The 57,671-nt window shown below is 63.3% G+C and carries 48 protein-coding genes and 1 riboswitch (2 of these 49 cut by a window edge); of the genes, 24 read left to right on the top strand and 24 right to left on the bottom strand.

Annotation, left to right across the window (positions count from 1 at the left end; genetic code table 11):
• Positions 1-636 carry the 3' portion of an RES family NAD+ phosphorylase gene (locus NKI32_RS06905; RefSeq protein ID WP_023734445.1) on the top strand. 135 nt of this gene lie to the left of the window's left edge, so only the last 636 of its 771 coding nucleotides appear in the window; its start codon lies off the left edge, out of view; it ends in the stop codon at positions 634-636.
• A gap of 58 nt (positions 637-694) precedes the next feature.
• Here the strand turns inward: NKI32_RS06905 and NKI32_RS06900 are convergent, their stop codons facing one another.
• Positions 695-2,068, bottom strand: a complete 1,374-nt coding sequence (locus NKI32_RS06900) for a class II 3-deoxy-7-phosphoheptulonate synthase (RefSeq protein WP_353002357.1) — start codon at positions 2,066-2,068, stop codon at positions 695-697.
• A 269-nt stretch (positions 2,069-2,337) separates the two neighbouring features.
• On the opposite strand from NKI32_RS06900, the gene NKI32_RS06895 reads away from it, so the two are divergent.
• Positions 2,338-2,946, top strand: coding sequence for a hypothetical protein (locus NKI32_RS06895; protein ID WP_198021009.1), 609 nt, complete (start codon positions 2,338-2,340; stop codon positions 2,944-2,946).
• Here NKI32_RS06895 and mfd read toward each other — a convergent pair.
• Positions 2,943-6,434 carry a transcription-repair coupling factor gene (mfd, locus tag NKI32_RS06890; RefSeq protein ID WP_353002355.1) on the bottom strand — a complete coding sequence of 1,164 codons (3,492 nt, stop codon included), beginning with the start codon at positions 6,432-6,434 and terminating at the stop codon, positions 2,943-2,945. The genes NKI32_RS06895 and mfd overlap by 4 nt on opposite strands.
• A gap of 10 nt (positions 6,435-6,444) precedes the next feature.
• Complete coding sequence (locus NKI32_RS06885) at positions 6,445-6,732, bottom strand: FAD assembly factor SdhE (RefSeq protein WP_023753310.1); 288 nt, start codon at positions 6,730-6,732, stop codon at positions 6,445-6,447.
• Positions 6,733-7,046: 314 nt separating this feature from the next.
• On the opposite strand from NKI32_RS06885, the gene recG reads away from it, so the two are divergent.
• Complete coding sequence (gene recG, locus NKI32_RS06880) at positions 7,047-9,155, top strand: ATP-dependent DNA helicase RecG (protein WP_353002353.1); 2,109 nt, start codon at positions 7,047-7,049, stop codon at positions 9,153-9,155.
• Here recG and NKI32_RS06875 read toward each other — a convergent pair.
• The 4 genes from NKI32_RS06875 to NKI32_RS06860 form a co-directional block, all read right to left on the bottom strand.
• Complete coding sequence (locus tag NKI32_RS06875) at positions 9,107-9,877, bottom strand: DUF502 domain-containing protein (RefSeq protein WP_031193123.1); 771 nt, start codon at positions 9,875-9,877, stop codon at positions 9,107-9,109. The genes recG and NKI32_RS06875 overlap by 49 nt on opposite strands.
• 92 nt (positions 9,878-9,969) lie before the next feature.
• A complete protein-coding gene (glmS, locus tag NKI32_RS06870) occupies positions 9,970-11,793 on the bottom strand; it encodes a glutamine--fructose-6-phosphate transaminase (isomerizing) (protein ID WP_023691170.1) in 1,824 nt (607 codons plus the stop codon).
• A 194-nt stretch (positions 11,794-11,987) separates the two neighbouring features.
• The gene (glmU, locus tag NKI32_RS06865; RefSeq protein ID WP_023748540.1) at positions 11,988-13,361 is read right to left on the bottom strand and encodes a bifunctional UDP-N-acetylglucosamine diphosphorylase/glucosamine-1-phosphate N-acetyltransferase GlmU; all 1,374 of its coding nucleotides are present in this window, start codon (positions 13,359-13,361) and stop codon (positions 11,988-11,990) included.
• 123 nt (positions 13,362-13,484) lie between these two features.
• The gene (locus tag NKI32_RS06860) at positions 13,485-14,234 is read right to left on the bottom strand and encodes a cytochrome c biogenesis CcdA family protein (RefSeq protein WP_023748539.1); all 750 of its coding nucleotides are present in this window, start codon (positions 14,232-14,234) and stop codon (positions 13,485-13,487) included.
• Positions 14,235-14,452: 218 nt separating this feature from the next.
• On the opposite strand from NKI32_RS06860, the gene NKI32_RS06855 reads away from it, so the two are divergent.
• The 8 genes from NKI32_RS06855 (at position 14,453) to rpmG (ending at position 23,721) form a co-directional block, all read left to right on the top strand.
• A complete protein-coding gene (locus NKI32_RS06855; protein ID WP_023748538.1) occupies positions 14,453-14,830 on the top strand; it encodes a COG4315 family predicted lipoprotein in 378 nt (125 codons plus the stop codon).
• Positions 14,831-15,148: 318 nt separating this feature from the next.
• Positions 15,149-17,812: a type I DNA topoisomerase gene (gene topA / locus NKI32_RS06850; RefSeq protein WP_023695425.1), complete on the top strand. Its 2,664-nt coding sequence runs from the start codon at positions 15,149-15,151 to the stop codon at positions 17,810-17,812.
• 4 nt (positions 17,813-17,816) lie between these two features.
• On the top strand, positions 17,817-20,123 hold the full coding sequence (rnr, locus tag NKI32_RS06845; RefSeq protein WP_353002351.1) for a ribonuclease R: 2,307 nt from the start codon (positions 17,817-17,819) through the stop codon (positions 20,121-20,123).
• Positions 20,123-20,575: a DUF983 domain-containing protein gene (locus NKI32_RS06840; protein WP_031194788.1), complete on the top strand. Its 453-nt coding sequence runs from the start codon at positions 20,123-20,125 to the stop codon at positions 20,573-20,575. The genes rnr and NKI32_RS06840 overlap by 1 nt, the downstream gene beginning before the upstream one ends.
• Positions 20,576-20,662: 87 nt before the next feature.
• A complete protein-coding gene (locus NKI32_RS06835) occupies positions 20,663-21,403 on the top strand; it encodes an NUDIX hydrolase (protein ID WP_023710624.1) in 741 nt (246 codons plus the stop codon).
• Between the two features lie 79 nt (positions 21,404-21,482).
• Entirely contained in the window at positions 21,483-22,658 is a 1,176-nt protein-coding gene (locus NKI32_RS06830; protein ID WP_023681570.1) for an MFS transporter, read from the top strand.
• A 116-nt stretch (positions 22,659-22,774) separates the two neighbouring features.
• Complete coding sequence (locus tag NKI32_RS06825; protein WP_353002349.1) at positions 22,775-23,230, top strand: YqfO family protein; 456 nt, start codon at positions 22,775-22,777, stop codon at positions 23,228-23,230.
• 323 nt (positions 23,231-23,553) lie between these two features.
• Positions 23,554-23,721 (top strand): 50S ribosomal protein L33, encoded by a 168-nt coding sequence (gene rpmG, locus NKI32_RS06820; protein ID WP_006201775.1) that lies wholly within the window; start codon positions 23,554-23,556, stop codon positions 23,719-23,721.
• Between the two features lie 409 nt (positions 23,722-24,130).
• On the opposite strand, the gene NKI32_RS06815 is transcribed toward rpmG, so the two are convergent.
• Both NKI32_RS06815 and NKI32_RS06810 read right to left on the bottom strand, forming a co-directional pair.
• Positions 24,131-25,504: a PleD family two-component system response regulator gene (locus NKI32_RS06815; protein ID WP_023710626.1), complete on the bottom strand. Its 1,374-nt coding sequence runs from the start codon at positions 25,502-25,504 to the stop codon at positions 24,131-24,133.
• A gap of 24 nt (positions 25,505-25,528) precedes the next feature.
• Positions 25,529-25,900, bottom strand: a complete 372-nt coding sequence (locus NKI32_RS06810; RefSeq protein ID WP_023667574.1) for a response regulator — start codon at positions 25,898-25,900, stop codon at positions 25,529-25,531.
• Between the two features lie 239 nt (positions 25,901-26,139).
• Here NKI32_RS06810 and NKI32_RS06805 point away from each other — a divergent pair, with 239 nt between their 5' ends.
• Both NKI32_RS06805 and NKI32_RS06800 read left to right on the top strand, forming a co-directional pair.
• On the top strand, positions 26,140-26,439 hold the full coding sequence (locus NKI32_RS06805) for a DUF3572 domain-containing protein (RefSeq protein WP_023729852.1): 300 nt from the start codon (positions 26,140-26,142) through the stop codon (positions 26,437-26,439).
• Positions 26,436-27,089, top strand: coding sequence for a hypothetical protein (locus NKI32_RS06800; RefSeq protein ID WP_353002347.1), 654 nt, complete (start codon positions 26,436-26,438; stop codon positions 27,087-27,089). The genes NKI32_RS06805 and NKI32_RS06800 overlap by 4 nt, the downstream gene beginning before the upstream one ends.
• Before the next feature lie 24 nt (positions 27,090-27,113).
• On the opposite strand, the gene NKI32_RS06795 is transcribed toward NKI32_RS06800, so the two are convergent.
• On the bottom strand, positions 27,114-28,601 hold the full coding sequence (locus NKI32_RS06795) for a hypothetical protein (protein WP_353002345.1): 1,488 nt from the start codon (positions 28,599-28,601) through the stop codon (positions 27,114-27,116).
• Between the two features lie 99 nt (positions 28,602-28,700).
• Entirely contained in the window at positions 28,701-29,276 is a 576-nt protein-coding gene (locus NKI32_RS06790; protein ID WP_023681576.1) for a GNAT family N-acetyltransferase, read from the bottom strand.
• A gap of 67 nt (positions 29,277-29,343) precedes the next feature.
• Between NKI32_RS06790 and NKI32_RS06785 the strand changes: the two genes are divergently transcribed.
• The gene (locus NKI32_RS06785) at positions 29,344-30,672 is read left to right on the top strand and encodes a DNA polymerase IV (RefSeq protein ID WP_353002343.1); all 1,329 of its coding nucleotides are present in this window, start codon (positions 29,344-29,346) and stop codon (positions 30,670-30,672) included.
• Positions 30,673-30,678: 6 nt separating this feature from the next.
• On the opposite strand, the gene NKI32_RS06780 is transcribed toward NKI32_RS06785, so the two are convergent.
• Positions 30,679-31,185: a hypothetical protein gene (locus tag NKI32_RS06780; protein ID WP_353002341.1), complete on the bottom strand. Its 507-nt coding sequence runs from the start codon at positions 31,183-31,185 to the stop codon at positions 30,679-30,681.
• 182 nt (positions 31,186-31,367) lie between these two features.
• Here NKI32_RS06780 and NKI32_RS06775 point away from each other — a divergent pair, with 182 nt between their 5' ends.
• Positions 31,368-32,249, top strand: a complete 882-nt coding sequence (locus NKI32_RS06775) for a DMT family transporter (RefSeq protein ID WP_352511644.1) — start codon at positions 31,368-31,370, stop codon at positions 32,247-32,249.
• Positions 32,250-32,256: 7 nt separating this feature from the next.
• Here NKI32_RS06775 and NKI32_RS06770 read toward each other — a convergent pair whose 3' ends face one another.
• From NKI32_RS06770 to NKI32_RS06755, 4 genes are all read right to left on the bottom strand, one after another.
• Positions 32,257-33,060 carry a potassium channel family protein gene (locus tag NKI32_RS06770; RefSeq protein WP_352511645.1) on the bottom strand — a complete coding sequence of 268 codons (804 nt, stop codon included), beginning with the start codon at positions 33,058-33,060 and terminating at the stop codon, positions 32,257-32,259.
• Positions 33,061-33,207: 147 nt separating this feature from the next.
• Positions 33,208-33,606 (bottom strand): nuclear transport factor 2 family protein, encoded by a 399-nt coding sequence (locus NKI32_RS06765; protein WP_352511647.1) that lies wholly within the window; start codon positions 33,604-33,606, stop codon positions 33,208-33,210.
• A 169-nt stretch (positions 33,607-33,775) separates the two neighbouring features.
• The gene (gene dnaE, locus NKI32_RS06760; RefSeq protein WP_353002338.1) at positions 33,776-37,303 is read right to left on the bottom strand and encodes a DNA polymerase III subunit alpha; all 3,528 of its coding nucleotides are present in this window, start codon (positions 37,301-37,303) and stop codon (positions 33,776-33,778) included.
• 257 nt (positions 37,304-37,560) lie between these two features.
• Positions 37,561-39,573 carry an acetyl-CoA carboxylase biotin carboxylase subunit gene (locus NKI32_RS06755; protein WP_352511650.1) on the bottom strand — a complete coding sequence of 671 codons (2,013 nt, stop codon included), beginning with the start codon at positions 39,571-39,573 and terminating at the stop codon, positions 37,561-37,563.
• Between the two features lie 238 nt (positions 39,574-39,811).
• On the opposite strand from NKI32_RS06755, the gene NKI32_RS06750 reads away from it, so the two are divergent.
• The 6 genes from NKI32_RS06750 (at position 39,812) to NKI32_RS06725 (ending at position 44,688) form a co-directional block, all read left to right on the top strand.
• A complete protein-coding gene (locus NKI32_RS06750; protein ID WP_353002336.1) occupies positions 39,812-40,939 on the top strand; it encodes an S-(hydroxymethyl)glutathione dehydrogenase/class III alcohol dehydrogenase in 1,128 nt (375 codons plus the stop codon).
• A gap of 122 nt (positions 40,940-41,061) precedes the next feature.
• Positions 41,062-41,631, top strand: a complete 570-nt coding sequence (gene gfa, locus NKI32_RS06745) for an S-(hydroxymethyl)glutathione synthase (protein WP_352511654.1) — start codon at positions 41,062-41,064, stop codon at positions 41,629-41,631.
• A gap of 64 nt (positions 41,632-41,695) precedes the next feature.
• Positions 41,696-42,169, top strand: a complete 474-nt coding sequence (locus NKI32_RS06740) for a YaiI/YqxD family protein (RefSeq protein ID WP_023695438.1) — start codon at positions 41,696-41,698, stop codon at positions 42,167-42,169.
• A 21-nt stretch (positions 42,170-42,190) separates the two neighbouring features.
• On the top strand, positions 42,191-42,883 hold the full coding sequence (locus NKI32_RS06735; RefSeq protein ID WP_353002333.1) for a DUF1345 domain-containing protein: 693 nt from the start codon (positions 42,191-42,193) through the stop codon (positions 42,881-42,883).
• Positions 42,884-43,019: 136 nt separating this feature from the next.
• Complete coding sequence (locus NKI32_RS06730) at positions 43,020-43,895, top strand: cytochrome b/b6 domain-containing protein (RefSeq protein WP_023830644.1); 876 nt, start codon at positions 43,020-43,022, stop codon at positions 43,893-43,895.
• A 1-nt stretch (position 43,896) separates the two neighbouring features.
• Positions 43,897-44,688: a molybdopterin-binding protein gene (locus tag NKI32_RS06725; protein ID WP_023681588.1), complete on the top strand. Its 792-nt coding sequence runs from the start codon at positions 43,897-43,899 to the stop codon at positions 44,686-44,688.
• A 151-nt stretch (positions 44,689-44,839) separates the two neighbouring features.
• Here NKI32_RS06725 and NKI32_RS06720 read toward each other — a convergent pair whose 3' ends face one another.
• Positions 44,840-45,841: a hypothetical protein gene (locus NKI32_RS06720; RefSeq protein ID WP_353002332.1), complete on the bottom strand. Its 1,002-nt coding sequence runs from the start codon at positions 45,839-45,841 to the stop codon at positions 44,840-44,842.
• 199 nt (positions 45,842-46,040) lie between these two features.
• A riboswitch (glycine riboswitch) is annotated at positions 46,041-46,127 on the top strand.
• 149 nt (positions 46,128-46,276) lie between these two features.
• On the opposite strand from NKI32_RS06720, the gene gcvT reads away from it, so the two are divergent.
• The 3 genes from gcvT to gcvP are packed head-to-tail and all read left to right on the top strand — an operon-like array spanning position 46,277 to position 50,579.
• Positions 46,277-47,377, top strand: a complete 1,101-nt coding sequence (gene gcvT, locus NKI32_RS06715) for a glycine cleavage system aminomethyltransferase GcvT (protein ID WP_023688298.1) — start codon at positions 46,277-46,279, stop codon at positions 47,375-47,377.
• A 5-nt stretch (positions 47,378-47,382) separates the two neighbouring features.
• A complete protein-coding gene (gene gcvH, locus NKI32_RS06710; RefSeq protein WP_023688297.1) occupies positions 47,383-47,751 on the top strand; it encodes a glycine cleavage system protein GcvH in 369 nt (122 codons plus the stop codon).
• A gap of 17 nt (positions 47,752-47,768) precedes the next feature.
• The gene (gene gcvP, locus NKI32_RS06705; RefSeq protein ID WP_353002331.1) at positions 47,769-50,579 is read left to right on the top strand and encodes an aminomethyl-transferring glycine dehydrogenase; all 2,811 of its coding nucleotides are present in this window, start codon (positions 47,769-47,771) and stop codon (positions 50,577-50,579) included.
• Between the two features lie 12 nt (positions 50,580-50,591).
• On the opposite strand, the gene NKI32_RS06700 is transcribed toward gcvP, so the two are convergent.
• From NKI32_RS06700 to NKI32_RS06670, 7 genes are all read right to left on the bottom strand, one after another.
• Positions 50,592-51,755: a GGDEF domain-containing protein gene (locus tag NKI32_RS06700; RefSeq protein WP_023821412.1), complete on the bottom strand. Its 1,164-nt coding sequence runs from the start codon at positions 51,753-51,755 to the stop codon at positions 50,592-50,594.
• A gap of 161 nt (positions 51,756-51,916) precedes the next feature.
• Positions 51,917-52,387 carry a hypothetical protein gene (locus NKI32_RS06695; protein WP_023667596.1) on the bottom strand — a complete coding sequence of 157 codons (471 nt, stop codon included), beginning with the start codon at positions 52,385-52,387 and terminating at the stop codon, positions 51,917-51,919.
• Between the two features lie 133 nt (positions 52,388-52,520).
• The gene (locus NKI32_RS06690) at positions 52,521-53,573 is read right to left on the bottom strand and encodes a PA3715 family protein (protein WP_353002329.1); all 1,053 of its coding nucleotides are present in this window, start codon (positions 53,571-53,573) and stop codon (positions 52,521-52,523) included.
• The gene (locus tag NKI32_RS06685; RefSeq protein WP_023735308.1) at positions 53,504-54,469 is read right to left on the bottom strand and encodes a type II secretion system F family protein; all 966 of its coding nucleotides are present in this window, start codon (positions 54,467-54,469) and stop codon (positions 53,504-53,506) included. The genes NKI32_RS06690 and NKI32_RS06685 overlap by 70 nt, the downstream gene beginning before the upstream one ends.
• Position 54,470: 1 nt before the next feature.
• Complete coding sequence (locus NKI32_RS06680) at positions 54,471-55,436, bottom strand: type II secretion system F family protein (protein WP_023688292.1); 966 nt, start codon at positions 55,434-55,436, stop codon at positions 54,471-54,473.
• Between the two features lie 4 nt (positions 55,437-55,440).
• Positions 55,441-56,862 (bottom strand): TadA family conjugal transfer-associated ATPase, encoded by a 1,422-nt coding sequence (locus tag NKI32_RS06675; protein ID WP_023667600.1) that lies wholly within the window; start codon positions 56,860-56,862, stop codon positions 55,441-55,443.
• A protein-coding gene (locus tag NKI32_RS06670; protein WP_353002327.1) for a CpaE/TadZ family protein crosses the window boundary here: on the bottom strand, positions 56,859-57,671 show its 3' portion. Its footprint extends 402 nt past the window's final position; only the last 813 of its 1,215 coding nucleotides appear in the window; its start codon lies off the right edge, out of view — the gene reads right to left on this strand; it ends in the stop codon at positions 56,859-56,861. Before NKI32_RS06670 ends, NKI32_RS06675 begins: the two co-directional genes overlap by 4 nt.

Here is a 57,671-nt window from a genome sequence, read left to right as displayed (position 1 = left end):
CTGCTCGAGGATCTGATCGAGGAGACCAAGCCGCAAATCCCCATGGAATGCCGGCATCTCCACTATCTCCTGGCGACGCCCTTCCGCTACGGCTCGATCTATCCCTACGGCTCGCGCTTCCGCCGCGCTGGCCGCACCCTGGGTGTCTACTATGCCGCGGAGACGATCATGACGGCGGTCGCCGAAATGGCCTTCTACCGCTTGTTGTTCTTCGCCGATTCGCCCGACACGCCATGGCCGCACGACGCCGCCGAATACACCGCCTTCGCCGCCGCGATCCGTACCGACAAGGCCATCGACCTGACGCGGCCGCCGCTCGACCGCGACCGGGCCCATTGGACGCATCCGACCGACTATGCCGCCAGCCAGGCGATTGCCGATGTCGCGCGTGAGGCTGGGCTGGAGGCGATCCGTTACCGTTCGGCGCGCGACCCGAAGGGCGTCAATGTGGCGCTGCTGACATGCCGCGGCTTTACCAAGGCCAAGCCGCTGGAGCCGCACACATGGCGCATCCGGCTGGGCTCCCTCGGCGTCCAGGCGATCTGCGAATTTCCGGAAAGGCGCATCGAGTTTTCCAGAACCGCCTTTGCCAACGATCCCCGGCTCAACGGATTGCGCTGGGAACGCGGGCGTTGATCAAAACGAAAAAGCGCCGGATCTCTCCGGCGCTTTCCACTTCAATCTGAAAACGGGTTCAGCCGTTGGCCGCCTGCTTGTGCTGCACGGGATGGCTCTTCTTCAACAGGTCGGAGACGAGGAAAGCCAATTCGATCGCCTGGTCGGCGTTAAGGCGTGGGTCGCAATGGGTGTGGTAGCGGTCCTGCAATTCCTCTGCGGTGATGGCGCGGGCGCCGCCGGTGCATTCGGTAACATTCTTGCCGGTCATCTCGACATGGATGCCGCCGGGGTGCGTGCCCTCAGCGCGATGCACCTCGAAGAAGGTCTGCACTTCCTTGAGGATGCGGTCGAACGGCCGCGTCTTGTAGCCGGCGGCCTCGATCGTGTTGCCGTGCATCGGATCGGACGACCACACGACGCTGCGGCCTTCCTTCTGCACCGCGCGCACCAGCTTCGGCAGATGGTCGGCGACCTTGTCGGAGCCGAAGCGGGCAATCAGCGTCAGCCGGCCCGGCTCGTTCTCCGGATTGAGCAGGTCGATCAGCTCCAGCAAACCATCCGGCGTCAGCGACGGACCGCATTTGAGGCCGAGCGGGTTCTTGATGCCACGGCAATATTCGACATGGGCATGGTCGGGCTGGCGGGTTCGGTCGCCGATCCAGATCATGTGGCCGGAGGTTGCATACCAGTCGCCCGACGTCGAATCGACGCGGGTCAGCGCCTCTTCATAGCCCAGCAACAGCGCTTCGTGGCTGGTGTAGAAATCGGTCTCGCGCAAGGCGTAGTTGGTTTCCGAGGTGATGCCGACGGCCTTCATGAAGTCCATCGTCTCGGTGATGCGGTTGGCGAGCTTGCCGTATTTCTCGCCCTGCGGGCTGTCGGAGACGAAACCCAGCATCCAGCTATGCACGTTCTCCAGGCTGGCATAGCCGCCCTGGGCGAAGGCGCGCAACAGGTTGAGCGTCGCCGCCGACTGGCGGTAAGCCATCTCCTGGCGGGCCGGGTCGGGAATACGCGACTTCGGGTCGAACTCGATGCCGTTGATGATGTCGCCGCGATAGCTCGGCAGCGTCACCTCGCCCTTGGTCTCATTGTCGGACGAGCGCGGCTTGGCGAACTGACCAGCAACGCGGCCGACCTTCACCACCGGCTGCGCGCCGGCGAAAGTCAGCACCACCGACATCTGCAGGAAGACGCGGAAGAAGTCGCGGATGTTGTCCGCGCCATGCTCGGCGAAACTCTCGGCGCAATCGCCGCCCTGCAGAAGGAATGCGTCGCCGGCAGCGACAGCCGCAAGCTGCCTCTTCAGCTTGCGCGCCTCACCGGCAAAAACCAGCGGCGGAAAGGTGGCGAGCTGGGCTTCCGTGTTCTTCAGCGCGGCGAGGTCCGGATAGGCAGGAACCTGCTTGATCGGCTTTGCTCTCCAAGAATTCGGCGACCATTTCGTCATCGCTGCACCCAAACGCTCTTTCCAGCAGGCTTTTGCCCGCCATTCCCGCCCCATATGGGGATGGCGGCTCCATACACGAAGCCGATTTTCTATTCTAGACCGGAATTCAAGCGCTGGCGAATGATGGGGAGCTCCATGCCGCGACCCACTTTGGCTTCTTATCTTCGCGACGGCTGTGCAATATCCCTTGGTGCCAGAATCGATCCTCACCGATCTAGTCGCGCCGGTCATCGTCCGCTGCGCAACAATTCCATGGAGTCCCTATGTCCGTGTCCGCCTACCTTGACCGCGTGCGCCGCGAGCAAGGCCTGTTTACGATCGAAGAGGTGGTTGGCCTGTCCGAGCGCGGCAACGTGATCTACGACCCCTACTCCACGCTGATTTCCGCAGGCGCCGTCATCGGGCGAGGCAACGTCTTCTTCCCCGGCGTCTACCTGTTCTGCACCGACGGTGGCGCGCTGGAGATCGGCGACGCCAACATTTTCCACGCCAACACACTGTTCGAAGCATCCGCCGGCGCAATCCGCGTCGGCTCACGCAACCAGTTTGGCGAAGGCGGTTTTACTGCAAAGGCCAACAGGCCGGGAGCCTCGATCGTGATCGGCGATCAAGGCCGCTATCTCAACGGCGCGGCGGTCTTCGGCGAAACGGTGCTGGGTTCAGGCAGCCAGCTTCTCGGTGCAATCACGGTCGACAGTTGCCGGCTGGAACCGGGCGGCAGTTTTCGTGAGCCCGACCCCGACCGCCGGGCCGGATTGCTGAAAGGCGCCGGCGCCGCGCGCGGCTTCACCGTGCCTGCCGGGCACGTCATCGTCGGCGCCGGCACGTTCTCGGCATCCGACCTGCAGTTGCAGTCGAATTTCCATCCGAAAGTCTAGGTGGCCACCAGCCGCGCCAACTGCGTCATGACGACAGCCGAGCCCGCCAGACGCTTCTCGGCTGTCGGCCAGTCGCGGATGAAGACCACGCTGTGGTCGGCCCTGATCTTGGCCAGCGAGCCCTGTTCGCCGATGTACTTGACCAGCCCGACCGGGTTGGAAAACTCGCGCTTGCGGAAATGGATGACGACGCCCTTGGGGCCGGCATCGAGTTTTTCGACATTGGCCCTGCGGCAGAGTGCCTTGATGAAGACGATCTTGAGCAGATGTTTTACTTCCTCCGGCAGCGGACCGAATCGATCGATCAGCTCGGCGCCAAAGGCGTCGATTTCCTCCGTATTTTCGAGATCGCCAAGGCGCCTGTAAAGCGCCAGCCTGAGCTGCAGGTCCGGCACGTAGCTTTCCGGGATCATGACAGCCGTGCCGACAGCGATCTGCGGCGACCAGCCGCCGTCCTGGACCTCGCCGGAGTCCTTCACCTCGGCCACCGCCTCTTCCAGCATCTGCTGGTAGAGCTCGAAGCCGACCTCCTTGATGTGTCCGGATTGTTCTTCGCCGAGTAGATTGCCGGCGCCCCTGATGTCGAGGTCGTGGCTGGCGAGCTGGAACCCGGCGCCAAGCGTGTCCAGCGACTGCAGCACCTTCAGCCGGCGCTCGGCCGTGTCGGTGAGCTTGCGGTTGGCCGGCAGCGTGAACAACGCATATGCCCGCACCTTGGAACGGCCGACGCGGCCGCGCAGCTGGTAGAGCTGCGACAGGCCGAACATATCGGCGCGATGGATGATCAGCGTGTTGGCGGTCGGAATGTCGAGCCCGGATTCGACGATGGTGGTCGACAACAGCACGTCGTACTGGCCGTCATAGAAGGCGTTCATGATGTCGTCGAGTTCGCCCGGCGGCATCTGGCCATGGGCCACCGCCACCTTCAGCTCGGGGACGGATTCGCGCAGGAAATCATGGATTTCGGCGAGATCGCTGATGCGCGGAACGACATAGAAGGAATGGCCGCCGCGATAGCGTTCGCGCAGCAGCGTCTCGCGTATGACCAGCGGGTCGAAAGGCGAGATGAAGGTGCGCACCGCCATGCGGTCGATCGGCGGCGTGGCGATCAGCGACAGTTCGCGCACGCCGGTCAAGGCAAGCTGCAGCGTGCGCGGGATCGGCGTCGCCGACAGCGTCAGCACGTGGACGTCGGTCTTGAGGTCCTTCAGCCGTTCCTTGTGCTTGACGCCAAAATGCTGCTCCTCGTCGATGATCAGCAGGCCGAGATTCTTGAACGAGATCGCCGACCCGAGCAGTGCATGGGTGCCGATGACGATGTCGACCTGCCCCTCGGCGATGCCTTTCTTGGTTTCCGCCAGTTCCTTGGCGCCGACCAGCCGCGAGGCCTGGCTGACGCGGATCGGCAGGCCGGAGAAGCGCTGCGAAAAGGTCTTGAAATGCTGGCGCGACAACAGCGTCGTCGGCACCACGACCGCGACCTGGAACCCTTCCATCGCCGCGATGAAGGCGGCGCGCAACGCCACTTCGGTCTTGCCGAAGCCGACATCGCCGCAGATCAGCCGGTCCATCGGCTTGCCGGCGCCGAGATCGTCCACGACGGCATCGATCGCGCCCTGCTGGTCGTCGGTCTCCTCATAGGGAAAGCGCGCCGAGAATTCGCCGTAAAGCCCTTCCGCCGGCACCATGGGCGGCGCGGTACGCATCTGGCGCTCGGCGGCAATGCGGATCAGCTGTCCGGCCATGTCGAGCAGGCGCTTCTTCAGCCGCGCCTTGCGCGACTGCCAGGCGCCGCCGCCGAGCTTGTCCAGCGTCGCCTCGGCTGTGTCAGAGCCGTAGCGCGACAGAAGCTCGATGTTTTCCACCGGCAGGAACAGCCGGTCGTCGCCGGCATAGTGGATTTCCAGGCAGTCATGCGGCGCGCCGACCGCCTCGATGGTGCGCAGGCCGATGAAGCGGCCAATGCCGTGATCGGCGTGGACGACGATGTCGCCGGCCGACAGCGACGAGGCCTCGGCGATGAAATCCGACGCGCGCTTCTTGCGCTTCGAGCGGCGGATCAGCCGGTCGCCCAGAATGTCCTGCTCGGCGACGACAACCAGCTGTTCGGTCTCGAAGCCGGATTCCAGCGGCAGCACGGCGAGTGCCGCCTGCCCCGGCTCGAGCTTTTCGGCTTCGGCCAACGTCGCCACCGGCACCAGATTGCCGAGATGATGCTCGGCCAGGATCTGGCCGAGCCGATCGAGCGATCCTTCGGTCCAACCGGCGACGATGACCCGCCGGCGCGCCGCGCGCTCGTCGGCGATGTGTTTTACGACGACATCGAAGACGTTGATGTTTGGGTCAGCCCGTTCCTCGGCAAAGCTGCGGCCATGGCGCGAGCCGCCATGGAAGACCTTCTTGGCCCCGACATCGGGCGCGTCGAAGGCGGTGAAGTCGATGGCTTCGCGCGGTCCGAGCGACGCCACGAGGTTTTCCGGTGAGAGATAGAGCAGTTCCGGCGCCACCGGCTTGTAGGGCACGGCGTCCTTCAAGGCGGCGTCGGCCTGTTTGCGGCGCGCTTCGTAGTGGTCGAGGATCAGCGTGTGACGCTCAGCCAGCGCTTCGTGCGCCAGATGGTCGAAGATGACAGGCGCATCCGGCAGATAATCAAACACTGTCTCCAGCCGCTCGTAGAACAGCGGCAGCCAGTGCTCCATGCCGGCAAAGCGCCGCCCTTCGCTCACCGCCGCATAAAGGCCGTCGTCGCGCTGCGGCGCGCCAAAGGCTTCGATATAGGAGCGCCGGAAGCGGCTGATGGTTTCGGGCGTCAGCGCCACTTCGCTCATCGCCTGCAGCGCCATCGACTTGCGCTGGCCGGTGGTGCGCTGCGTGGCAGCGTCGAAGACGCGGATCGATTCCAGCGTGTCGCCGAAGAAATCGAGCCGCAGTGCTTCCGTCCAGCCGGGTGCGTAAAGGTCGAGGATGCCGCCGCGCACGGCGAATTCGCCGATACCGCGCACCGTCGGCACCCGCTCGAAGCCGGAAATCTCCAGCCGGGACACCAGCGCGTTCATGTCGATCTGGTTGCCGGGCCTTGCGTGGAAAGTCTGCGCTTCGACCAGATCGGCCGGCGGAATGCGCTGCAGCAGCGCATTGGCAGTGGTCAGGATGACCGCGCGATGCGGCTTTTTCGCCAGCGCGATCATCGCCGTCAGGGCATCGAGCCGCTTGGCGGCGGCATCGGAGCCTGGCGAAACGCGGTCATAGGGCAGGCAATCCCAGGCCGGCAACTCCAGCACCGGCAGGCCGGGGGCGGCAAAGGTCAGCGCCTCGATGATCGACGGCAGGCGCTGGCCGTCGCGCGCCACGAACAGCACCGGTTTGTCAGGCGCAATCTCATGGATCGCCTGCACCAGCGCAAAGGCTTCGTAGCCATCGGCAACGCCGTCGACGATGAACTGGCCGGCACGGCCTTTCGGCAGACCGATTTTGGGAATGAGGCTCATGGTTGCACGTTTAAAATGTCATGGTCCGGCGCGATGCCAGGATCTTTTGCAGGACGGCACAGTCGATATTCCCGGGAACCGGGCCTTCGCCGGTGACCATGGGCAGGAATTCGGTGTCGGGAATGTCGAGGAGCTTTTCATATTGGTCGATTTCATCGCCGGTCAAGGCGCCGATCTCGTTGTCGGCAAAGGTACCGAGGATAAGGTCCATCTCGCGCATCCCGCGATGCCAGGAGCGGAACAACAGCTTGCGGCGCCTGATATCCAGCCCCTCGCTCGATCGTTTCGTTCCGGTCATCGTGCCGCATCCTTGCTTGGTGCGGCGCATATAGCGTGGATAGAGGGCGGTGTCAGCCTTGCAACGCACGGGTGGGCGGCTAAACATCCCGGGTGTGAAGAACACTCCTGACAACGCTGGTGCCGGACACCGCCCGCACTTCACCCTCCCCCTTGTGGGGAGGGTCGGCGAGCACGCTTCGCAAAGCGAAGCGAGTGAGACGGGGTGGGGGTGCGGCGCTGACCTACCGACTTCCTCGAAAGTTAGACGCGCACCTACCCCCACCCCGCTCCGCTTCGCGGATCGACCCTCCCCACAGGGGGGAGAGTAAAGCCATGCGCCCCTCCCTCCTCGACCCTCTCTTCGTCCCCATCACTTCGCTTGCCGGCGTCGGCCCCAAGGTTGGCGCTCTGATCGAGAAGGTAGTGGCGGCCGATCTCGGCGAACGGCCGGCGCGCGCGGGCGACCTGTTGTTCGTGCTGCCGCACACCGTCATCGACCGTCGCAATCGTCCCGGCATCGCGCTTGCGCCTGCCGGCGCCATCGTCACACTCGACGTGCGCATCGACCGCCACCAGCCGCCGCCGCGCGGCAACCGGTCGGTGCCTTACCGCGTCTATGCCCATGACGACACCGGCGAGATCGGCCTGATCTTCTTCCACGCCCATGCCGCCTATCTCGAAAAGGCGATGCCGGTGGGCGAGCATGTCGTCGTCTCCGGCCGCATGGAGTGGTTCAACGGCCGCCCGACCATGGTCCATCCCGACCATGTCGCCCTGGTGAGCGAGGCGGAAACACTGCCGCTGGTCGAACCGGTCTATCCGCTGACCGCCGGCCTGTCGGGCAAGGTGCTGCGCCGCGCCATCGGCCAGGCGCTCGGCCGGCTGCCGGAATTGCCGGAGTGGCAGGACGCTGCCTTCATGCGCAAGCAGACCTTTCCGGCCTTTGCCGACGCGCTCGCCCGGGTCCACTATCCCGCGGACCCGATCGATGTCGCCATCGAGGGGGTGGCATGGCGCCGCCTTGCCTATGACGAGCTTCTCGCCGGCCAGGTCTCGCTGGCATTGGTGCGGGCAAAAGTGCGCCGCCTGTCGGGCCGGCCGCTCATCGGCGACGGTCGCATCGTCGAGAAACTGCGCGCAGCCCTGCCCTATTCATTGACCGGCAGCCAGGAATTCGCGCTTGCCGAAATCAATGCCGATCTGGCCGACCCCGAGCGCATGCTGCGCCTGCTGCAAGGCGATGTCGGCTCCGGCAAGACGGTGGTGGCGCTGCTGGCCATGGGGCGCGCAGTCGAGGCCGGCGGCCAGGCGGCCTTGATGGCGCCGACCGAAATCCTGGCGCGCCAGCATCTGGCGACGATCACGCCTTTGGCCGAACAGGCCGGCCTGCGCGTCGCTATCCTGACCGGCCGCGAAAAGGGCCGCGAACGCACTGAAACGCTATCAGGTCTCGCCAGCGGCGAGATCGACATCGTCGTCGGCACCCATGCGCTGTTCCAGGAAACGGTGGCCTATCACGACCTCGTCTTTGCCGTGGTCGACGAGCAACACCGCTTCGGCGTCCACCAGCGGCTTGCCATCACCGCCAAGGGCGACGCCCCCGACATGCTGGTGATGACGGCGACGCCGATCCCGCGCACTCTGGTGCTGACCGCCTTCGGCGACATGGACGTCTCCAAGCTGACGGAAAAACCGATCGGCCGCCAGCCGATCCGCACCGTCACGCTGCCGCTGGAACGGCTGGACGAACTGGTCGGTCGCATGCTGGACGCGGTTGCCGACGGCCAGAAGATCTACTGGATCTGCCCGCTGGTCGAGGAATCCGAAGAGATCAAGCTGATGTCGGCCGAGGACCGATTTGCCTCGCTGCAGCCCTTGTTCGGCGATCGCATCGGCCTCGTCCACGGCCGCATGAAGGGCGCCGAAAAGGACGAGGCGATGCGCGCCTTCAAGGCCGGCGAAACCCGCATCCTGATCGCCACCACCGTCATCGAGGTCGGCGTCGACGTGCCGGATGCCACCATCATGGTCATCGAGCATGCCGAACGTTTTGGCCTGGCGCAACTGCACCAGTTGCGCGGCCGCGTCGGCCGCGGCGACAAGCCTTCTTCCTGCGTGCTGCTTTACAAGGACCCGCTCGGCGAGACGGCAAAACGCCGGCTGTCGGTGATGCGCGAGACCGAGGACGGTTTCCTGATCGCCGAAGAGGATCTGAAGCTGCGCGGCGAAGGCGAATTGCTCGGCACCCGCCAGTCCGGCACGCCGGGCTTCCAGGTGGCGCGCATCGAGGTGCACGCCGACTTGCTCGAAGCAGCCCGCGACGATGCAAGGCTGATCCTGTCGCGCGACCCGGAACTACAGTCTGAGCGCGGCGAGGCGCTGCGCCTGCTGCTCTATTTGTTCGGCCGCGACGAGGCCGTACGGCTCTTGCGCGCCGGCTGAGCGCCCTCGGCGATCAGCCCGCCAAGCGGCGGGTTGGCGAGATCTCCGTCGATCGGCTGGCCGTTCATAGTCACCATTTTCGGCTTGACTTCGGGCGCCACCAGCCCGGCCGAGACGATCAGCCTGGCGCCGTCCTCGATCGTCATGTCGAGCAGCACGATGTCGGATTTCGGCACGTACATCAGGAAACCGGTGGTAGGGTTCGGCGTGCACGGCATGAACACGGCGATCATCGGGTCGCCTGCATGGTCGAGCTTCTGGTTGATCTCGGTTTCCTTCTCGCTGGCGACGAAGACCAGCGACCAGACGCCTTTTCGCGGATATTCGACCAGCCCGACCTGGCGGAACATATCGCCCTTGTTCGACAGCACCGTCTGGAAAATCTGCTTCAGCGAACCGTAGATGCCGCGCACCAGCGGCATACGGCCAAGCAGCCGTTCGCCGAAATTGACGATGGCGCGACCGACGATGTTGGCGGTCATGAAGCCGATCAGCGTGATCAGCACGAGCGCCACGATCAGGCCGAAGCCGGGCACCGGAAACGGCAAATAGGTGTCGGGGCTGTAGCGCGCCGGAATGTACGGCTTCACCCAGGAATCGACCCAGCCGACGAACGACCAGGCGATATAGGCGGTGATCGCCAGCGGCGCGCAGACGATAAAGCCTGTGAGGAAATAGTTCCTCAGCCGGGTCATGCCTGAAGTTCTGGGAGCATCGGACATGGTTCACCGGGGACGCGGGTTGCAGCGCCACACTAGTGAAGCGGACGGCGCTTTGGAACTGCGAAGTTTTTTAGACCCCCGATGAGCGCCGACTACTCCACCGTCACCGATTTCGCCAGGTTGCGCGGCTGGTCGACGTCCGTCCCCATGAACACGGCGGCGTAGTAGGCCAGCATCTGGATCGGCAGCGCATAGATGATCGGCGAGATGATTTCCGGCACGTCGGGCAGGATGATCGTCTCCATCGTCTTGACGCTGACCTGCGCCGCGCCCTTGGCGTCGGTGATCAGGATGATCTTGCCGCCGCGCGCCGCCACTTCCTGCATGTTCGACACGGTTTTTTCGAAGATGCGATCATGCGGCGCGATGACGATGACCGGCATGTTCTCGTCGATCAGCGCGATCGGCCCGTGCTTCAGTTCGCCCGCGGCATAACCCTCGGCATGGATGTAAGAGATTTCCTTGAGTTTCAGCGCGCCTTCCATGGCCAGCGGGAAATTGGTGTCGCGTCCGAGATAGAGCACGTCCTTGTAGCGCGAGATTTCGCGCGCGATGCGCTCGATCTGCTCTTCGAGCTTCAGTACCTGGTTGGCGTAGCGAGGCGCCTCCGAAAGAGCGCGCACCAGCGTCTTTTCCTCATCCTTCGAGATCGTGCCGCGCGCCACACCCGCACGCACCGCCAGCGAGGCCAGCACCGAAAGCTGGCAGGTGAAAGCCTTGGTCGAGGCGACGCCGATCTCCGGCCCGGCCAGCGTCGGCAGCACGACGTCGGATTCGCGCGCCATGGTCGATTCGCGCACATTGACGATGGCGCCGATCTTCATGCCCGCCTTGCGGCAATAGCGCAGCGAGGCCAGCGTGTCGGCGGTTTCGCCGGACTGCGAGATGAAGAAGGCGGCATCATCCGCCGATAACGGCATTTCGCGGTAGCGGAATTCCGAGGCGACATCGATGTCGACCGGCAGCCGCGCATAGCGCTCGAACCAGTATTTGCTGATCAGGCCGGCTAGATAGGCGGTGCCGCAGGCCGAGATCGCCAGCCGGCCGATCTTGGCAAAGTCGAACGGCAGTTCCAGCGGCTTCGACACGCCAGAGACGAAATCGACATAGTGCGCCAGCGTATGCGAGATCACTTCGGGCTGTTCATGGATTTCCTTTTCCATGAAATGGCGGCGGTTGCCCTTGTCGACCATGAAGCTGGTCGACAGTGATTGCTGGCGCTTGCGGGCAACCTCTTTGCCGTCGATGTCGAAGATGGTGACGCCATCGCGGCGCACCACCGTCCAGTCGCCGTCTTCGAGGTAGGTGATGGAATTGGTGAACGGCGCCAGCGCGATGGCGTCGGAGCCCAGAAACATCTCGCCATCGCCATGGCCGACGGCCAGAGGCGGACCATTGCGGGCGCCGACGATGAGGTCCTCGTCGCCGGTGAACATGATGGCCAGCGCAAAGGCGCCTTCCAGCCGCTTCAGCGCCTGGTGCGCGGCCTCGATCGGCTTCAGCCCCTTGGCCAGTTCGCGCGCCACCAGATGCGCTACGACCTCGGTGTCGGTCTGCGACGAGAAGGAATAGCCGTCGCGGATCAGCTCATCGCGCAACTCGGCGAAATTCTCGATGATGCCGTTGTGAACGATGGCGACGCCGTTGGAAAAATGCGGATGGGCGTTGGTCTCGTTGGGCACGCCATGGGTCGCCCATCGCGTGTGGCCGATGCCGATGGTGCCGTCGAGCGGTTCTTCCTTCAGCCGGCGTTCGAGGTTGATGAGCTTGCCTTCGGCGCGGCGGCGGCCGAGCGCACCTTTCTCGACGGTGGCGACTCCGGCGGAGTCATAGCCACGATATTCAAGCCGCTTCAAAGCATCGACAATGAGCGGCGCGACTTGGCTCTGGCCGACAATTCCGACGATACCGCACATGCGCCTGCCCCCGATTCACCTGGAAAACCAGTCCCGATGGAAAACCAGCGTTATCTAGGGATTGCCGGCCCGCCGCGAAAGTCACTTTGCATTTCGTCTGGTGTAACGGAACGCTTCTCAACCCGATGCACCATGACACACCGCTCTTGCAATCCGGTTACCGCAATTCCTCGGTTGTTCAATTGCTTCGGCGGTTAATGGTCGGTGCCGGCCTTTTTCTTCGCCGCCGCGGCCGAGGCAAAGCGCTCGCGCAATTCCTTGCCTTTCCCGGGAATGGTCTTCTGGCGGGCGCGGCCGAAGGCCAGCGCATCGTCCGGCACGCTTTCGGTGATGACGCTGCCCGAGGCGATGTAGCCACCCTTGCCGATGGAAACCGGCGCCACCAGCGACGAGTTCGAGCCGACAAAGGCACCCTCGCCGATATCGGTGAAGAACTTTGAATAACCATCATAGTTGCAGGTGATGGTGCCGGCGCCGATATTGGCCCCCGCGCCCACACGGGCATCGCCGATATAGGTCAGATGATTGACCTTGGCGCCCTCCTCGATGACCGCCTGCTTGACCTCGCAGAAATTGCCGACCTTGGCCTTTTGCCTCAGATCGGCGCCAGGCCTGAGCCGCGCGAACGGACCGACGTCGCAATTGGAGGCGATGGTGGCGCCCTCTATGTGGCTGAAAGCGTGTATCTTGGCCCCGGTTGCAATTTTCACGCCCGGGCCGAACCAGACATTGGGCTCGACGATCGTGTCGGCGCCGATTTCGGTGTCGTGCGAGAAATACACGGTCTCCGGCGCGATCAGCGTTACGCCCGACAGCATCGCCTCGTGCCGGCGACGCGTCTGCCAGATGTCTTCCGCCTGCGCCAGTTCGGCTCGGTTGTTGATGCCTAGCGCACTCTCGAAGCTGGTTTCGGTGGCAACGACATCTACGCCCTGCGCGCTGGCGATCTCGACGATGTCGGTGAGATAGAACTCGCCCTTGGCGTTCTTGTTGCCGACCTTGTCGAGCAGTTCGAGCGCATGAGCGCCGGCCACCGCCATCATGCCGGCATTGCAGAAGCCGATCTTCTTTTCCTCGGCGGAGCAGTCCTTCTCTTCGCGGATGGCAGTCAGCTTGCCGCCCTTTTCGATCAGCCGGCCATAGCCGGCCGGGCTGAGCGGACGGAAACCGATCACCACGACGGCCGCGCCATCGGCAAGCTTTCGCCGTGCGGTCACCAGGGCTTCAGCATCGATCAGCGGAGTGTCGCCGAACATCACGAGAATGTCGTCATAACCCCTTGATATTGCACCGCGTGCGGCCAGCACGGCATGCGCGGTGCCGAGCCGCTTCTCCTGCACGAACGTCTCGGCCTTGGGGGCGAACTTCGCCGCAGCCTTGCGCATTTCCTCCGCCCCATGGCCGATCACCAGCGCCTGGCTGGCAGCACCGGCGGCCCCGGCCGCCTTCACAACATGGGCGACCATCGGCAGCCCGGCGATCTGGTGCAGCACCTTGGGCAGAGCGCTCTTCATGCGCGTGCCTTCGCCGGCGGCGAGGATGACGGACAGACAGGATCTCTGGCTCATGGAAGGACAACCATCTGAAAAGGGATCAGGAATCGGAGAGTGGTAGCATCTGGCGTCATGCTGCACCAATGCGGTTAAATTCCGGTGAGGTGATGAGGCAGTTCACTCTCGATCAGCGGATCTCTACCCCAGCCGGCCCAGCACCGGAAATGTCTCCAGCAGCCAATAGGACACCGTCTGCACGCCACCGGTGAGGAAGAACACGCCGGCGATAACCAGCAGCGCGCCGATCGCCTTTTCGACGCGGCCGAGATGGACGCGGAACCTGCCCAGGAAGCGCATGAAGGCGCCGGAGAACAGGGCAGCAATCAGGAACGGAATGCCGAGGCCAAGCGAATAGGCGGCAAGCAGAAGAGCGCCCTCGCCCACCGTCTCGCGGCCGCCGGCCAAGGTCAGGATCGGCCCCAGCACCGGGCCGATGCACGGCGTCCAGCCAAAGGCGAAGGCCAGCCCCATGACATAGGCGGCGACCATGCTGGCAGGCTTGCCCTGCGACTGAAAGCGCGCCTCGCGCGACAGAAGTGGTATGCGCAGGATGCCGAGGAAATTCAGCCCCATCAGGACGATCAGCACCCCGGCCGCCATCGCCAGCGGCTCCTGCCAGACGCGCAGCCAGTGGCCGATGGTCGAGGCGCCGGCGCCAAGCGCCACGAACACGGTGGAGAAACCGAGTACGAAGGCGAGCGAGGAATAGATGAGCGCGCCGCGGGCGCCGGCCTTGGCCGTGACGCCGGCACCGCCACCGCGAAAGTCGTCGACCGACACGCCGGCCATGTAGCAGAGATAGGGCGGCACCAGCGGCAGCACGCAAGGCGACAGGAACGAGATCGCCCCCGCTCCGACCGCGCTGACATAGCCGATGTCCAATGGCATTCCAGAACTCCAGATTCCTTGGCGCCGATATAGCGACGCAAAATCGTGTTCGCCAATCACCATCGTGTGGAATTTGGCTACAGATACGATCCGGCCGGACGAATTGTTGTCGGCCAATCCCAGGTTGACCAAGCCGGGGAAGAAATGTCCCTCGCCGAACGTTCACAGAGCGAAGCCGCGGTTTCTGCGCGCTTCGTCGGATCACCAGGGAGATTTCCATGAAAACGATCACCGTCGGCCTGGCCGCCCTTCTGCTCAGCACCGCCGCATCCTTCGCCGCCGAAGCGTGGAAGGAAGCGGAAGTCGCTGGCACCAAGATCTACACCGATGCCAACGGCATGACGCTCTATACCTATGACAAGGACGAGAAGGGCAAGACCAACTGCTATGACAAATGCGCCACCAACTGGCCGCCGCTGAAGGCCGAGGACGGCGCCAAGGCGGACGACGAATGGACCATCGTCGACCGCACCGACGGCACCAAGATGTGGGCCTATGACGGCAAGCCGGTCTACACCTTCATCAAGGACAAGAAGGCCGGTGACGTCACCGGCGACGGCGTCGGCGAAGTCTGGCACATCGTCAAGGCCGACTGATCGTCCGAACCTCTATCCCGCACCCCATCGGCGGGACTCGGCTGGCCGCCGGCTCCAAGCGACCCGGCGGCCAGTTCGGCATTTACGGGCAGCACGAACTGGTCGCGGCACCTTTCCCGGTGGCTCGAAACACGAACCCTCCCAGACAAAAAATTTTGTGATCTTCTCCATACACTCTAAGAGTGTATTGCGGCACACGCCTCCGCATTTTGGCCGCTTGCCCTTGACCGATCGCAAAAGCGCGGCCATGTGAGCGACCAATTGAATGCGTCACGCAGCGGAATTCTTCTGCCGCCCCCACAGCTGATATGAGACCTCATGGACGTCGTCGTCGTCGAATCGCCGGCCAAGGCAAAGACAATCAACAAGTATCTCGGCAAGAACTTCAAGGTTCTGGCCTCGTTCGGCCATGTCCGCGATCTGCCGGCCAAGGATGGTTCGGTGCGTCCCGACGAGGATTTCGCCATGTCCTGGGCGGTCGACACCGCTTCCGGAAAGCGTCTCACCGACATCGCCAACGCGGTCAAGGATGCCGATGGCCTGATCCTCGCCACCGATCCGGATCGCGAGGGCGAAGCCATTTCCTGGCACGTGCTGGAGGTGCTCAAGCAGAAGCGCGTGTTGAAGGACAAGCCGGTCAGCCGCGTCGTCTTCAATGCCATAACCAAGTCGTCGGTGCTGGAAGCGATGGCCAATCCGCGCCAGATCGATGCACCATTGGTCGATGCCTATCTGGCTCGCCGCGCACTCGATTATCTCGTCGGCTTCACGCTGTCGCCGGTGCTGTGGCGCAAATTGCCGGGCGCCCGTTCGGCCGGCCGCGTCCAGTCGGTGGCGCTGCGCCTGGTCTGCGACCGCGAATCCGAGATCGAGCGCTTCATCCGCGAGGAATACTGGCAGATCGCTGCCCTCCTCGGCACGCCACGTAACGACAGCTTCGAGGCGCGGCTGACCGCGTTCGAGCGCAAGAAGCTGCAGAAGCTCGACATCGCCAGCAAGGCGCAGGCCGACGATATCAAGGGCATGCTCGAAGGCGCGACCTTCAAGGCTCTGTCGGTGGAAGCCAAACCGACAAGGCGCAATCCTGGCCCGCCCTTCACCACTTCGACGCTGCAGCAGGCGGCATCGTCCGGCCTCGGCTTTTCGGCGACGCGCACCATGCAGGTGGCGCAGCGCCTCTATGAAGGTATGGAGATCGGCGGCGAGACTACCGGCCTGATCACCTATATGCGAACCGACGGCGTGCAGATGGCGCCGGAGGCGATCGACGCCGCCCGCGACACCATCGCCAAGGAATTCGGCCCAAGATACCTCCCGGAAAAGCCGCGCCAGTACACAGCCAAGGCCAAGAATGCCCAGGAAGCGCACGAGGCGGTCCGCCCGACCGATTTCATGCGCACGCCGGCTTCGGTCAGGCAATATCTCGATTCCGACCAGCTGCGGCTTTACGAATTGATCTGGAAGCGCGCCATCGCCAGCCAGATGCAGTCGGCCGAGATCGAGCGTACCACGGTCGAAATCGAGGCGGTCAATGGCGCTCGCACCGCGGAGCTTCGCGCCGTCGGTTCCGTCGTTCGCTTCGACGGCTTCATCGCCGCCTACACCGACCAGAAGGACGACGACGCCGAAGACGAGGAAAACCGTCGTCTGCCCGAGATCCGTGCCGGCGAGCAGCTGGCCCGTCAGGCGATCAATGCCACCCAGCACACCACCGAGCCGCCGCCGCGCTACTCCGAGGCGTCGCTGATCAAGAAGCTGGAAGAGCTCGGCATCGGCCGTCCGTCGACCTACACCGCGATCCTGAAGACGTTGGAAGACCGTGACTACGTCACCATCGACAAGCGCCGGCTGGTGCCGCAGGCCAAGGGCCGGCTGCTGTCGGCTTTCCTCGAAAGCTTCTTCGAGCGCTATGTCGAATATGACTTCACGGCCTCACTCGAGGAAAAGCTTGACGAGATTTCCGACGGCAAGCTCGCCTGGAAGGACGTGCTTCGTGACTTCTGGAAAGATTTTTCCGGCGCCGTCGCCGACATCAAGGAACTGCGCGTCACTGACGTGCTCGACGCGCTGAACGAGGAACTGGCGCCGCTGGTGTTCCCCGCGCGGGAGGATGGCTCGAATCCCCGCATCTGCCCAAAATGCGGCTCCGGCAATCTGTCGCTGAAACTCGGCAAGTTCGGCGCCTTCGTCGGCTGCTCCAACTATCCGGAATGTTCCTTTACCCGCCAACTCGGCGATGCCGCCAACCCGAATGGCGAGAATGGCGGCGGCGAGGACGGCACCAAGGTCCTCGGCAAGGACCCCTACACGGCAGAGGAAATCACGCTGCGCTCAGGCCGCTTCGGTCCTTATATCCAGCGCGGCGACGGCAAGGAAGCCAAGCGCTCCAGCCTGCCCAAGGGCTGGACGCCCGACTCGATCGACCATGAAAAGGCCTTGGCGCTGCTGTCGCTGCCGCGCGATATCGGCAAGCACCCTGAATCCGGCAAGATGATCTCCGCCGGGCTTGGCCGCTATGGTCCATTCGTTTTGCATGATGGCATCTATGCCAATGTCGACAGCATAGAGGATGTGTTCTCGATCGGCCTCAACCGCGCTGTCACCGTGATCGCCGAGAAGCAGCTGAAGGGCAAGGGCGGCCGCAATGGCGGCACTGCGGCGGCGCTGAAGGAACTCGGCGACCATCCCGATGGCGGGGGCAAGATCGTCGTGCGCGATGGCAAATATGGGCCCTATGTCAACTACGGCAAGGTCAACGCGACACTGCCCAAGGGCAAGGATCCGCAGTCGGTGACCGTCGAGGACGCGCTGGCGCTGATCGCCGAGAAGGAAGCCAAGGGCGGCGGCAAGAAGCCGTTCCGCAAGGCGGCAGCCGCCAAGGCCCCCACAGCCAAGAAAACCACTGCCAAAACAACCACTGGCAAGAAAACCACAGCCAAGAAGTCGGCGACCAAGAAGCCGGCGGCGAAGAAAAAGGGATAGCAGCGTGGCGCGCAGGATCACCGGTAGAAGCCACGGCGATCCGCGCACCGCCGACACGAGGGCCAAGGTCAAGGACGACTACAGGCCCTCGCGTGACGAAATCCTGCGCTACATCGCCGAGAACCCCGACCGCGCGGGAAAACGCGACATCGCCAAGGCGTTTGCCTTGCGCGGCGACGACCGCATCTGGCTGAAGGACATTCTGCGCGACCTGCAGGACGAAGGCATCCTGACCAAGGAGCGCAAACGGCTGGCCCGTGTCGGCGCCTTGTCGCATGTCGCCGTACTCGACATTTTTGGCCGCGATGGCGACGGCATCCTGCTGGCGCATCCTGCCGAGCCCGTAGGCACCGGCGAACCGCCCGTCGTCTCGATCCGCGTCTCGCGCGGCGGCAATGGCCCGCAGCCGGGCATCGGCGACCGTGTGCTGGCCAAGACCTTCCCGACCGACGATGCGACCGGGCCCGCCTATACGGGCCGCGTAATGAAGATTTTCGAGAAGCGGACAGATGCCGTGCTGGGCGTCTTTCGTATCCTTCAGGACGGCACCTTCCGCATCGAGCCGGTGGAACGTCGCCAGCCCGAACTGATCGTCGACAAGGAATTCCAGAACGGCGCCAGGAACGGCGACCTTGTCGAGGTCGAGCCCGCGCGGGCCTCCCGGTATGGTTTGCCGCGCGCAAAAGTGGTGGCGGTGCTGGGCTCGCTGACCAGCGAAAAGGCGGTCTCGATGATCGCCATCCACGCGCACGACATTCCGCATATCTTCCCGGCCGACGTCATCGCCGAATCCGAGGCGGTAAAACCGGCGACGCTTGCTCACCGCGAGGACTGGCGCGACCTGCCGCTGGTGACCATCGACCCGGCCGACGCCAAGGACCATGACGACGCCGTCTTCGCCACGCCCGACCTCGACGAGAAGAACCCCGGCGGCGTGATCGCCATGGTGGCGATCGCCGATGTTGCAGCCTATGTCCGCTATGGCACCGCACTCGATCGCGAGGCGCTGAAACGCGGCAATTCTGTCTATTTCCCCGACCGCGTCGTGCCGATGCTGCCAGAGCGCATCTCCAACGACCTGTGCTCGCTGCGCGAAGGCCAGGACCGTCCCGCGCTTGCCGTGCGCATGATTTTTGCCGCCGATGGCCGCAAACTGCGTCACACCTTCCACCGCGTCATGATGAAATCGGCGGCAAAGCTCGCCTATCCGCAGGCCCAGGCCGCGATAGACGGCCTTCCTGACGACAAGACCGGCCCGATCCTCGATACGGTGCTGAAGCCGCTGTGGGACGCCTACGCCATCCTCAAGCGCGGCCGCGATGGCCGCCAGCCACTCGAGCTTGATCTGCCCGAGCGCAAGATCCTGCTCAAGCCGGACGGCACCGTCGACCGCGTCGTCGTCCCGGAGCGGCTCGACGCCCACAAGCTGATCGAAGAATTCATGATCCAGGCCAATGTCGCCGCCGCCGAAACGCTGGAAGCGAAGAAGCAGGCGCTGGTCTACCGCGTCCACGATGCGCCGTCGCTGGCCAAGCAGGAATCGCTGCGCGAGTTCCTGCAGACGCTCGGCCTGTCGCTGGCGCGTGGCGCGCAGATGCGGCCCGCCCAGTTCAACGGCATTCTCGAGCGCGTGCGTGGCGCCGACAATGAGGGGCTGGTCAACGAAGTGGTGCTGCGCTCGCAGAGTCAGGCCGAATATTCGCCCAAGAACATCGGCCATTTCGGCCTCAACCTGAAGCGCTACGCGCATTTCACCTCGCCGATCCGCCGCTATGCCGATCTGATCGTGCATCGCGGGCTGATTGCCGCACTTGGGCTCGGCCCTGGCGGGCTGACGCAGGACGAAGAGACGCGGCTGGAAGACGTCGCGGTGCTGATCTCCGGCACCGAGCGCCGCGCCATGGCGGCCGAGCGCGACACCGTCGACCGGCTGATCGCTGCCTACCTCGCCGAGCGCATCGACGACCGGTTCGACGCCCGCATTTCGGGCGTCACCAAATCGGGACTATTTGTCCAATTGCCGCAGTTTGGCGCAGATGGCTTCATCCCGGTGTCAAGTCTGGATGGCGATTACTATATATATGACGAAACCGCGCGATCGCTGTTCGGAGAACGCACCGGCAAGGGCTATCAGCTTGCCGACCGCGTCGAGGTTCGCCTGATCGAGGTGGCGCCTATGGCCGGCGCGATGCGTTTCGAGATGCTGACCGACCCGAAGCCCCTGCCCGGCTCCAAACGGTCGTTTCACAAGGCAAAAGGCCGCGCCCGCGCGTCGCAATCGCGCCCGGGGTCGCGCGGCAGGAGACGATAATGGCAAGCGAAATGGGAATCCAGAAGCAGGTTTTCGGCGGCGAACATCATTCGGGCCGAGTCGCCCGCCCGCTGTGGACGGCGATGAAGCGCGGCGCCCTTGGCCGCTGCCCGCATTGCGGCGAAGGCAGGTTGTTCGCCGGCTTCACCAAAAGTGTCGACAAATGCGCCGTGTGCGGTGAGGAGTTCCACCACCACCGCGCCGACGACCTGCCCGCTTATCTCGTCATCGTCATTGTCGGCCACATCGTTCTCGGCGCCTTCATGGGCGTTGAGGCGACCTCGACGCTCTCCATGTGGCAGCACATCGCCATTTGGGTGCCGTTGACCATCGTGCTGTCGGTCGCTCTGCTGCAACCGGTCAAGGGCGCCGTCATCGGACTGCAATGGGCGCTCTATATGCACGGCTTCGGCGGCGAAAAAGACGGCACCGAGCCGCATCCCGGAACCTAGTTTGCGTCAGGGCAATGTCGCCTGGCGCAACATGCCGACCGTGAAAGGCCACTTTCGTTTGCCAGAAGTTTCCGCTAGGTCCTGCGCATGGAAGGTATGACCAAGGCGGAAGTCAGCAGGATGGACCGTGGCGCAGCCGCCCACAGCGGCCTGCCCATACGCCCGCGCGATGCCGCCACCCTGATCCTGCTCGACCGCGAGGGCGACGAGATTCTGGTGCTGATGGGCCGGCGCCATGCAGGCCACGCCTTCATGCCCGGCAAGTTCGTCTTTCCCGGCGGCCGCACCGATTCGGCCGACAGCCGCATAGCCGTTGCCACCCCATTGCTCCCGGAGGAAGAAGCCAGGCTGACCGCCGGCGTCGGCCGCATCAGCCCGTCGCGGGCCCGTGCCATCGCGCTCTCGGCCATCCGCGAGACTTATGAGGAAGCCGGCCTGCTCATCGGCCGCAAAGGCTCGTTCGCAACCGACAAGCGCGACTGGCAGGGCTTTGTCGAGCACGGCGTCCAGCCTTCGCTGGCGCCGCTGCGCTTCATCGCCCGCGCCATCACCCCGCCCAATCGCGTGCGTCGTTTCGACACCCGCTTCTTCAGCGCCTGGCGCAGCGATGTCGCCGTGGAACTGCCGGGTGGCGGCCCGACCAATGAGCTGGAAGAACTGGTCTGGCTGCCGCTTGCCAAGGCCAGAGAGGCCGATATCCCCGACATCACCCGAACGATCTTGCAGGAGCTGGAGACGCGGCTTGCCGGCGATCCGCGCCTGCGACCCGGTGGGTCCGTGCCGTTCTACCGGCTTATCCGCAACCGCTTCGTTCGCGAAATTCTTTAGAGCAATTCCAGGAAAAGTGTGACGCGGTTTTCCGTCCGGAATTACGCAATATCAAACAGACAGAGTATTCAGGCATCACATGACGGTCGATACCCAGCAAGAGGGCGACGAGCGCGTACATTGGCTACCGATGATCGCCGCGATCTCGTCGATCAGCGTCGTCGGCATCGCCATAGGCCTCGGCATGCCGCTGCTCAGCGTTATTCTCGAGAGCCGCGGCCACTCGGCATCGATGATCGGCCTCAACACCGCGGTCGCCGGCCTTGCCTCGATCGCCGGCGCCCCGCTGGCCACGCCGCTGGCGATGCGCTTCGGCGTCGCCTGGACGATGATCGCCATGATCGCCGCCGGCGCGCTCGCCTTTGTCGGCTTCCACTTCGCGCCGGACTTCTGGATGTGGTTCCCACTACGCGTCGTGCTGCACATCGCGCTGACGGTGCTGTTCATCCTGTCGGAATTCTGGATCAGCACCTCGGCGCCGCCGCGCCGGCGCGGCCTGGTGCTCGGCATCTACGCCACAGTGCTGTCGCTCGGCTTCGCCGCCGGGCCATGGATCTTCGCCCATATCGGCAGCACCGGCTTCTTGCCGTTTGGCGTCATCATCGTCCTGGTCGCGCTGGCCGCAATCCCGGTGCTGGCCGCACGGAATGAAAGTCCCACAATCGTGGTTGACGGCGAAACCAGCAACTTCCTGCGCTACATCTGGCTGGTGCCGACAGCGACCGCCGCCGTGCTGGTGTTCGGCGCCGTCGAGACCGGCGGCTTTGCGCTGTTCCCCGTCTATGGCAACCGCATCGGCTATTCCGAGGCGGATGCAGCCCTCCTGCTCACCATGATCGGCCTCGGCAACGTGCTGTTGCAGATCCCTATCGGCATGATCAGCGACCGCGTCTCAGACCGCCGCTATCTGCTTTTGGCCTGTGCCACGGTCGGACTTGCCGGCACCATCTTCATGCCGTTCTTCGCCGGCAATTGGCACCTGATGGCGGCGCTTCTGTTTGTCTGGGGCGGCGTGGTGGCCGCCATGTACACGATCGGCCTTGCCCATCTGGGCTCGCAGCTCTCCGGCCATGAACTGGCCTCGGCCAACGCCGCCTTCGTGCTCTGCTACGGCGTCGGCATGGTGCTTGGCCCGCAGGCGATCGGCATCGGCATGGATGCCTTCGGGCCCTCCGGCTTCGGCTGGTCGCTCGGCCTGTTCTTTGCCGCCTATATCGCCTTGGTCAGCGCCAGGCTGGTCCGCAAGATCTGGTAGCCTGTCCGTCGCCAGCCTGCGCAATCCTGACGGGATGTCGCCGCTGCTGACAGAACCGTGTCAGGAGACCTCAGCTAAAAGGGTGTCCCAAAAAACCCGAGTTTGAGGATACGGCGATGATCGACAGCGGCTTTGAAACCACATCTCTGCGCATGACGCTTCTGCTGCTTGTCAGCTTCCAGGCCCCGGCAGCCGATGTCGACCGCATCATGGACGCCGTGGTCGCGATCGCGCCGCTGGCAATGGGCAAATACGACCGCAACGCCTATCAAACGGCGCACGGCATCGAACGCTACCGACCGCTGGAAGGTGCAGCCGCCGGCGTCGAAACCGAACTGCGCCGCCGCCCCGGCACCGTCGAGGTCTCGTTCGAGTTGCCCGACGACCAGTCGCTCGCCGCCCGCGTCGTCGAGGCGATTTTCCAGGTGCATTCCTACCAGGAGCCGGTGATCCGCATCCAGCCGATCCTCGCCAGCCGCTCCAAGGGCCTGGACGACCGCGCCAATCCGAATCGCTGGTGGAACACCACCGGGGACTGGAAAAAAGCGCTTCCAGTTAAGGAAGAAGCCTAGAAATCCGGCCCCGCTGAGGGCGAGCAACAGCGACCTTACCTTCTCTCCTTGTGGGGTGAGAAGCGGCCTCGTAGCGGACGAAAAGCCAATTGCTTGGTTTTCGAGATTCGAACGCCCTGAGCCTCAGCCTCCATCGAGCCGGTGATAAAACCGGACAACTCATGTGCTACCTAATCCGGACAACTCATGTGCTTACGACACGGCGGCCGCGCCGGGCTTGACTTTCCGGGCACGTTCTTTATGTGTCGCGCCAAGTTTCCCGCGTCCGGGTGTTTTCCCCCGCTCCAGCGGCCAAAACCCCACGAACATAACGGACTGATACAATGGCCAAAGCCGCAAACATCAAGATCAAGCTTCTGTCGACCGCCGACACCGGTTTCTTCTACGTGACCAGCAAGAACAGCCGTACCAAGACCGACAAGCTGTCGTTCCGCAAATACGACCCGGTCGCCAAGAAGCATGTCGAGTTCAAGGAAACCAAGATCAAGTAATCTGGTTTTCATACGCTCTGTCAAAAGCGCCGCCCCTTCGGGCGGCGTTTTTGATTCAAGGCCCCGAAAAGCCAGAACCCTCCGCTGTTTGGCGCGAAGTGCTCATCTCATTTTTTGGCAAAAAAGGGGGCCGGTCGGCGTATGGCAGCGGTACGAGGAGGCCACTATGTGCCAGCGCCGGCCGGCCGACCCCACGGACCCAGGAGATGCGGCGGACCTGAGCATCATGGGGTATTCGGCGAAGCGATGCGGCTGTCTACCCTCGTGCCCGCATCGCCCTTGTTCTTGCACCGCACATTTGCGCAACAATGTTTGAAAATCAATAGTTTCTTAACCAAGCCTGCCGAATCGCTTGGATTAAGGTAAATTCCTAACCCTGTCCGATTGACTGCATAATCGGTGGTCTAGCCTACGCTGCCTTGGCGACGACCCGGTTGCGGCCGCCACTTTTGGCTTCGTAGAGCGCCACGTCGGCACGTTTCATCAACGCCGCGACCGTGTCCGCGCCCTTCAGAACCGATGACACGCCGACGCTGACCGTGACTTCGATCGCCTTGCCTTCAGGGCCGATGGCAAACGGCAGCTGGGCGATTTCAGCGCGAATGCGCTCGGCAACTTTCTCCGCCACCGCGCCGTCCGTGTCCGGCATCACAACGACGAATTCCTCGCCGCCGAAGCGGCAGGCAAGGTCGATACCCCTGACGTTCTTGCGCAGCCGCCTTGCGAACTCGCGCAGCACATCGTCGCCGCCATCATGGCCATGCGAGTCATTGACGGTCTTGAAGCGGTCCAGATCGGTGATCATCACCGACAGAGGCCGCCGCCGCGCCACGGCGCGGTCGAACAGCGTCTGCAAATGGCTGTCGAGGTAGCGGCGGTTGTGCAGGCCGGTCAATGCGTCGGTCACCGCCATCTCGATGGTCTGGGTGACGCTGGCGCGCAGCTGGTCGTTGTAGCGCTTGCGGCGCACCTGCGTGCGCAGCCGCGCCGTCAGCTCCTGCTGGTCGATCGGCCGCATCAGATAGTCGTTGATGCCGAGCTCGAGCCCGCGAATGATGCGCCCCTCCTCGCCTCCATCGGCAATCAGGATGATCGGCAGGAAGCGGGTGCGGTCGAGCGAACGAAATTGCGAACACAACCGCAGCGGATCGAAATCGGCAAAACCGGTCGAGATCAGCACGCACTCATAGGGCGCCTCGGCGGCTTGGAAGAAGCCGGCATGCGGATCGGTCGCAATGTCGAGCTCGGCGCTGCCGCGCAGCATTTTCTGGATGCGCTCGAACGACGATTTGCGCTCGTCGATCAACAGCACCTTCGGCGTGGCGTCCTCCGACGCGAAGCTGCGGCTCAACAGCGCCTCGATGCCGATGTTGCGGGTGGTCGATGCGCGCAGCCGCAGTTCGTCGGTCAGCGACTTCAGCCTGACCAGGCTCTTCACCCGCGTCATCAGCTGCAGATCGTTGACCGGCTTGGTGAGAAAGTCGTCGGCGCCTGCCTCGAGGCCGCGCACCCGGTCGGCAACGTGGCCCAGCGCGGTCACCATGACCACCGGTATATGCGCGGTCGCCGGATCGCTTTTCAGCCGCTTGCAGACCTCGAACCCGTCCATGCCGGGCATCATCACGTCGAGCAGCACGACATCGACCTTGCCGTTTTCGCAGGTCTCGATCGCGTCCGGCCCGTTGAAGGCCGTCAACACCTCGAAATATTCGGCCAGCAGCCGAACCTCGAGAAGTTTGACATTGGCAGGGATGTCGTCGACGACGAGGATCCGCGCGGTCATGTCACAAGGCTCCGGCTGAAGGCATCAGGCATCACCGAGATAGGATTTGATGGTCTCGATGAAACGCGGCACCGAGATCGGCTTGGAGATGTAGGCCTCGCAACCGCCCTGGCGAATGCGTTCCTCGTCGCCCTTCATGGCGAAGGCGGTGACGGCGATGACCGGAATGGAATGGAGGTCGTCGTCCTCCTTCAGCCATTTCGTCACTTCCAGCCCCGACACTTCGGGCAGCTGGATGTCCATCAGGATCAGGTCGGGCCTGTGCTGGCGCGCCAGATCGAGCGCCTCGAGCCCGTTGCGCGTGCGCACCGTTTCATAACCGCTGGCTTCGATGAGGTCGCGAAAGAGCTTCATATTGAGCTCGTTGTCCTCGACGATCATGACCTTCTTAGGCATCGATTTCCCGTCCCGGCCAGGCTTCTGCCCGAAGCCCTGCCGCTATGCGCCCTTGTCGAAGCACACCAAACCCTCGCTCACTCTTAAGGCAATATGATTGACGAAACGGAAACCCGAAGCGGCAAAAGCCATTCGGATTCCACCTCGAAAACCACATTGGATCGGGGCTGTGGCTTGCCGCAGGCGACGCTTGCGATTACTGCGGAAAAGAGACTCATTTCCGCAACGAGAAAGTAGTGATGGCAAACGCAGCGTCAATGCGCGAGGAAGCGGAAACCATTGCCGTGAAGGCACTGGGCTTCGTCGCCGCCGACCCCGAACTCCTGCCGCGCTTCCTGGCCATCACCGGCATCGAGGCGTCCGCCATCCGCCGCGCCGCGGCCGAACCGGGATTCCTTGCCGGCGTGCTGCAGTTCATCCTCGCCCACGAGCCGACCTTGCTGCGCTTTGCCGAGGAAACCGGCACCCCGCCTGCCTCAGTCGGCAAGGCGTTGCGCGCGCTGCCTCTTGGCGGCGAGGACCATGAGCATTCGATATGAGCGACGATCCCGAGACGGCACGCCAGATCGCCGAACTTGCAGCCGACGACCGGCCTCTGCTGATCCTCGATGTCGACGATGTCGTGCTCGAATTCATCCGGCCGTTTCCGCATTTCCTGAAATCGCGCGGCTTCGGCCTGACGCTGGCCTCGTTCCGTCTCACCGGCAACATTGCCGAAACGGCGAGCGGCCGGCTGATCGAACAGCCGGAGGTGACGGCACTTCTCGGAGATTTCTTCGATACGCAGGCCGACTGGCAGAGCGTCACCGACGGTGCCGAACAAGCGCTTGCCAGCCTCGGCGACCGCGTCGAGATCGTCCTTTTGACCGCCATGCCGCACCGGCATCGCGCCGCCCGCCGCGCCCATCTCGATGCGCTCGGTCTGCCCTATCCCCTGTTGACCACCGAAATGGCCAAGGGACCGGCGGTGGCCAAGTTGCGTGGTAGCAAAGGCCGGCCGGTAGCCTTTGTCGACGACCAGCCCACCAATCTCATCTCGGCACGCAACTCGGTTGCCGAAGCCCATCTCTTCCACCTGATGGCCGACAATTCGCTCCGCGCCTTCCTGCCGCCGGTGCCGGACGACATCATCTCCGTCGAGGACTGGCACGAGGCCGCGCCGAAGATCGCGAGCGCGCTCGGGCTCTGAGTTAGTCGCCTCTGAGTCCAGCGCTCAGGGCTTCGTTGCTGTCCCAGGGCTCGCATCCTGATCGGTGTTGTCTTCCACGACCGGATCAGGCCCCTTCAGCATGGCGCCGTTGACCGTCACCGACCCGTCGTGCCTGGCGTTGATCACCCATTCGATACGACCGCCCGGCAGCGTCTTGGCGAATCCCTTGATGGCAAGCGCCCCTGTGAAAGCCTGCGACGCTTGCGGGTCGGTCTTCGCCGCCTCCTGCAGGCTTGCCACGATCTCGTCGTAGCCGGTGACGTCGATGGTCACGTTGGCATCGGGCTTCTTGTCGGGGAAGGTCATTTCGCCTTCCATGGCGACCTCTATGTCGCCATTCTTGACCGTGCTGTGTCCAAGCACGAACTTTGGTGTCTTGGCCAGGAAATTGGCGGAAATCTGATCGCCGAAATCTGCCGGAAGCGGTGGATCCTTACTGAAATCGAGGGTTTCTATGGTTTTCCGAGCCATACTGTCGAGATCGATGTTGGCGCCGCCGAAATTCAGGTCGAGATCCGTCGGCAGCAACGCAACGGTCCAACTGGGCAGCATCTGCTGCGGTATTGTCAGGCCGGAAACCTTGAATGCGTAGCTGATCTTGCCGTCCTTGGTGATGCCGTCCATGCCGACAACGGTGTTCAGCTGCGCCGCGCCGAAATTGCCGGCATATGTTTCAATGGCAAGGTTTTTGAATGCGTAGGTCCCATCGATCCGTTCCCATAGCGGCAGCGCACCGAGCAGAAGCGTTTTGAACTCTGCTTGATCGGCCTTCAGCCGGGCCTCGTCCTCATGGGCGACGGCGAACGCCAAAAGATCCAGAAGCGGCTTGGTCTGAATGGCCTTAGCGGTCACGTTCACAGCGAGCTCCGGTGCCCGGAGCGCTGCGATTGACCGGTCATCGATTTTGACCGTTTCGACGAAGTCCGCCATCGCCTGTGTGAAATTAAGATCGACGCCGCCGTTGGCCGACTTGCTGGCGTCAAATTTGGAAGAGCCCAGCCCCACGCTCAAATCGGTCAATTGACTGACTTGGCGCGACGTCATCGTCATGCCTGCAATCGAACTGGTGCCGCTGGTAAATGCCGCCAGTTCCGGGTCATAGACGCCCGTGAACTTGCCATCCTTGACAACGATTTGCCCGGTGTTCAGGCCATTTGGGCCATTTACCTCGACGGACCCAGTCGTAGAGAAATCCGAGGCGACATCCCAGCCTCCGTCGCTGCGCGGTTTGACCCGCAGCGTGACGGGCGGGAAATCGAACCGCTTCAGATCCTGCTTCGGCATCTTCGCCACAAGCGCCTTCACATCGAAGGTGATCTTGTAGGCACCCTCCTCGGCTGAGATCTTCAAAATGCCTTCATTGAGCGCCTGTTTGCCGACATAGCGAGAGAGCTCATCGGAAAGTTGCTTGGCACCTTGGGCATCGACAGCCTGGCCAAAGGCAGGAGCGCTGAGGGCGAGAAGGAAAGCAAGCGGCAGGACACGGTTCACAAAATTCTCCATTTGACCAAAAAGGAACGCTTCGTTCGTCTGCTATGAAACCAACCTACAGCTTCCACAGGACATCAACAAACGCCGACGGGTAATTGACTACAACACCAGCCGCATCAGCGGCCGTCCGGCCTTGCGTTCGACAAGCCGCTCGAAGCCGGCCTTTTCAAACACACGCGACGAGCCGACGAACAGCCCGATCGAACGCGAATCGCGCGACACGTCGATCGGACACGCCTCGACCAGCCGCGCCTTGTTCTGGCGGGCAAAAGCGATGCCGCCCTCGACCAGGCGGTGGCTGACGCCCCGGCCGCGCGCGCTGGCGCGGATGAAGAAGCAGGAGATGGCCCAGACGCCGGGATCTACGGCGTCGGTTGGATCGACCGGCGCCGAGCCCCGGCCCCGATTGTTCCATTCGGGCACGTCGGCGCGTGGACCGATCTGCATCCAGCCGACCGCCTGGCCGTCCTCGAAGGCCAAAAGCCCCGGCGGCGGCCCGGCCTCGATACGCGCCTTGATATGATCCTTGTTGCGCTGCTTGTCGCTGGCCCGTCGGACCGCCGGCGCCATCCGGAAATGCGTGCACCAGCAGCCGTAACAGGCGCCCTGCTTGCCGAAAAGATCCTCGAAATCCGCCCATAGGTCAGGCGCCAGCGGCGCTATGGTGGTGCTCATGAGTTCTCTCCCGGCTAACCGCTTGTGGCGGCTTCCGTCCTGACGTACCATTGCATCTGTTCTCTTTATGTTCGCAGCGATGGCGGCCCCTGTCAACAATCCCGAGCACGGTTTTTGCCGCGACTGCCTGACCTTTCAGCGCAGCGATACCAAGCGCTGTGAGCGTTGCGGCAGCCCTCGACTCACCCGCCATCCCGAGCTCTACCAGCTGCATCTGGCGCATATCGATTGCGACGCCTTCTATGCGGCGATCGAAAAGCGCGACAATCCGGCGCTGAAGGACAAGCCGCTGATCATCGGCGGCGGCAAGCGCGGCGTCGTTTCCACCGCCTGCTACATCGCCCGCATCCAGGGGGTGCGCTCGGCAATGCCGATGTTCAAGGCGCTCGAAGCCTGTCCGGAAGCGGTCGTCATCCCGCCCAATATGGAGAAATACGTCCGCGTCGGCCGCGATGTCCGCGCCTTGATGCAGGCGCTCACGCCGCTGGTCGAACCGCTCTCCATCGATGAGGCGTTTCTCGACCTTGCCGGCACCGAGCGCCTGCACGGCATGCCGCCGGCGGTGGTGCTGGCGCGCTTTGCGCAGACCGTCGAAAAGGAAATCGGCATCACCGTTTCGGCCGGCCTTTCCTACTGCAAGTTCCTGGCCAAGGTTGCCTCCGATTTCCGCAAGCCGCGCGGCTTTTCGGTGATCGGCGAAGCCGAGGCGCTGGGTTTCCTGGCCGAACAGCCAGTGACGCTGATCTGGGGCGTAGGCAAGGCTTTTGCCGCAACGCTCGAACGCGACGGCATCCGCAGCATCGCCCAGTTGCAGCGCATGGAGCGCGCTGATCTTATGCGCCGCTATGGCGTGATGGGCACCCGGCTCTACCATCTCTCGCGCGGCCAGGACGACCGCCGTGTCGATCCCGACCAGGATGCGAAAAGTGTGTCGGCCGAAACCACTTTCGACACCGACATAGCTGAAATGGGCGAACTGGTTCCAGTGCTGAGGGGATTGTCGGAAAAGGTCTCGGCGCGGCTGAAGAAGTCAGGCATTGCCGGGCGCACCGTGGTGCTGAAGCTGAAGACGCAGGATTTCAAGCTGCGTACCCGCAACCGCCAGCTCGGCGACCCGACCCGGCTGGCCGACCGCATTTTCCAGACCGGGCTCGAGCTGTTGCGCAAGGAGGCGGACGGGACAAAGTACCGGCTGCTTGGCATCGGTGTCAGCGATCTCTCGGATGACGAGAAGGCCGATCCGCCCGATCTCGTCGACGTCGGCTCGCGCAAGCGCGCCATGGCCGAAAGCGCCATCGATACGCTGCGCGACAAGTTCGGCAAGAAGGCGGTGGAAACCGGCTACACCTTCGGTAAAGGCCGCAACGCCAACCCGCCGGAGCCGATCGAGGAGTGAGACGGCTTAGATACGCTTGAGATCGATGCGGCTCGTCACCACGTTCTTGCCGGTTTTCGGATCGACGTCGGTAACGGTCAACCGCATTCCGTCGCCGCTGGTTTTCTCCACCGTCAACCGCGCCTTGCGATCGCCATTGACCTCCGCCGCCCAGCGAAAGCCGAGACTGATCGCGTTCCCGGAACGGCTGCCGGCGAGCTGTGCCGGCCCGGTGCGCGACCCGACATAGACGCCAGTATACTTCGCCCCGCGGGCCTTCAGATTGGCGCTGATGGCGCGCGCCACCACGACAAGACCACGGCAATTGCCGTCAAGCGACAATGAACTCGAGGTCGCGTCTGAATTGAAGGTGCAGGACACATTCATCGTCGGTGCGTCGGTGGTGACCTTGACTGTCCCCTTGCCGGAGAAATTCCCTTGCAAGGAGCTGAGAAAATTCGCCTCGTCGGCATGGGCCGCGGCGCTTGCAGTTAGCAGGCAGCCGGCTAGCAGAAACCGCGCGAATGATTTCATCGGAACCTTTCCCCCGTTGATGTTGAAGAAACGATGCGTCCAGCAATTGGCCAATACCGGGAACCAACGCCTGCCGTTGCGTCAGGTTCCACTTCCAGCATGGCTGTTTTGCAACGGTCTGGCCCAGTCGAATGCGTCGCCTAACGGTTGCGATAGAAGTCCCGGCTTGCGACATAGCGCCTATGGCACCTTCCCCATCGATCCCCAAAGCCGCGTTCTGGATGGCGCTGTCGATCGCCTCGTTTCTGGCGATGTCAGTCGCCGGCCGCGCAACCACCGCCGAGCTCAACGTCTTCCAGGTGCTGGAACTGCGCTCGGTAATCGGCTTCTTCATCCTGTTGCCGCTGGTGATGATGAGCGGCGGATTCGCCGCAATGCTCACGCAGCGCCCGTTGGCCCATATCGCTCGCAATGTCATCCACTATACGGGCCAGGCGGCATGGCTCTATGCGCTGACGCTGATCCCGCTTGCGGTGCTCATATCGATCGAATTCACCACACCGATCTGGACCGCGATCCTGGCGGTGACCTTTCTTGGCGAAAGGCTCTCCCGCCCGAAAATTGCGGCGGTCGTGCTTGGCCTGATCGGCGTGGTGGTCATCGTTCGCCCCGGCGTCGGCTCCATGGATCCGGGTCACCTCGTCGTTCTCGGCGCGGCCGTGTGCTTTGGCGTATCGGTGGTGTTGGTCAAGTCGCTGACCCGCACGGACAGCGTCGTGCGCATCATCTTCTGGATGCTGATCATCCAGTCGGTGGTCGGCCTGATCCCGGCGCTTTATGGATGGCGCAACCCACCGCTCGAACTCTGGCCATGGATCCTGCTGATTGCCTTCACCGGCATGTCGTCGCATTTCTGCATGGCGCGTGCCCTCACCTATGCCGACGCTACGGTGATTTCACCGATGGATTTCCTGCGCGTGCCGCTGTCGGCGCTGATCGGCTGGCTGCTCTACAGCGAGCAGATCGACATCTTTACAGCCGGCGGCGCCCTGCTGATCCTGATGGGCAACCTGCTCAACCTGCAGCGCAAGGCGCCAAAGCCGGCCGAGGTCGCGGCCTCGTAGCGGTCGGTCAATTCCCCTCATCCGGTATGTTGAGAAGATGCCCGCAGGCCTTGCAGTGCACGGCGTCCGGCTCATGCCGTTGCAGTCCGCATTGCGGACAGGGAAAGAACACCTTGGCGGGTCGAAAAATCGCCGTCGCCAGTCTGACGAACAGCGAGATGCCGATGATCATGGTGGCGATCGCGGTCAGCTTGCCGGCGATCCCCGGCAGCACGATGTCGCCGAAACCGGTGGTCGTCACCGTGGCAACGGTGAAATACAGCGCATCAATGTAGTTTTCGAGGCCGGCGCCGGTGCGGAAGAAGAAGGTGTAGACGAAGCCGGTGATGACGAACAGGAACGTCAACAGGTTGATGACCGCGTGGCTCGCCTCGCGCCAGGGCCTCAAGCCACGCATTTCGAAATGCCGCCACAGCGACCCGCTGCGCGACAGCGACCACAGCCGCAGGATGCGCAGGAACGCCAGATTTGCCAGCGCCGTCGGCATCAGCAGCGTCAAAAGGATGAAGACATCGACCCAGGATGTCGGCTGTTTCATCAGCCGCAACATGTCGTTGGAGGCTAACAGCCGGGCAATCAGGTCGGCGGCGACCAATGCGGCGACGGTATAGTCGAGCCACAGGAATGACGGCTTGTCCTGGAGCACCGGCGTGGCAACGAAGAAGGCGATGATGGCGAGGTCGATGATGACCGCCGCCAGTTGAAACCGGAACGCCACCGGCGTGCGCCCGTGATAGAGCTTGCGCAGCCTGTCACGCAGCCGCGCCATCGCTGAGTTTTGCTGCAATCCGTCCTTCTCGGCTGCCTTCATCACAAGTGCGTAACGGTCCCAGCCGGGGCCGTCTAGAGCATGATCCCAAAAAGTGGGTGCCGGTTTTGGAAAAGATCATGCTCCAACAAAGGGTTAGATCATGATGAGATTTCAACCAAATCTCATCATGACCTGACCCGGTGATCGTCACCCCTCCACCACCTTGCCGTCCGGCCCCACGAGGCGCCAGGCCGAGGCGGTGTCGTAGACGAACCGCTCCTCCGCAATCCGGTCACCATGCCAGCGCTGCAGGGCCACCTCTTCCAGCCGGCGCACGGTGCCGGCCTTGTCGACACGGTCGAAGGTCCAGCGTATGGCGACATTGTCGCCATCGACCAGGAATGTCTGGACAGGATGGGTGTGCATCTTCTCGATCCGGTCGAGTGCTGCCTGCTCATGCGCCATCAGTGTTTCCTTGCCGCGCCGCGGGACGCCGAGATTTTCCTGCATGGTGGCATCGTCATGGTAGAAGTCGGCGATCGCCTTGACGTGGCAGCCTTCGACCACCTCCTTGAGGAAGGCTTCGACGCGTTCGCGGCTGGGCATGATTGTGCGTTCCTGTGAAGTTTCTGCTCAACGCATGTGGTTCAAAGGAAGGTCAGTTCAACCACGCCCCGCACGCTGGCCCTATCGGCTGCAATCTCAGGCCCAGAGCATCTTTAGGCCGTCATGCACTGGCCGACGTCGATGCGACTGCCGTGTATATCAGCGCAGCCTAGACGAGCTCGACCTCGACCACCCCCGGCACCGCGCGCATGGCCGACGCGATTTGCGGCGAGATGCGGTAGCGGTTGGGCAATTCGATCTCGATCTCGCCTTGGCCGGCCTCCTTGATCAGCACGAAGCTGACCTGGCCTTCGCCCTTCACCGCCAGTTGGCCGGCCAGCATGCCGATCGGAGCCGCATCGCGCACGAAGATGCGCAGCGCCTTCTGGATGCGGCTGGCCTCATCCTCCAGCGACTGCACCGTCTGGATGCGCAGATTGACCCCTTCGGGCCTATCCTCGGCCGAAACGGTGATCACCACCGAACGTCCGGGCTCGAGCAGATCGCGATACTGCGCCAACCCTTCCGAAAACAGCACGGCTTCATATTGGCCAGATGTGTCGGAAAAGGCGATGACGCCCATCTTGTTGCCGGTTCGGGTCTTGCGCTCCTGCTTGGTGGTGACGGTGCCGGCGAGCCGGCCCGCGGCGGCACCGCGTTTGACCGCAGCCGAGAACTCGCCCCAGTTTTGCACGCGCATCTTCTGCAGGGCCGCCTTGTACTCGTCGAGCGGATGCGCCGAAAGATAGAAGCCGACGACCTGGAATTCACGGTGCAGCCGGTCGGCGGCAAGCCACGGATCGGTCTGCGGCAAATTGAGCGCCTGCTGCTGCGCGCCGAGCGACGCGCCGAAAATGTCGTGCTGGCCCGAAATGGCATTCTGCTGCGCCAGCGAAGCCAGCCCCATCATCCGTTCGACGCCGGCCATCATCTGGGCGCGGTCGTGGCCGAAGCAGTCGAGCGCGCCGGCCATGATCAGGCTTTCGAAGACGCGCTTGCCGACGATCTTGGGATCGACCCTTTCACAGAAATCGGCGAGATTCTTGAACGGCTTTTCGCCGCGCATGGCGACGATGTGCTCGACCGCAGCGTCGCCGACGCCCTTGAGGGCTGCCAGCGAATAATAGATGCGGTTCTCGCCGACCTCGAAATTGCGGAAGCTGGTCATCGCCGACGGCGCCACCACCTCGATGCCGAGACGCAGCGCATCCTGGCGGAAATCGGCGAGTTTGTCGGTATTGCCCATGTCGAGCGTCATCGACGCCGCCAGGAACTCGACGGGGTAATGCGCCTTGAGATAGGCGGTCTGGTAGGACACGACGGCGTAGGCGGCCGCGTGCGATTTGTTGAAGCCGTAGTCGGCGAACTTGGCCAGAAGGTCGAAGATGAAGTCGGCCTGCGGCTTGCCGACGCCGCGTTCGACCGCACCGGTGACGAAACGCTCGCGCTGCTTGTCCATTTCGGCGCGGATCTTCTTGCCCATCGCGCGACGCAGCAGATCGGCTTCGCCGAGCGAATAGCCCGACAGTTCCTGCGCGATCTGCATCACCTGTTCCTGGTAGACGATGACGCCTTGCGTCTCCTTCACCAGATGGTCGATTTTGGGATGGATCGAGGCCATCTCCTCCTCGCCATGTTTTCTGGCATTGTAGGTCGGGATGTTCTCCATCGGGCCGGGACGGTAGAGCGCCACCAGCGCGATGATGTCCTCGATGCAGTCGGGCCGCATGCCGATCAGCGCCTTGCGCATGCCGGCACTTTCCACCTGGAACACACCGACCACTTCGCCGCGCGACAGCATGGCGTAGGTTTCAGGATCGTCGAGCGGGATCGTCGCCAGGTCGATCTCGATGCCGCGCCGGCGGATCAGCTTCACCGCCGTCTCCAGCACCGTCAGCGTCTTCAGGCCGAGGAAGTCGAATTTTACCAGCCCGGCCTGCTCGACATATTTCATGTTGAACTGGGTGACCGGCATGTCGGAGCGCGGATCGCGGTACATCGGCACCAGTTCCGACAAGGGCCGGTCGCCGATGACGATGCCGGCGGCGTGCGTCGAAGCGTGGCGGTAGAGCCCTTCCAGCTTTTGCGCCATATCGAGCAGCGTCTGCACGATTGGCTCCTTCTCCGCCTCCTCGGCAAAGCGCGGCTCGTTGGCGATGGCATCCGCCAGCTTGACCGGATTGGCGGGGTTCTGCGGCACCATTTTGGAGAGCTTGTCGACTTGGCCGTAAGGCATTTGCAACACGCGGCCGACGTCGCGCAGCACCGCGCGCGCCTGCAGCGTACCGAAGGTGATGATCTGCCCAACCTGGTCGCGGCCATATTTCTGCTGGACGTAGCGGATGACCTCTTCGCGCCGGTCCTGGCAGAAGTCGATGTCGAAGTCGGGCATCGACACGCGGTCGGGGTTGAGGAAGCGCTCGAACAGCAGCGAGAAGCGCAGCGGATCGATGTCGGTGATGGTCGTGGAATAAGCGACCAGCGATCCGGCGCCCGAACCACGGCCCGGCCCGACCGGAATGCCTTGCGCCTTGGCCCATTTGATGAAGTCGGCGACGATCAGGAAATAGCCGGGAAACTTCATCTTCTCGATGATGGAGAGTTCGAAATCGAGCCGCTCGCGGTATTGTTCGACCGTGTAGCCGGAAGTGGGCCCATGCGCAGCCAGCCGCGCCTCCAGCCCCTCATGCGCCTGCCGGCGTAGCTCATCGGCCTCCGCTTTCAGCGCCACCTCATTGTCGGCGACATCGCCGCCGGTAAAGCGTGGCAGGATCGGATTGCGGGTCTTGGGATAATAGGAACAGCGCAGCGCGATCTCGACGGTGTTGTCGATCGCTTCCGGCAGGTCGGCGAACAGCCGCGCCATATCCGCCTGGCTGCGCAGGAAATTGTCCGAAGTCAGCCGGCGACGGTTGTCGGCGGCAACCACCGAACCCTCGGCAATGGCGATCAGAGCATCATGCGCGTCATAGTCGTCGCGGGCGGCGAAGAACGCCTCATTCGTGGCGACCAGCGGCAGATCATGGATATAGGCAAGGTCGACCGATGATTTCTCGATAGCGCGGTCATAACCGGAAACACGGTCCAGCTCGACATAGAGCCGGTCGCCGAACAGCGCCTTGAGTGCCAGAAGCCGCGTCTCGGCAAGATCTCGGCGATCCTCCTTCAGCGCCCGGCCGATCGGGCCGCGCGGCCCGCCGCTGAGGCAGATCAGGCCATCGCAATGGCCTTCCAGCATTGCTGACGTCAGATGCACGGGCTCGCCCGGCGGCGTCTCCAGATAGACCTGGCTGACCAGCCTGACGAGGTTGCTATAGCCAACCTCGGTGGCGGCGAGCAGCACCACGGCGTTCATCTCCGGCCCGTGGCGGCGGCGGTCGCGCTGTGCGTCACTGGTCTCGCCGGAAAAGGCGAGATCGATCTGGCAGCCGATAATCGGCTGGATGCCTTCCTTCACCGCCTTCTGGGCGAACTCAAGCGCGCCGAACAGATTGTTTGTGTCGGTGACGGCGATTGCCGGGCACTCGTCCTTGACGGCATGACCGACAACGGCGGCGACCTGCAAGGCGCCCTCGAGCAGCGAATACGCCGAATGCACGCGCAGATGGATGAACGGCCGCGCCGGCGCCTCCGGGCGCGCAGCAGCGAGCGCTGCTTCGCGCCTCAGGGGATCGCGTGGAAGTTTGTCATCCGCCATGATGTTTCAAATTGCTCGAAGGGCTTTGAGTCGATGGAGATGTATTGTCCCGGACCGGGCGATGCCAGTCCAGCACAAATGACCACCGACCACAGGCTTCCGTACCCAGCCGCACGGCTCAGAGATTGTTCGAAATTCGCTCTGGCGAGTCATATGATGGTGGTTTCGAGAACCGGAGCGCAGCGGCCATTGGTCCGTGAGCACGGGAAGCGCAGAAACCACCTTCAGGCCGCCGGAATAGAATTTCCAAACAATCACTAGGCGAACTCCATGATCACCGCATCCACAGCCAGGCTGTCACCCGGCTTGGCGTTGAGCTTCGACACGACAAGATCGCGGTCGGCGCGCAACACGTTTTCCATCTTCATCGCCTCGACCACGGCCAGCGTCTCGCCGGCCTTGACCTCCTGCCCCTCGGCAACCGCGATCGACACGACCAGGCCCGGCATCGGGCAAAGCAGCATCTTGGACGTGTCCGGCGCCACCTTTTCCGGCATCAGCCTTTCCAGTTCAGCCGTGCGCGGCAGCATGGCGCGCGCCGTCACCGACATGCCTTTCCAGGCAATGCGCAGGCCGTTTGGCGCCGGCCTGATCTGCGCCGTGACCTTGCGGGCACCGACAGTGCCGCGCCAGATGAGGTCGCCCGGCCGCCAGTCGGACGCCACGGTCAGCGCTTTGCCGCCATCGACCGACAGATCGATTTCCATCGGAATGGAGATCATGCCCTCGATGATCGAAGCCTGGAGATAGTCGTCGCCGAGCTTCACCACCCAATCGCGCTTGAGTGCGCCCGAATGCGGCGCCAGCCGCCCGCCCAGCCGGTCAAGCCGATCGCGGCGCAGAAGCTCGACCGCGGTGGCGATCGCCGCCAGCACTGCCTTTTCATCGCCATTGGGCACGATCGGCGCGAAGCCGTTAGGATATTCCTCGGCGATGAAGCCCGTCGATATCCGCCCCTCGCGCCAGCGCGGATGCTGCATCAGCGCCGCCAGGAACGGGATGTTGTGCTCGATGCCGTCGACGACGAAACTGTCCAGCGCTTCCGACATGGCATCGATGGCCTCGATACGCGTGGGCGCCCAGGTGCAGAGTTTTGCCACCATCGGATCATAGAACATCGGAATCTCGGAGCCTTCGGTGACGCCGGTGTCGTTGCGGATGACGACATCGCCGAACGTGCCCTCCTCCGGCGGCCGGTAGCGCGTCAACCGGCCGATCGAGGGCAGGAAATTGCGATAGGGATCCTCGGCATAGAGCCGGCTTTCCACCGCCCAGCCGTTCAGCTTGACGTCGCTCTGCTCGATCGCCAGCTTCTCGCCGGCGGCGACACGGATCATCTGCTCGACCAGGTCGATGCCGGTAACAAGCTCCGTCACCGGATGCTCGACCTGCAATCGTGTATTCATTTCAAGGAAATAGAAGTTCTTTTCAGCATCGACGATGAACTCGACGGTGCCGGCGCTCTGGTAATCGACCGCCTTGGCCAGCGCCACGGCCTGCTCGCCCATGGCCTTGCGCGTCTTGGCATCGAGGAATGGCGACGGCGCCTCTTCCGCAACCTTCTGGTTCCGGCGCTGGATCGAGCATTCGCGCTCGCCGAGATAGAGGGCGGTGCCATGCGCGTCGGCCAGCACCTGGATTTCGATATGACGCGGATCGACGACGAACTTTTCGATGAAGACGCGGTCGTCGCCGAACGAGCTTTTCGCCTCCGAGCGCGCCCGGTCGAAGCCGTCGCGCACTTCCGACTGGCTCCAGGCAATGCGCATGCCTTTACCGCCGCCGCCGGCCGAGGCCTTGATCATCACGGGATAACCGATCTCGCCGGCGATCTTTTCCGCATGGTCGGCATTTTCGATGACACCAAGCCAGCCCGGTACCGTCGACACTTCTGCGGCATTGGCGAACTTCTTCGATTCGATCTTGTCGCCCATCGCCTTGATCGCCTTGGGTTTCGGACCGATGAAGACAATGCCCTCAGCCTCAAGCGCTTCGCAGAAAGCGGCCCGCTCCGACAGAAATCCGTAGCCGGGATGCACGGCCTGCACGCCCGTCTCCTTGCAGGCAGCAATGATCTTCTCAGGCAGGAGATAGCTTTGCGCGGCAGGCGATGGGCCGATATGCACGGCCTCGTCGGCCATTTCGACGTGCACGGCGTCGCGATCGGCGTCGGAATAGACCGCGACGGTGGCAATCCCCATCCTGCGCGCCGTCTTGATGACGCGGCAAGCAATCTCGCCGCGATTGGCGATCAGGATTTTCGTGAACATCGAAGGCGTTTCCTCGGGTCTTTCGTCTTTCTTATGGGCTTCGGCAGCCGGGCTCAAGCACCGCCGGCAGCGCACCCATCAAGACACTCCCGGCCCGCCAGGCCCGTGCCGAGGGGCGAAGGTTGGGCTCGCCGACGACTGGGCCAAGATTTGCGCCATATTTGGTCGCCAAATCGGGTTGAAACAGTATAAAAACCCTGAAAGCCTGAAGACCAATCGCCTTGGGAGGAATTGCCTGATGAAAACCCGCGCCGCTGTCGCTGTCGCCGCCGGAAAGCCGTTGGAAATCATGGAGGTCGACCTCGACGGACCGCGCGAAGGCGAGGTGCTGGTCGAGATCAAGGCGACCGGCATCTGCCACACCGACGAGTTCACTTTGTCGGGCGCCGATCCCGAAGGCCTGTTTCCGGCAATCCTCGGCCATGAAGGGGCCGGCGTTGTCGTCGATGTCGGCAAGGGCGTCACCTCGGTCAAGAAGGGCGACCACGTCATCCCGCTTTACACGCCGGAATGCCGGCAGTGCCCGTCCTGCCTGTCGCGCAAGACCAATTTGTGCACCGCCATCCGCGCCACCCAGGGCCAGGGCTTGATGCCCGATGGCTCCTCGCGCTTCTCGATCGGCAAGGACAAGATCTTCCATTATATGGGCTGCTCGACCTTCTCGAACTTCACCGTGCTGCCCGAGATCGCGCTCGCCAAGGTCAACCCGGACGCGCCCTTCGACAAGATCTGCTACATCGGCTGCGGCGTTACCACCGGCATCGGCGCGGTCATCAACACCGCCAAGGTCGAGCAAGGCGCGACTGCTGTCGTCTTTGGTCTCGGTGGCATCGGCCTCAACGTCATCCAGGGCCTGAAGCTCGCCGGCGCCGACATGATCATCGGTGTCGACCTCAACAACGACAAGAAGGCATGGGGCGAGCGCTTCGGCATGACGCATTTCGTCAACCCGAAGGAGATCGACGGCGACATCGTTCCTCACCTCGTCAACTTGACCAAGCGCGGCGCCGACCAGATCGGCGGCGCCGACTACACATTCGACTGCACCGGCAACACCAAGGTGATGCGCCAGGCGCTGGAAGCCTCGCATCGCGGCTGGGGCAAGTCGGTCGTCATCGGCGTGGCCGGCGCCGGCCAGGAGATTTCGACCCGGCCGTTCCAGCTGGTCACCGGCCGCACCTGGATGGGCACCGCCTTCGGCGGCGCTCGCGGCCGCACCGACGTGCCGAAAATCGTCGACTGGTACATGGACGGCAAGATCCAGATCGACCCGATGATCACCCATTTGCTGAAGCTTGAGGACATCAACAAGGGCTTCGACCTCATGCATGAGGGCAAGTCGATCAGGAGCGTCGTCGTTTACTAAATGCGATCAGCAAAAGTGGCGCCCGGTTTTGCGTCCGATCGCACACCAAACGGAGGAAGAACAAGCCGCCGACCGAAGGGCCAGCGACCGAAGTTGCACAGGTTCAACAAGGGAGGAAGACAATGCCTGAGAAACTGCATCCCAAAATCGACAATGGCTTGCCAAAGGAGAGCGCAAGCTTTGCCGGCGGCACGCTGGTCTGCGCCTGCACCAGCAAGCCGGTGAAGGTGACGGTCAAGGGCCAGATCGCCCACAACCACGCCTGCGGCTGCACCAAATGCTGGAAACCGGACGGCGCGGTGTTCTCGGTCGTGGCGGTCGCCGGCACCGGCGACGTCACCGTCACCGAGAATGGCGACAAGCTGAAGGTGGTCGATCCGACAGCATTGATCCAGCGCCATGCCTGCACCGGTTGCGGCGTCCACATGCACGGCCCGGTCGAGCGCGACCATCCGTTCAAGGGTCTGTCCTTCATCCATCCCGAGCGCTTCCAGGAAGACGGCTGGTCACCGCCGGGCTTCACCGCTTTCGTTTCGTCGATCATCGAATCCGGTGTCGAACCCAAGCGCATGGACGGCATCCGCGGCCAGTTGAAGTCGATGGGCCTCGAGCCCTATGACTGTCTCAACCCCGGCCTGATGGATTACATCGCCACCTGGACGGCGAAGAAGTCGGGCGCGCTGCCGGCCTGACAGTACGAGATTTCTGGCATGGGGCCGGGTAACATGCCGGCCCCATGTCCGTTTTGGAGAGATAATGCCCGCACCCGCCATCTACGTCGACGCCGACGCCTGCCCGGTGAAAGCCGAGGTCGAGAAGGTCGCCGAGCGCCATGGCGTGGTCGTCACCTACGTCTCCAATGGCGGGCTGCGTCCGTCGCGCGATCCTATGATCCGCAACGTCGTCGTCTCTAAAAGCGCCGATGCCGCTGACGATTGGATCGTCGAGAACGCAAAACCCAACGACATCGTGATCACAGCCGACATCCCGCTTGCCGCCCGCACAGTCGCGCTCGGCGCCCATGTGCTCGGGCCGACCGGACGCCCATTCACGCCGGAGACCATCGGCATGGCGGTTGCAATGCGCGATTTGAAGCAGCATCTGCGCGAAACCGGCGAGAGCAAGGGCTACAATGCCAGCTTTGCGCCACAGGATCGCTCGCGTTTCCTGGGTGAGCTCGACCGTATCTTGCGGCGGGCTCTGAAATCCGTCACACCCGACCAGACGTGAAGCATCATCCGAGGTCGGGCTATGGCCGACACATCGCCGAATAACCCGTTGCAGCGGCACAAGCAGTTCTTTGTGTCGCTAGCCGTCGGTCTGGTCGTATTTGCCGCGGTATTGCCTTTGATTGGATCGCTCCCCCTCTCCACGCGGCTTGCTTATTCGATTTCGATTGCCGCCGATGCGTTCTTCGTCGTCTTCATCGCGCTCGTCATCGCCAAGATGCCGCTGCTGTCCGGCCGCTATCTCAGCAAGAACGCGCGCGAACTGGACCTCCCAGTGCTGGGCATCTTTGCCATCACGCTCGGCATCGTCGCCATGGCCATTGTCCTGCTGTTCCTTTTGATCAATCACAAGGATCGCGACCCCATCGAACTCGGCTTCGCCATGCTGTCGATCCCGCTTGGCTGGTTCACCATCCATGCCATGGCCGCCCTCCACTATGCGCATGTCTACTGGATGGACGGCGACGCGATCGATGCCGAAACCAAGAAGAAGATACCGGTCGGCGGCCTCGATTTTCCCGGCAGCAAACGGCCGGACGGTTGGGACTTTCTCTATTTCGCGACGGTGATCGGCATGACCGCGCAGACCGCCGACACCGCGATCACGACCTCGCATATGCGCCGCGTGGTGCTTGTCCATTCGATCCTGTCGTTCTTCTTCAACGCCGTCATCGTCGCCGCCGTCGTCAATCTCGCGGTGAGCCTCGGCAATTGAGTATCCGTGCCCGCGATAAACCCGTGCCCGTAATAAAAACGTGACCGCATGAAACATCGCTTTCGATAGCGACGTATTGGGAGGACAAGGACGAGCGCGGCCATCCCAGGATCGCGCAGCCGGAGGCGAGGAAAAGATGGAAACCATTACCATGAGTCAGCCCGGCGCAGGCGTCGATGCCGCCTCAACGAAGGATGCGACGCTGATCTACCGGCAATCGCGCTGGACCCGCCTGACGCACTGGCTGTGGGCGATCTCGCTGTTCTTCTTGCTTTTGTCCGGCCTGCAGATCTTCAATGCCCGGCCGCAGCTCTACATCGGCAAGCAATCCGGCTTCGAGTACAACAACACCGTCTTTGCCATCGGCGCCGAAAACACCGCCACCGGCCCGCGCGGCTATACCGAAATCTTCGGCCATCGCTTCGACACCACAGGCGTGCTCGGCTGGTCGGGCCCGGCCCGGCAGCAAACGTCGCGTGCCTTCCCGTCCTGGGCGACAATCCCGTCCTATTACGATCTCGGCACCGCCCGCGTTGTGCATTTCTTCTTCGCCTGGATACTGACAACCACCTTGGTCGTCTGGCTGGTCGCCAGCCTGGTCAACGGCCATCTGCGCCGCGATCTGGCGCCGCGCCTTGACGATCTCAAGCGGCTGCCGCAGGACATCATCGAGCACGCCAAGCTCAGGTTCCACCACACACGCGAATACAACACGCTGCAGAAAATGGCCTATGGCGGCGTACTGTTCGTGCTGTTGCCACTCATGATCATCACCGGCCTTGCCATGTCGCCGAGCATGAACTCGGTGCTGCCCTGGCTCAACGAACTGCTCGGCGGAAGGCAGACGGCGCGCACCATCCATTTCACGGTGATGGTGCTGCTGGTCGGCTTTTTCATCGTCCACATAATGATGATCCTCGCCGCCGGCCCGATCAACGAACTGCGCTCGATCATCACCGGCTGGTACCGCACCGATCCGCCAAGGCATGGCGACACCGAGAGGAGTGCGTGAGATGGCCAAATTCCAGATCAGCCGCCGAAAGTTCCTGACGGGCGCCGGCCTCGGCGTTTCCGGCATCATGTTGTCGGGCTGCGATGCCTTCGACAGCCAGCTCGGCATGGGCGACGGCCTGCGCAGTTTCCTCGAAAACGCCAATGGCCTGACCTACCGCGCGCAACGCTGGCTTGCCGGCCGCGATGCTCTGGCGCCGGAATTCACCGAGGCCGACATCCGCCAGCCGCAGCGGCCGAACGGCGTCACCGCGCCCGACGATGACACCTACAAGGGCCTGCTCGCCAACAATTTCGCCGACTGGCGGCTGGAGGTAACGGGCCTGGTCGAAAAGCCGCTGTCGCTCAGCCGCGAGCAGTTGGAGAACATGCCGAGCCGCACGCAGATCACCCGCCACGACTGTGTCGAAGGCTGGAGCTGCATCGCCAAATGGACCGGCACCCCGCTGTCGCTGGTGCTCGACCAGGCTGTGGTCAAGCCGCAGGCCCGCTATGTCATGTTCCACTGCCTCGATACGATCGATCGCAGCCTCTCCGGGGAAATCAAATATTACGGCACCATCGACCTGATCGATGCCCGCCACCCGCAGACGATCCTCGCCTACGGCCTCAACGGGAAGCCGCTGCCGGTCGAAAACGGCGCGCCGCTGCGCGTGCGCGTCGAACGACAGCTCGGCTACAAGATGCCGAAGTATCTCTACAAGATCGAGCTCGTCGACAGTTTTGCCAATATCGGCGGCGGCCGCGGCGGCTATTGGGAAGACAATGGCTATGACTGGTATGGCGGGATTTGATGGCCTCGCATTCTGACCGAGCACGATCTGACTCCGACCGAACCGAGCTTGCCTGAGGAAGCCGGTTTCGAGCGCGTGGCCGAACTTGGCGATTGGCCTGAAGACACTCCAATATCGTCCTCTGCAAAACGGTCGCAGAAAACGGCGCGGCTTAAGCAACCTTGTCGAGCAGTGGCTTGAGCGCCGGATGTATCTCCGGCGAGGCGAGTTTGATCAGCGTCAGCAGCGCGCGTTCATTGTCACGCAGCGGGCGGTCGGTGCCGATGCGATCGGCCAGCCATTTCGCCTCGCTGGCGTCGATCGTCTCGGCGCGGCGCGCGAGTGCCTCGGCGGCACGGTTCTTCGACTCCCATTCGGCCTCGATATCGCCGGGCGAACGATAGGCTTCCATGATGCCGGCCAGTCCGCCCGACACCATGCGGCTGAAGAAGCCACCAATTTCGGGCTCGGCCTGGTCCAAGAAACTGTCACGACGCAGCGCCACATCGCGCGTCGGCGCTTCGTAGCCGGCCGAACACATGACGAAATTGGCGAGCGCCTTGACGAACAGGTCGTTCCAGGACGGGTCGTTGTGGGCCGCTGCGGTCTGCTCGTTGATCTGGAACAGCACCTCGGCCTCAACCCGTGTGATGGCGATGTTACCGTCGCCGCCATAGGCATGGAGAATGCGGCGCAACAGATCGACCTCTGCCTTGGCGACCAGCCCGGGAACCAGCGCGCCGCCGAGCATCAGTGGTCCCTTGCCGTCGACCACCGCGTTGGCGACCTGCTCGAGCGCATAGGCGGAGAGCCGGCCGGGCGATGATTTCGCCCTTTCCAGCACATGCGCCAGCAGCTCCAGTTCGGTCACACTGTCGACCATTCCGTCGCGCGAGATGGTCTGGATCAGCCAACCGGCATTGTCTTCAGAGATATAGCCTGCCGGCTTTTCCTGGTGGACGATGTAGTCGGTAACGGCCTCGACGAAGAATTCAGGCCATTGCGGGCATTTGTCCGTCGCTGTCGCATCGAGCGCGAACAGTGCTTCAGCCTCGCCGCGCGTCACCACGCCGTCGGCGAACACTTCGCGACGCAGCATGACGACATCTTCCGCCGTGATGCGGTCCTTCGAGGCCAGCCCCGCCACCGGCGCGCTCCCGATCCGTTCGCCCATCTGTCAATCCCCATCCGCCGTGCCCAACGCAATTGCCGGCCAAACCGTCAGCCCAGAATATCGCCATTGTCTTGAAAAACCGGCAAACGGCGTGGCTAGCGAAGACTGTAAAGACGACGCGCTTTACGTGTCGCTGGCAGGTGACAAGGTGTCGCCGACAAGCTATGGATGGCGCGTCGAGGGCTTAAGTTTTGAGTCCTACCTGTTTGCGGGAGAGAGCAGCGCGAGCTGCCGCCGAAGGGGAAATCGCCCGAAATCTCTCAGGCAAAAGAACCGTAGACGGGAAAGACACTCTGGAAAGTCGGGGCTTGCCCCCGCGCCGAAGGTGTAAGCGTCGCCGACAGAGTTCCGGTTGCGCGAGTCTCTCAGGCTTCAGACAGAGGGGCACGGACTGGTCGCCAGCAGCGGCCGATTGCGTGCGACTCTGGAGATGACATGACGGGCGACGACACCAAACACCTTCCTCTCGAAGATCTGCACACCGCCGCCGGCGCACGCTTTGGCGCCTTTGCGGGCTGGTCGATGCCGCTGACCTATCCGGCCGGCGTGATGAAGGAGCACCTTCACACCCGCGAACATGCCGGCCTGTTCGACATTTCGCATATGAAGCTGTTCGCTGTCAGCGGACCGGGCGCTGCGGCACTGCTCAACCGCGCCAGTCCGCTCGATGCCGGCGCGCTTGAGATTTCACAGTCCAAATATAGTTTCTTCCTCAACGAGGCCGCCGGGATCATCGACGATCTGATCGTCACCCGGCTCGGCGCCGAGCGCTTCATGGTGGTCGCCAACGCCGGAAATGCGGTCGAGGACGAGAAGCATTTGCGTGCGCTGGCCGCGGACTTCGACGTCAAAGTCGATGCGCTCGACCGCGTCTTCCTGGCGATCCAGGGGCCGGAAGCCTGGGCTGCCTTGTCCCGCGCCGGCATCGAGACCGGCTCACTCTTGTTCATGCATGGCATCGAGCCGAAGCAAAACTGGTTCATGAGCCGCTCCGGCTACACCGGCGAGGACGGCTTCGAGATCGGCCTGCCGGAGGCGGATGCGCGCGCTCTGGTCACGAAACTGCTCGAGGACGAGCGTGTGTTGTGGATCGGCCTTGCTGCCCGCGACTCGCTGCGGTTGGAGGCCGGCCTGTGCCTGCACGGCCAGGACATCACGCCGGAGATCGATCCGGCGAGTGCCGGCCTGATGTGGGCGATCCCCAAAGATCTCCGCGCCGGCGGGTCCTTCATCGGCGCCGATGCGCTGCGGTCCATCCTGGAGCGCGGGCCGTCGCAAAAGCGCGTCGGCCTGAAGCCGGACGGCCGCCAGCCGGTGCGCGCCGGCGCTGCTTTGTTCGATGCCGACGGCGATCCGACCGGCTACGTGACATCAGGCGGCTTCGGCCCGTCGGCCGGCCATCCCGTCGCCATGGGCTATGTGTCAACGGCCTTGGCCAAGCCGGGCACGAAACTGTTCGCCGACGTTCGCGGGACGAAAATCCCGGTCGATATCAGTTCCTTGCCCTTCACTCCTCATCGCTACCGCAAAGGATAATTCCGATGGCAAAAACCTATTTCACACAAGATCACGAATGGCTGAGCGTCGAGGGAGGCATCGCCACCGTCGGGATAACCGACTATGCGCAGGAACAGCTTGGCGATCTCGTCTTCGTCGAACTGCCTCAAATCGGCACCAAACTCAGTAAGGGCGACACCGCCGTGGTCGTCGAATCCGTCAAGGCGGCATCCGATGTTTATGCGCCGGTTGATGGCGAGATCACCGACGCCAACGGCGCGCTGTCCTCGGACCCGTCGCTGGTCAACTCCGCTGCGACCGGCGACGGCTGGCTGTGGAAGATGAAGCTCGCCGACGAAGGCCAACTCGCAGGCCTCATGGATGAGGCCGCCTACAAAGCCCATATCGGTTGACATCAGGACCTATTGCCATGAGCGCAGCACTTACCCCCTTCTCGGCCCGCCACATCGGTCCTGATGTAAACGACGTCAGAGCCATGCTTGCCGTGATCGGCGTTCCCTCCGTCGAGACGCTGATCAGCCAGGCTGTGCCGCAGTCGATCCGCCTCGATCTGCCGCTGGCCCTTCCCGCGCCGGCCAGCGAAGCCGAAGCGCTGGCCGAATTGGCTGCGACCATGGCAAGAAACAGGGTGCTGAAGAGCTTCATCGGCGCCGGCTATCACGGCGTCCATGTGCCGCCGGTCATTCAGCGCAACCTGTTCGAGAACCCGGCCTGGTACACCGCCTATACGCCCTACCAGGCCGAGATCAGCCAGGGCCGCCTGGAAATGCTGTTCAACTTCCAGACCCTGGTCACCGAATTGACCGGCCTGCCGGTGGCTTCGGCTTCCCTGCTCGACGAAGCGACGGCGGTGGCCGAAGCGGTCGGCATCGCGCTGCGCCATCATCGCGACAAGCGCACCAAGGTGGCGCTAGCCGGCACGCCGCATCCGCAGACGCTGGACGTCGTGCGCACCCGCGCCGAGCCGCTCGGCATCGAGATCGATGGCGAGACCATCGACGACAACACCGCCGCCCTGCTGGTCTCCTGGCCGGACACGTTTGGCGTCTATGGCGACCACAAGGCGGCGATCGAGAAGGCTCGCGCCACCGGCGCCGTGGTCGTCTTCATCGCCGATCCGCTTGCGCTCACGCTGACCGAAGCGCCGGCCAGGCTTGGCGCCGACATCGCCGTCGGCCCGATGCAGCGCTTTGGCGTGCCGATGGGCTTTGGCGGCCCGCACGCCGCCTATTGCGCCGTCTCCGACAAGCTGACCCGGCTGATGCCCGGCCGCCTCGTCGGCCAGTCGATCGACAGCAAGGGCCGTCCCGGCTATCGCCTCGCCCTGCAGACGCGCGAACAGCACATCCGCCGCGACAAGGCGACCTCCAACATCTGCACCGCGCAGGCGCTGCTTGCCAACATGGCGACGGCCTACGCGATCTGGCACGGCCCCACTGGTTTGCAGGCGATCGCAGGGCGCATCCATGAGCTTGCCAACCGCCTCGCAGCAGGCCTGAAAACCGCCGGTGTTTCCGTGCTCGGCTCAAGCCGTTTCGACACGGCAACGGCCGAAGTGAAGGGCAAGGCAGCTTCGATCGCCGCTGCCGCTGAAAAAGGTGGCCGGCTGCTGCGCGTCATCGATGCCGACCGCATCAGCATCGCCTTCGACGAAACCTCGACCGAGGCGGATCTCGAGGCTATCGCCGCCCTGTTCGGCGCCAAGTCCGGCGCTACTGAGGCCGGCGCGATGCCCGGCAAGCCGCGCGGCAAGGAGTTTCTGACCCAGCCGGTTTTCCGCGAAAACCACTCCGAGACCGACATGATGCGCCTGCTGCGCAGGCTAGCCGACAAGGATTTGGCGCTCGACCGCACCATGATCCCGCTGGGCTCCTGCACCATGAAGCTCAACGCGGCGGCCGAAATGATGCCGGTCAGCTGGCCTGTTGTCGCCAACCTCCATCCCTTCGCGCCGGCCAGCCATTCGGCCGGCTATCGCGCCATGGTCGGCGAGCTGGAAGGCTGGCTGGCGGAGATCACCGGCTTCGACGCCGTCAGCCTGCAGCCCAATGCCGGCAGCCAAGGCGAATATGCCGGCCTGCTCGCCATCCGCGCCTATCACCGTTCGCGTGGCGAAGGCCATCGCACCATCTGCCTGATCCCCCAGTCCGCGCATGGCACCAATCCCGCGAGTGCGGCGATGGCCGGCATGAGCGTCGTCGTCGTGCGTTGCCTGGAGGACGGCAATATCGACATGGACGATATGCGGGCCAAGGCCAACGAGCATTCGAAGAATCTCGCAGCCCTGATGTTCACCTATCCCTCGACGCACGGCGTCTACGAGGAAGGCGCGCGCCACCTGTGCGCTCTCATCCACGAACATGGCGGCCAGGTCTATTTCGACGGCGCCAACCTTAACGCGCTGGTCGCCCTGGCGCGGCCCGCGGATATCGGCGCCGATGTCTGCCACATGAACCTGCACAAGACCTTCTGCATCCCGCATGGCGGCGGCGGTCCGGGCGTCGGTCCGATCGGCGTCAGGGCGCATCTGAAACCCTATCTGCCGGGTCATGTCACCGAAGATTCGGCGCATGCCGTGTCCGCTGCCCCGTTCGGCAGCGCTTCCATCCTGCCGATCACCTGGATGTACATCCGCATGATGGGCGCCGCCGGCCTGAAGCAGGCGACGGAGACGGCGATCATCTCGGCCAATTATGTGGCGACGCGGCTCGCGCCGCACTTCCCGCTTCTCTACAAAGGCAGGCACGATCGCATCGCGCATGAATGCATCCTCGACACGCGCGTGCTCAAGGAGAGCGCTGGCATCAGCGTCGACGATATCGCCAAGCGGCTGATCGATTACGGTTTTCACGCGCCGACCATGTCGTTCCCTGTCGCCGGCACGCTGATGGTCGAGCCGACCGAATCCGAGCCCAAGCGCGAACTCGACCGGTTCTGCGAGGCGATGATCGCCATTGCCGGCGAGGCAGCGAAAGTGGCGAAGGGTGAATGGCCGCTCGAGGACAACCCGCTGGTCAATGCCCCGCACACGGCGGCCGAAACCCTTGCCGGCCAGTGGACCCACCCCTATTCGCGGCTGGAAGCGGCCTACCCCGCCGGCGATGTCGATACAGCGGCCAAATACTGGCCGCCGGTCTCGCGCATCGACAATGTCGCCGGCGACCGCAACCTCGTCTGCTCCTGCCCGCCGCTGTCGGAATATCTCGGCGCCGCCGAATAACACTCTGGCCTGTCAGGCTGAGCGCAGGGCCGGTCCGTCGGCTTTGCCGTTGAGGACAAGCACGCGATTTCGCCCGGCGTTCTTGGCCGCGTAGAGCGCCCGGTCGGCCTCGGCCAGCACTTCATCCAGGCTGCTGCCGTCTTCCTTGCCAAAGCCAATGCCGCCGCTGACGCTGCTGCGCAACGGCCCGCGCGGCGTCGGCACCACTTCCGTGCCGAAGGCGACGCCGATCCTGCTGGCGAAATCGTAGGCCTTGTCTTCGGTCATCCGAGACATGACCAACGCGAACTCCTCGCCGCCCAGCCGGAAGGCGTCGACGCCAACCCTGTCATACTTCTTGATGACTGCGGCGAAACGGCAGAGCACCCGATCGCCGACGGGATGGCCATAGACATCGTTGGTTCGCTTGAAGTGGTCGAGGTCGAACATGGCGACCGACATGAACGGGCCGAAGACGCGCTCGCGATAGAGCGAGTTCAAAGCCCGCCGGTTCATCAGACCGGTCAACGGGTCGGTCAGGGTCTCGGCCTTCAGTTCGATCTGTGCCTGCAGATGATGCAGCGACAGCGTCAGCGCGCCGAGAGCCGTCATGCAGGCGACCGCCACGACCGAATTCAACCGCTCGGCCCAATTGTCGGGTGCGACGCCGAGCACCCAATGGCCCTTGACCAGAAGCACGGCGCCGCAGAGCCCGAAGGATACGCCGCAGACGCCGCTTAGCGCCGAAACGACCAGCAGAATGCCGCGATCCTGACCGCCCTTGATCCAGAACATCACCCCGATCGAGGCGAGCAGCACTGTTACCGTCGTATAGGTGAGGATGAAGCCGACACCATCGAAACCGAGATAGGTCACGCCGGCGCAGACAGCGATCGCGAGCATGGCCGGCAGGACAGCGCGGCTGTAATTGCGCACACCAAGATATTGCATGGCCGAAAGTGAAAGCGCCAGGAAACCGAGGCTGAGCAGCGCCAACGCTGCCTGACAAAGCAACGGACTGGGCTCCCTCGTGTAGCGCCAGAAGACGATGACGTGGGCCACAAGGACGAGAATACCGCACGCAACCGTCAGCACGAAGCGTGCACGCGGCGCCGTGAACCAGATCACAAACATGGTGACGCTCAGGCATGTGCCCGACAGCGCAGCCGCCAGCAATAGCGAACTGAAATCCAGCATGGATGAGCGGCAACCTTTGGGATCTTCGATTTGTGGCGCATCATAGGCATGCAACCGGCCGGAGATACCGTTTTCGGCCGGTTTTCAAAGCAACCTGCCGACAGGGTTTACAAAGCGTCGACTGCCGTCCCGGGAAGCTCGGCACGCGAGTGTCCCTAGTCTCAGCCCTTGTTGAGCAGCGCCAGATTGGCGTTGATCACGCTCGGGTCGGCCATGCCGGCCCTTGCTTCCATGAGCAGCGCTCTCGCCTTCTTCTTGTTGCCGCGCAGCAGCTGCGAATAGCCCATATTGTTGACAATCTGCGGCTTGCGCCCGGCAACCTTCAAAAGCTGGTCGTAGGCGCGGTCGGCGAAGTCGAAGCGGCCGAGTTCGTCATAGGAGGCGGCAAGCCCCATCCATCCCTCGGCACTGTCGGCCTTCAGTTCCACGGCCTTGCGGAAATGCTGTTCGGCAAGGCCGTAATTGGCCTCGCGGAACTGCGCCTTGCCTTGCGCAAGGTCGGAGGTGCTGACGTCTTTTGCCACCGGTTGGATCGATGTGGTCTTGGTTTTGTCGACGTTGTCGGTCGTGCAGCCGCCGACCATCAAGACGGCCGCTAGCGCGGCCATTGCCGTGAAACTTCTGTGACGCATGCCCCTGGCCCCAATCGCCCGATTTACCGGGTCGTTCTCTGAGGAAGCAGGCTACAACAGGGCGATTAAACTTCAGTGCGGAAACGCGCCTAAAATTTGGTTTCGGGCACAGAAGCCATTAACCAACCGAAGCCTATTCCGGCTCCAGCGCCTTGAGCCCCGCCGGAAACTGATAGCGCCTGCCGTCGTAGCGCAGCCGGTAGGTTCGTTTCATGGACCTGCCGGGATGGGACTGGCACTCGCCATTCTTGTCGACAGACGGATTGTCGGTGTCCAACCGCTCGAACACTGTGATGTCGTGATAGCCGTGATGTCTCGCCGGGCTCATCGCCAGGCTGACCCGGTTGGATTGAAAGGATCCTGCGCAATTGGTGTCGCCTTCGCCGCCAAAGCCGGCCACGATGATGCCGTCGAGCACCAGGCGCAGAGCACCGCCGTCAAGGGCATAGAGCCGCAGGTCGGTTTCACTGAAAGGATTCGGCTGCGAATGGTTTGCCATGTCGATGCGCAGGCCGAAGGCGCCGACATCGGGCGCCAATCTGTAGCGCCCGGTATCGAAGTCGATCTCGCGGATGCCGACGGCATCATCGGTCATCAGCCCGGGCTGGAGCAGGCGCTGGCGCACCTGCCGGGACTTCCTGTCGACGACCAGAAGCTCGACATCGCCGACATGCCCGTCGTCGCTGGATTGGGAGCTGTCGATCAGCGGCACGGCGACCAACAACAGGTCGTCATGGGCGGGCCAGATCTTGCAGACCACGCCGAATGGCGCATCGCCATCCCAAAGCGTCTGGGCGATGCTGGTATGAGGTTCGAGCGTGAAGGAGGCGCCATCGGCACTCTTTTGGGCCTTGGGATATGCCTGCTGCACCAGAGCGGCAGCGTCGCCGCAATCGTCGGCCGCGGCCGACGCCGGCGACAGACTGGCCGCGGCGAGGCCGAGGAAGGCGGTGCACAAGACTATTCGCATGGACGGCTCACTCATTTTGCTTTTTGCGGATTTTGCCGAAGGAGAGCGGCCAAACCGGCCGGATATGACATCCAGGCGAAGCGTAGTTGAAGTGAGTAACCGCAGAAAGCCGCCGGGCGGCCACTTGGTATCTACTGCCTTGGTATCTACTGAACCGCCGTCATTTTGACGATGATCGGGATGACGGCGATCATCAGCACCACCGGCAGGATGCACACCACCACCGGCACCGACATCTTGGCCGGCAAGGCATGTGCCTTCTCCTCGGCCAACGACATGCGCTTGTGGCGCATTTCGTCAGAGAACACGCGCAGCGCCCCGGCGAGGCTGGTGCCGAGTTCCTTCGACTGCTGCAAGAGCGTGGCGAAGGAGCGCACCTCGTCCAGGCTGAGGCGGTCGGCGAGCGCCTTCAATGCATCGTCGAGGCTGCGGCCGGCCCTGAGTTCCAGCGACACCAGCTGCAGATTCTGGCTCAGCGACGGATAGGTCTTGGCCAGTTCCTTCGAGACGCGCTCGATGCCGGCCTCCATGCTCATGCCGGCATCGGAGCAGACGATCATCAAATCCATGAAGTCGGGAAAGCCGTTGCGGTATTCGCGCATCTTTTCCCGCACCTTTTGGCTGAGCACCAGGCCGGGCACGAAATAGCCGGCGGCTCCCGACAGGATGATGAAGGTCCAGCGGCTGGTCGCGGTGGAATCGGCGCTGCCCATCCAATGGTTGACCAGGAACGCGCCGATCGCTGCGCCCACCAGGCAGGCGAAGCGGATCAGGAAGAATGTGCCGACCGCGCGCGGCTCCATATAGCCCGCCTGGATCAGCTTCATACGCAGCCGGGCGACATTTTCCGGATCGCTCTTGGCGTAGAATTCCTGCGCCCGCTTCACCGCCTTCTCGCGCACGACGCTCTGGTTCTTCTTCGGCGCCACCTCGGCCTGTTGGGGAGTCTTGCTGTCGTCGATCTTGAGCCGGCGCTTGAGATCGTTGCGGTCGCCTTTGGCCACTACCAGCGGCCATGCCACCGCGCTGCCGCCCAATGCCAGCAGCATCGCGGCTACCGGCATCAGCGACGTCGGCGCCAGCGAGGCAAGAAACTGGATCAGCTGCTCCATCTCAGAACCGGAAGTTCGACATCTTGAACATGATGATGTTGCCCAGCATCAGCCATGTCACCGAACCGCCCAGCAGATACCAGGTCTTCGGCACATCCCAGACGCTTTGATAAAATTGCGGCATCATCACCATGATGGCGGCGAACAGCAGCGCCGGCACCGCCGTCAGGATATAGGCCGACATACGACCCTCGGTCGAAATGGCGCGCACCTTGCGGCGCAGCTTGCCGCGTTCGCGGATCGTCGTCGACAGCCCGTCGAGGATCTCGCGCAGATTGCCGCCCGAACTCGTCTGAATGGAAACCGCGGTGACGAACAGCGGCAGATCCTCCTGGCCGACGCGATCAAACAGTGAATTCAACGCCGAAACCAGGTCGGAACCATAAGTCACCTCGTCGGAGATAACGCCGAATTCGGTGCCGATCGGATCGGGCATCTCGCGCGACACCATCGAGATCGCCACCGGAACCGGATGCCCGGCCTTCAAGCCGCGCGTGATCAATTCCAGCGCCTCCGGCAACTGCACGCCGAAACGCTTCACCCGCCGGGCACGCTTGGAACGCAGCACAATTACCGGCAGCAGCGCTGTCAGCACCACAAACAGCAAAATGGCGAGCAACAGCGGCAGGCCGTACCAGAGCGCGACGAGCATCATCGCCAGCGCCACGCCCGTCGTCATCGTCAGGAATTTCGGCAAGGGCATCACCATGCCCGACTGCGTGCGCAGGGCGCGAAAACGGTCGGGCGAGAAGAATGACGTGCCGGAATCGAGGCCGCGTTCCTTGCGCAGCTGGATCAGCACCTGTTCCTGGCTGATCTTGTTTTCCTGCAGCTTCATGCGCCGGTTGATAGCCAGGCGCTTGTCGCTGCGGCCGGCATAGAGCAGATAGCAGCCTTCGGCGATCATGATGCCGGTCAGCGCTGCCGCGGCATAGACGACATAGATCGGGCTGAAATTCTCGAACACCCGGCTACTCCTGCGGCCGGCCGGGTTCGAAATATTTGCCGGGGAATTCAATGCCCATATTGCGCAGGTCCTCGAGGAAACGCGGGCGAATGCCGGTCGCCTCGTAGTGACCGAGGATCTTGCCGTCGGCTTCCATGCCGGTGCGCACGAAGCGGAATATCTCCTGCATCTGGATGACGTCGCCTTCCATGCCGGTCACCTCGGCGACGCTGGTCACCTTGCGCTTGCCGTCCGACAGTCGCGTCAGCTGGACGATAAGGTCGAGCGCGCTGGCGATCTGGCTGCGGATCGACTGCACCGTCATCGGCATGCCGGTCATGCCCAGCATCTGCTCGAGGCGCGAAATGGCGTCGCGCGGCGTGTTGGCGTGGATGGTCGCCATCGAGCCTTCATGGCCGGTGTTCATCGCCTGCAGCATGTCGAAGGCCTCCTCGCCGCGGCACTCGCCGAGGATGACGCGGTCAGGGCGCATGCGCAGCGCGTTCTTGACCAGGTCGCGCTGCTTCAGCTCGCCATGACCTTCGATGTTGGCGGGGCGCGTTTCCATGCGCGCGACATGCGGCTGCTGCAGCTGCAGTTCGGCCGCGTCCTCGATGGTGATCAACCGTTCGTCTTCCGGAATGAAGGCTGACAATGCGTTGAGCATCGTCGTCTTGCCGGTGCCGGTGCCGCCCGAGATGATGGTCGTCTTGCGGGCGTGGACTGCCGCCGCCAGCACCTCGGCCATATTCTGGGTGATGGCGCCGAACTCGACCAGCTTGTGCAGGCCGAGCTTGTTCTTGGAAAACTTGCGGATCGATACCAGCGGCCCGTCGACGGCGACCGGGCGAATGGCGGCGTTGAAGCGCGAGCCGTCGAGCATGCGGGCATCGACCATCGGCTGCGATTCGTCGACCCGGCGGCCGACGGCGGCGACGATCTTGTTGACGATGCGCAACAGGTGCGCCTCGTCCTTGAACGGGATATGGACCTGCTGCAGCTTGCCCCGTTTTTCGACGAAGCAGTTCTGGTGGCCGTTGATCAGGATGTCATTGATGTCGGGGTCCTTGAGCAGCGGTTCCAGCGGGCCGAGGCCGACCATCTCATCGACGATGTCATCGACCAGCGCTTCAAGTTCGACGGTGTTGATCGCCATACGCTCCTGGCGGGTCTTTTCCGACACGAACTCCTGCACCTGCCGGCGCATCTCATCCTTGGGCAGGCGCTCCAGCGCGACCAGGTTGATTTCCTCGAGCAGCAGCCGGTGGATGCGCACGCGGGCATCGAGCACCTTGTTGGCGCTTTTTCCCGGTGTTGTCTCCGGCTTCGGCGGCAAGGCCTTGCGGTTCGTCGGGATGACCACGGCGTGATGCGCGACCGGCGCCGCCTCGGCCGGCTTCAGCGCGCGGACGTCACGGTTCTGCAGGGTCGAGAAGCGGCTGGTCATCCGGCTTTCCTCTTCAGGAGGCCCCTGCCGATGCCGAACAGCGAGCGCGATTTCTCCGGCGTCACCACGGCTTCTTCCGGCAGGATGATCCTCTTCAGATCGTTGACGACATTGGCGTTCGGGTCGATCTCATGCAGCGGCACGCCGCGGTCGACCGCTTCACGCACAAGCCGGTAATTGTTGGAGATGCCGCCGACGAAATGCTCGCCGAGGATTTCCTGGACATCCGCCTGCTTTATGCCGTTGTCGAACATCTTCTGCTCGAAACGGTTGACGATCACGTTCGGCTTCACTTCCTTGCCTGCCGTCTCGTAGACCGCCTGGATCAGCCGCTGCGTATGGCGCAGGCACGGCACCGTCATTTCGGCGACGATGTAAAGCTTGTTGGAGCCGAGCAGCACCGTTTCCGTCCACGGAAACCAGGTGCGCGGCATGTCGATGACGACGTTGTCGAAATAGGCCGAAACGAGATCGAGCATGCGCACCACGACATCGGTCTTGAACGAGCGCATTTCCGACGGATGCGTTGGCGCCGCCAGCACGCAGAGCCCGCTCGCATGCTTGGACAGCATCACATCCAGCAGCTGACGGTCGAGGCGCTCGGGCTGGTTCTCGATTTCGGTGATGTCGAAGCGCGGCTCGAGGTCGAGATATTCGGCGCAGGCGCCTTGCTGGAAATTGAGGTCGACCACGCAGGTCGACGCGCCGCGCGTCACCGAATGATGCAGCTGGAAGGCGGTCTGCAGCGCCAGCGTCGTGGTGCCGACGCCGCCGGCGGCCGGCATGAAGGTATAGATCTGCGACTCTGT

The organism is Mesorhizobium sp. M0761, assembly GCF_040320205.1.
Lineage (GTDB): Bacteria > Pseudomonadota > Alphaproteobacteria > Rhizobiales > Rhizobiaceae > Mesorhizobium.
This window is presented reverse-complemented; position numbering and strand designations above follow the sequence as displayed.

Coding starts and splice junctions, on each gene's coding strand:
- rpmG (WP_006201775.1), top strand. CDS start 23,554: ATGGCCAAAGCCGCAAACATCAAGATCAAGCTTCTGTCGACCGCCGAC.
- NKI32_RS06810 (WP_023667574.1), bottom strand. CDS start 25,900: ATGCCTAAGAAGGTCATGATCGTCGAGGACAACGAGCTCAATATGAAG.
- NKI32_RS06825 (WP_353002349.1), top strand. CDS start 22,775: ATGATCGACAGCGGCTTTGAAACCACATCTCTGCGCATGACGCTTCTG.
- NKI32_RS06835 (WP_023710624.1), top strand. CDS start 20,663: ATGGAAGGTATGACCAAGGCGGAAGTCAGCAGGATGGACCGTGGCGCA.
- gcvH (WP_023688297.1), top strand. CDS start 47,383: ATGGCAAAAACCTATTTCACACAAGATCACGAATGGCTGAGCGTCGAG.
- NKI32_RS06735 (WP_353002333.1), top strand. CDS start 42,191: ATGGCCGACACATCGCCGAATAACCCGTTGCAGCGGCACAAGCAGTTC.
- NKI32_RS06805 (WP_023729852.1), top strand. CDS start 26,140: ATGGCAAACGCAGCGTCAATGCGCGAGGAAGCGGAAACCATTGCCGTG.
- NKI32_RS06695 (WP_023667596.1), bottom strand. CDS start 52,387: ATGCGTCACAGAAGTTTCACGGCAATGGCCGCGCTAGCGGCCGTCTTG.
- mfd (WP_353002355.1), bottom strand. CDS start 6,434: ATGAGCCTCATTCCCAAAATCGGTCTGCCGAAAGGCCGTGCCGGCCAG.
- NKI32_RS06775 (WP_352511644.1), top strand. CDS start 31,368: ATGGCACCTTCCCCATCGATCCCCAAAGCCGCGTTCTGGATGGCGCTG.
- NKI32_RS06900 (WP_353002357.1), bottom strand. CDS start 2,068: ATGACGAAATGGTCGCCGAATTCTTGGAGAGCAAAGCCGATCAAGCAG.
- NKI32_RS06740 (WP_023695438.1), top strand. CDS start 41,696: ATGCCCGCACCCGCCATCTACGTCGACGCCGACGCCTGCCCGGTGAAA.
- NKI32_RS06765 (WP_352511647.1), bottom strand. CDS start 33,606: ATGCCCAGCCGCGAACGCGTCGAAGCCTTCCTCAAGGAGGTGGTCGAA.
- NKI32_RS06860 (WP_023748539.1), bottom strand. CDS start 14,234: ATGCCATTGGACATCGGCTATGTCAGCGCGGTCGGAGCGGGGGCGATC.
- NKI32_RS06755 (WP_352511650.1), bottom strand. CDS start 39,573: ATGTTCACGAAAATCCTGATCGCCAATCGCGGCGAGATTGCTTGCCGC.
- NKI32_RS06720 (WP_353002332.1), bottom strand. CDS start 45,841: ATGGGCGAACGGATCGGGAGCGCGCCGGTGGCGGGGCTGGCCTCGAAG.
- NKI32_RS06855 (WP_023748538.1), top strand. CDS start 14,453: ATGAAAACGATCACCGTCGGCCTGGCCGCCCTTCTGCTCAGCACCGCC.
- NKI32_RS06790 (WP_023681576.1), bottom strand. CDS start 29,276: ATGAGCACCACCATAGCGCCGCTGGCGCCTGACCTATGGGCGGATTTC.
- NKI32_RS06785 (WP_353002343.1), top strand. CDS start 29,344: ATGTTCGCAGCGATGGCGGCCCCTGTCAACAATCCCGAGCACGGTTTT.
- NKI32_RS06885 (WP_023753310.1), bottom strand. CDS start 6,732: ATGACCGGAACGAAACGATCGAGCGAGGGGCTGGATATCAGGCGCCGC.
- NKI32_RS06800 (WP_353002347.1), top strand. CDS start 26,436: ATGAGCGACGATCCCGAGACGGCACGCCAGATCGCCGAACTTGCAGCC.
- recG (WP_353002353.1), top strand. CDS start 7,047: ATGCGCCCCTCCCTCCTCGACCCTCTCTTCGTCCCCATCACTTCGCTT.
- NKI32_RS06700 (WP_023821412.1), bottom strand. CDS start 51,755: ATGCTGGATTTCAGTTCGCTATTGCTGGCGGCTGCGCTGTCGGGCACA.
- NKI32_RS06725 (WP_023681588.1), top strand. CDS start 43,897: ATGGCCAAATTCCAGATCAGCCGCCGAAAGTTCCTGACGGGCGCCGGC.
- NKI32_RS06750 (WP_353002336.1), top strand. CDS start 39,812: ATGAAAACCCGCGCCGCTGTCGCTGTCGCCGCCGGAAAGCCGTTGGAA.
- glmS (WP_023691170.1), bottom strand. CDS start 11,793: ATGTGCGGTATCGTCGGAATTGTCGGCCAGAGCCAAGTCGCGCCGCTC.
- glmU (WP_023748540.1), bottom strand. CDS start 13,361: ATGAGCCAGAGATCCTGTCTGTCCGTCATCCTCGCCGCCGGCGAAGGC.
- gcvT (WP_023688298.1), top strand. CDS start 46,277: ATGACGGGCGACGACACCAAACACCTTCCTCTCGAAGATCTGCACACC.
- NKI32_RS06780 (WP_353002341.1), bottom strand. CDS start 31,185: ATGAAATCATTCGCGCGGTTTCTGCTAGCCGGCTGCCTGCTAACTGCA.
- NKI32_RS06830 (WP_023681570.1), top strand. CDS start 21,483: ATGACGGTCGATACCCAGCAAGAGGGCGACGAGCGCGTACATTGGCTA.
- dnaE (WP_353002338.1), bottom strand. CDS start 37,303: ATGGCGGATGACAAACTTCCACGCGATCCCCTGAGGCGCGAAGCAGCG.
- NKI32_RS06875 (WP_031193123.1), bottom strand. CDS start 9,877: ATGTCCGATGCTCCCAGAACTTCAGGCATGACCCGGCTGAGGAACTAT.
- NKI32_RS06770 (WP_352511645.1), bottom strand. CDS start 33,060: ATGAAGGCAGCCGAGAAGGACGGATTGCAGCAAAACTCAGCGATGGCG.
- topA (WP_023695425.1), top strand. CDS start 15,149: ATGGACGTCGTCGTCGTCGAATCGCCGGCCAAGGCAAAGACAATCAAC.
- gfa (WP_352511654.1), top strand. CDS start 41,062: ATGCCTGAGAAACTGCATCCCAAAATCGACAATGGCTTGCCAAAGGAG.
- NKI32_RS06685 (WP_023735308.1), bottom strand. CDS start 54,469: ATGGAGCAGCTGATCCAGTTTCTTGCCTCGCTGGCGCCGACGTCGCTG.
- NKI32_RS06675 (WP_023667600.1), bottom strand. CDS start 56,862: ATGACCAGCCGCTTCTCGACCCTGCAGAACCGTGACGTCCGCGCGCTG.
- NKI32_RS06840 (WP_031194788.1), top strand. CDS start 20,123: ATGGCAAGCGAAATGGGAATCCAGAAGCAGGTTTTCGGCGGCGAACAT.
- gcvP (WP_353002331.1), top strand. CDS start 47,769: ATGAGCGCAGCACTTACCCCCTTCTCGGCCCGCCACATCGGTCCTGAT.
- NKI32_RS06815 (WP_023710626.1), bottom strand. CDS start 25,504: ATGACCGCGCGGATCCTCGTCGTCGACGACATCCCTGCCAATGTCAAA.
- NKI32_RS06730 (WP_023830644.1), top strand. CDS start 43,020: ATGGAAACCATTACCATGAGTCAGCCCGGCGCAGGCGTCGATGCCGCC.